Genomic DNA, 56132 nt, shown 5'->3' with positions numbered 1-56132 from the left:
GCGGGTGCGTATTTGGAACTGACCGCGAGAGTGCAACTGGCAACGCATTTCTCGAGTACAGCCGTCGCCAGTTGCACTTTCGCGGGCAGAGGTCAGATCTGCCAGTCGTTGGAGCCGTCGTTCTTGCTGTAGCTGCCGGTGGAGTTCTTCACCACGACGGCATCGCCAGTGCCGAAATTGTCGAAAAACCACTTGGCGTTCGAGGGGCTGATGTTGATGCAGCCATGGCTGACATCACGCTTGCCCTGGTCGGACACCGACCACGGCGCGCTGTGCACGAAGTCGCCGCTGTTGTCGAACATAACGGCGTCCTCCACGTTCACCTTGTAGCCGTACGCCGAGTTGACCGGCACCCCGTAGGTGGACGAATCCATCACCACTTTGGCCTTCTTGTCCAACACGTAGTACGTGCCGTTGGGCGTCTGGTGACCGCCCGCCGACATGCCCATGGAGATGGGGATCGTTTTTTCCACCGTCCCGTTGCGGGTCACGGTCATCATGTGGGTGGCGTCGTCGGCTGTTGCCACCAGAGCATCACCGGTGTGGAAGTTCGACGTGGTGCCCGCCGCGTCGATATCGACGATGGTGTGGGCGGGCCAGAAGCTGAACGGGCGCCACCGCACCTGGCTCGGGGTCATCCAGTAGAACTTGCCCGGGACCGGCGGAGTCGACGAGATGTGGATCGCCTGTTCGGCCATCGGCTGGTCGGCGATCGGCCGCGCGAAGTTGATGATGATCGGCTGGGCGACGCCGACCATCGAGCCGGTGACCGGAACGAAGGTGGGCGGCACGAACGGCGGCTGGCCGGTGAACGGCGCCGGGTTCTGCCCGGCCACCGGACCCGCGGCAACTGCCGGCTGGGCCGGCGGCGCCAACGGGTCGCCCGGTGGCGGTGCGGCCAGCGGTTCCGCCGGCGGGGGGAACTCCCCGGGCGGCGGCGGGGGGGCGTCCTCCAGCGGCGGGGCAGGGTCGGCCGGCGGCGGCGGACCCGGCAGGTCCGCGGGTGCGGCGCCCGGCACATTCGGGTCGCCGGGCGGCGGCTCATCGGGGTCGGCCAGCGCCACGCCGCTGCCGAACGTCAGCAGCGCCGTCAACCCGGCGACGCTGAGAGCGCCGGCGCGCTTGCCCCTCCGCCATCGCGACATGTGTGTACCTCCCAGTCCACAATCTCGATCCAGTGTGGCACAGCACGCCGACCCGCAGCTGCACCAACAGCTGCCGGCTGCCTCGCGGCAGCGCCCTGAGCTGCAGAGTTTATCGCCGCGGAGCGCGGAACGTTACCGAAGATCGGGGGCGTCGAACAGCGCACGCCGCGCCGTCATCCCCACCGCGGCGACGCCGATCAGCACGGCCGACGCCGCCAGCATCGCCAGCACACTGCGCTCGTAGAGCAGGCCGCCGGCTAGCGAGCCGGCCATGATCCCGATCTGGAAGGCCGCCATGTACAGGCCCGACGCGCCGTCGGGGTCGTCGGCGCCGGCGCGCATCGCCGCAGCCTGCAGCATCGGCGAGACCGCGTTGGCGGCGGCCCCCCAGACGGCGATCGCGGCGGCGCCGATCAGGGCCGTCGTCGTGGTGGGCGGCCCGGCGAACGCGAGCGCGGTCAGCACGGCGAACGCCGCCCACAACGCGCCCATGCCGCTGATCACCGCCGCTCTGGGCCGGTGGTCCAGCGGCCGCGCCACCAGCGGCGTCGCCACCAGCCCGGCGATCCCGTAGGTGGCCAACAGCCAGGCCAGATTCGGCCCGCGCAGCCCCACGACGTCGCGGATGATCACCACGATGAAGGTGTAGGAGATGTAGTGGCCGATCACCGCGACCAGGGTGAGCACGCTCACGGTGACCAGCCGGCCGTTGCGGTGATGCCGGGCCCCCGACCCGGCGCCGGCCAGCTGTTCGTCGGTCAGCTGCAAACGCGGCAGCACGGTGGCGGCAGCCACCGTGACCGCGGCGGCCGCCACGGTGATGCACGCGACAGCCGTTCGCCAGCCCCACACCAGGCTCACCGCCGCCGTGAGTGGGCTGCCGACCACCACCGCCAGGCTGATGCCGACGTAGATCACCGTGGTCGCCCGGCCGGAATGGCTGGCCGGCACCAGCCGGGTGGCGATCGGCGCCAGCACCGACAGGATCAGCCCGTGGGTGATCGCCGACAGTGCCCGCCCCCCGGCCAGCACCGCGAAGTCGGGCGCCGCCGCGGAGACGAGTTGCGAGGCGGTCAGGCAGACCAGGGACAGCAACAGCGCGCGGCGGCGCGGCCAGCGCGCCGTCCACCGCACCAGCGGAATCGTCGTCAGCGCCGCCACCAGCGCGTACCACGCCAGCAGGGTGCCCACCACCGGGACGCTGACGTGCAGGCTGTGGGCGATCGCGGGCAGCGCTCCCACCGGGAAGATCTCCGCGGTGACGTAGATGAACGCCGCGGCCGCCAGCACCGCCAACTGCATCGCGATCCGCGGCGTCCAGGTTCGGACGCCGGAGTCGGTCTCGCGGCGCGACCGCGCTGCTCCATCGGTGCGGGCTGCCCCCACCGGCACTACTCAACCATGCGCGCGAGCCGGGCGGAGATGATCAGGACCGCACGAGTCGCGCGATGGCCGCCGAGGCTTCGGCGAGCTTGTCGTCGGCCTCGTGCCCGCCGGCGACCACCGCGTGGCTGACGCAGTGGCCGAGGTGCTCGTCGAGCAGGTTCAGCGCCACCGAGCGCAGGGCGCTGTTGGCGGCGCTGATCTGGGTGAGGACGTCGATGCAGTATTTGTCCTCGTCGATCATCTTGGCGATGCCGCGCACCTGGCCTTCGATGCGGCGCAGCCGCTTGGCGTAGTTGTCCTTCTGCGGCGAATATCCGCGCGCCGACCTCGGAGTCGTCATGCGGCAACCATACCCCAATGGGGTATACACCGGGATTTTGGCGGACCTGGCCCAGCGCGCATACTCAGACGATGGCCGACAGCAACCCGATCGACATCAAACCGCGCAGCCGTGACGTCACCGACGGCCTGGAGAAGGCCGCCGCCCGCGGCATGCTGCGCGCGGTAGGGATGGACGACGACGACTTCGCCAAGCCGCAGATCGGGGTGGCGTCGTCGTGGAACGAGATCACGCCGTGCAACCTGTCGCTGGACCGGCTGGCCAAGGCGGTCAAGGAAGGGGTGTTCGCCGCGGGCGGCTATCCCCTCGAGTTCGGCACGATCTCGGTGTCGGACGGCATCTCGATGGGCCACGAGGGCATGCACTTCTCGCTGCCCTCGCGCGAGATCATCGCCGACAGCGTGGAAACCGTGATGCAGGCCGAACGGCTTGACGGCTCAGTGCTTTTGGCCGGCTGCGACAAGTCGCTGCCGGGCATGCTGATGGCTGCCGCGCGGCTGGATCTGGCGGCGGTGTTCCTCTACGCCGGCTCGATCCTGCCGGGCCGGGCCAAGCTGTCCGACGGCAGCGAGCGCGACGTCACCATCATCGACGCCTTCGAGGCCGTCGGCGCCTGCGCGCGCGGGCTGCTGCCCCGCGAGGACATCGACGCCATCGAGCGCGCCATCTGCCCCGGCGAGGGCGCGTGCGGCGGCATGTACACCGCCAACACCATGGCCAGCGCCGCCGAGGCGCTGGGCATGTCGCTGCCCGGCAGCGCGGCGCCGCCGGCCACCGACCGCCGCCGCGACGTGTTCGCCCGCCGCAGCGGCGAGGCCGTCGTCGACCTGCTGCGCCGCGGGATCACCGCCCGCGACATCCTCACCGCCGAGGCGTTCGAGAACGCCATCGCGGTGGTGATGGCGTTCGGCGGTTCCACCAACGCGGTGCTGCACCTGCTGGCCATCGCCCACGAGGCCGGCGTCGCGCTGTCGCTGGCGGACTTCAACCGCATCGGCGCCAAGGTGCCGCACCTTGCGGACGTCAAACCCTTCGGCCGCCATGTGATGTTCGACGTCGACCGGATCGGAGGGGTTCCGGTTGTCATGAAAGCGCTGCTGGATGCCGGTCTGCTGCATGGCGACTGCCTGACGGTGACCGGCGCGACCATGGCCGAGAACCTCGCGCACATCGCCCCGCCCGATCCCGACGGCAAGGTGCTGCGTGCGATGGACAACCCGATCCACCCGACCGGGGGCATCACGATCCTACACGGCTCGCTGGCTCCCGAAGGTGCGGTGGTCAAGACGGCCGGTTTCGACTCCGACGTATTCGAAGGCGCAGCAAGGGTTTTCGACCGGGAGCGGGCCGCGCTCGACGCGCTGGAGGACGGGACTATCACCGCCGGTGACGCGGTGGTGATCCGCTACGAGGGCCCCAAGGGCGGCCCCGGGATGCGCGAGATGCTGGCCATCACCGGCGCCATCAAGGGCGCCGGTTTGGGTAAAGACGTCCTGCTGCTCACCGACGGCCGCTTCTCCGGCGGGACGACCGGCCTGTGCGTGGGCCACGTCGCGCCGGAGGCGGCCGACGGCGGGCCGATCGCCCTGCTGCGAGACGGCGACCGGATCCGCCTCGACGTCGCCAATCAGACTTTGGACGTCGTGGTTGACGACGGCGAGTTCGCCTCCCGCCGTGCGGGTTTCACGCCGATTCCGCCGCGCTACAGCACAGGTGTGCTGGCGAAGTACGCCAAGCTGGTGGGGTCGGCTGCCTACGGAGCGGTTTGCGGCTGAGGTATTCGCCGCGAGAGTGCCTGTTTGCACGCCGCCTACGGCGGCATTCCGCGCACGTTCGGGCCGCGAAGGCCCACACCCCGAAGATCGCCGTCGGCGGCGCCTCGGCCGCGCGGTTATCGCACCACCGCGATGGCGAAGCCGTCCCAGCCCTTCACCCCCACCGTCTGTAGCGCCGCCGCATCCAGCCGGGGGTGCTCGCCCATGACCTCCAGCGTCCGGCGCGTCGCGCGTGCTTGCTCGTCGGCTTCCCCCGCCAGGATCTGCCCGTCACGAATGACGTTGTCCACCAGGATGACTGAGCCCGGCCGCGACAAGCGGACAGCCCATTCCAGGTAGCCGGCGTTGTTCTGCTTGTCGGCGTCGATGAACACCAGGTCGAACGGCGCGCCGGTGACGGTCGGCAGCGTCTGCAACGCGGCGCCCACCACCACCTGCACGCGGTCGCTCACGCCGGCGGCCTGGAAGTTGGCCCGCGCGACGGCGGCGTGCCGGGGCTCGTACTCCAGCGTCACCACCTGCCCGTCAGCGCCGGCGCCGCGCGCCAGCCAGATGGTGCTGAACCCGCCCAGGGTGCCGATTTCCAGGATGCGGCGCGCCCGGATCGCCGCGGCCAGCACACACAAGAACTTGCCCTGCTGGGCGGACACCGCGATCTGCGGCAAACCGGCTGCGTCGCTGGCCGCCAGCGCGGCCGACAGCACCGGGTCGTCGCCGACCAGGGTGGTGTCCAGAAAGGCGTCGACGTCGGCAGGATTCGGGTGCTCGCCCATGACGGAAACCCTAGTCCGGCCGACCTTGTCGCCGACAGGTACTTACCTAATACCCGTATGGGGTATATAGTCAGCTCCGATCCCCGCACGGGGGTCGCCACAGAGAAATGTGACGCACATGGCTGACGACGCGACGGGCACTGTACTGACCTGCGCCCACGGCGACTGCGGATGTCGGGTTCGCATCGAGGTCCCCTGCCACTGCACCGGCGCCGGCGCTCCGTACCGGTGCACGTGCGGCGACGAGATGGTCACCGCCGGGTAGGCCCGCCCGACAGGCCGGACGCTGGCCGGTCAGCGTCCGAAGACGCGGCCGGCCAGCGCCACGGTCGCGCTCAGCGCGAGATCGACCGACGACGCCCCCACCGCCACCGCGTACCCGCCCGCCGCGATCCGCCAGCTGCCGGCGGCGCCGTCGTAGCGGGCCAGCAGCCGCGGATCCGCCTCGAACCTCACCCGGCGGGACTGCCCCGCCTCGAGCTCGACCCGTTCGAAGCCGAGCAACCGCATCCGGCGCTCGCCGGGCGCCGCGGCCAGATACAGCTGCGGCACGTCCGCCCCGGCCCGGCCGCCGGTGTTGACCACGGTGACGTCGGCGGTGACGGTTTCGCCGCCCGTCACGGCGAGGTCGCGGTACTCGAAATCGGTGTAGGACAGGCCATGCCCGAACGCGAACAGCGGGCTGTGTCCCTGCCTGGCGAACCAGCGGTAGCCGACGTCGGCGCCCTCGGTGTAGTGGATGGTCGTCGTCGCGCCCCACGGCGCATCCGGCTCCGGCAGGTCGGAGCGCGGCGTCTGGCCCAGGTCGACGGGGAAGGTGACGGGCAGCCGTCCCGACGGATTGACCTGCCCGGCAAGCACTTCGGCGATCGCCCTGCCGCCGGCCTGGCCCGGATACCAGGCCTGCACGATGGCGGCCGCCGAGTCGCGCCAGGGCATCGCGACCGGGTTGCCGGTCTCGAGCACGACGACCGTGTTCGGGTTGGCGCCGGCGACCGCGGCGATCACCGCGTCCTGCCCCCACGGCAGCGACAGGTCGGCGGTGTCGAAGCCCTCGCCTTCTACGCGGACGGCGAAGACGATCGCGACGTCGGCATGTCGAGCCGCCCGCGCCGCTTCCGCGGGACTGACGCCGGGGTCGAACGCGATGCGCGCCTCCGGCAGCAGCCGCTGCAGTTCGGCGACCGGCGACGAGGGCAGCAGCTGCAGGTTGCGCATGCCCCCGGGCAGACCGAGCGGCAGCACCGCCGCGTATCCGCCGGGCGGTACCACCGCGCTCGACCCGCAGCCGGACGGCACACCGAGCTGCGCGCAACCGCCGATCACGGCGATCTGCGCGGTTGGTGAAAGCGGCAGCACACCATGGTTTTCCAGCAACACGATGCCCTGGCGCGCAACCTCGCACGCAATCTCGTTGTGGGCGGCCATATCCGGCGCGGGCCCGGCGTCCCGGGTCTCGACACCGACCGCCAGGATGGAACGAAGGATGCGACACACCATGTCCGACAATCGATCTACGGACAGGCGTCCGTCGGCGTAGGCGGCTTTCAGCGCGTCGGTGAAGGGCTCGCCCTGCCACAGCAAAGCGTCGACCTGGGCGCCGGATTCCTGGTCGAGACCCGCCAGCGCGTACTCCCAGCTGCGGGTGGCGCCCCAGTCCGACATCACCCAACCGCGGAATCCCCACGCACCCTTGAGCACGTCGGTGAGCAGAACGCTGTTGGCGCCGGCGTATTCGCCGTTGACCTTGTTGTAGGCCGTCATCACCGCGCCCGGCTGCGACCGCTCGACGGCGATCTCGAAAGCCAGCAGATCGGACTCACGGTGTGCGGCGGGATCGATGACGGCGTCCAGCCAGTGCCGATTGCTCTCCTGACAATTCAGCGAGTAGTGCTTCACCGTGGAGATCACCCCGTGCTGCTGGATGCCGTTGATGGACTCCGCGGCGATGGCGCCGCTCACCAGCGGATCTTCGGACAGATATTCGAAGTTGCGGCCGCAGCGTGGGTCTCGGGCCAGGTTGATGCCCCCGGCCAGCAGCACGTTGAACCCGCGGCTGCGTGCCTCGCGCGCGATAGCCGCGCCCGCGATACGCGCCAGGGCGGGGTTGAAGCTGGCGGCCAGTGCCAGACCCGCGGGCAGCGCGGTCGCGGTATCGCCGGGCCGATAGCCGGGGTTGGTGACGCCGAGGCTGGCGTCGGTCATCAGCAGCGCGGGCACACCCAGGCGGGGAACGCCGGGAACATAGCCGGCGCTCATCGGAACGTCGGGCGATATCCGCGTGTCGCGGAACGGGAGCAGCTCGCTGGCGCCCATCACGCTGACCAGCAACGAGAACCGCTCCTGGTCGCTCATCTGCGCCTCGATGTCGCGGGCGCGGGCGTCGGCGTCGGTCACCCCGCCAACGGTAGCCCGACGGCGGTTACCGCACGGCCGCTGCAACCCCCTGTTTGCTATACACCACCCGCAGCACGTGGCCCAGCTCCGGCCCCATCACCAGCTCGGCCAGCGTGCACAGCGTCGCGACGAACGCCGGCCCGTGCGGCGGGGACACGTCACACAGGTGGTGCGCAATCTCGTGCAACACCACCAATTCGCGTAGCGCCCAGCCGGCATAGCCACGATCGGGCACCGCGATAATGCCTGTGCCGGAATGGTTTTCGTAGTGTGCCGCGGTGACACCGCGCCGGGCCCGCACCGTCAGCGGCGTCACCGCCGGCCACTGCCGCCGAACCGCGGGTAACGACAGCACGCCGTCGACGTAGCGCTGCACGGTGTCCACCGAGGCGAACCGTGCCTCCGGCGGCAGGGTGATCTGCTCACCGAAAAACTGCACGCTGGGTGACCCGTGCTGGGCTGCCCGGTCGAACAACGTGCGTACGAAGTCCTCGGCCGCGTAGACCCTGGCGCGCTGGGCGTCCCGGGCGGCGGCCGGGTCGGAACCGTTCACCGCTTCAGGGCGGTCCGCGCCGCTGACAACTCCGCGCTGCTTCCCAGCCGCGCCCGCTGCCCGGCCCGGTCACCCGCGCGGCGCGCGGCCGAGGAATACCCGGCCGTGGCGCTGGTGGCCCGCCAGGTGCCGCGCGCCCTGGAGGCGCCGCGGTAGTAGTCGTGCAGCTCGATCTCTTTGTTCCGCAACGCAATAGCCGTTCCCGGCGGACGACGCCGATCCTGCTCTGCCTCCGCCCGGGCCTGCTGGCGCGCCTCGGCCAGCCGGGTGCCCACCCGGGCCCCGAAGGCGAGCTGGAAATTCAGCCGGGCGGTGATCGTCGGGGTGGGCCGGTGCGCACCGGAGACGATGTAGGAGTCCGACGCGCGCACCATCTGGACCACCAGGCCGGCATACAGTGCGTGGCTGGCGTCGATGTCCTCGCCGAACCCGTAGGCGTAGACGAACGTCGAGTTGGACGCCACGTCGCAGCGCACGTCGTTGGCGGCGGCGATCACCACGAACAGCTGCACATAGGTGCGCAGGCCCCGGGTGCCGGCCTCGCCGATGGTGATGGTGCGCTGGATGGGGCTCTGCGCGGGTGAGCGAGCGGCCGCGTGCGACCGGGCCACGGCCAGGTCGATGGACGTCGCCGTCGCCAGCCGTTGCGCCGCGGCCATGAACGCCTCCGCCTCGTGGATGTTGTCGGTGCCTTCGGCCTGCCGCAGCAGGGCGGCGATGCGCGCCAGCATCTTGTCGTCGGTCATGGCACCAAATTAGGCGAACGGTCCGACATTCGGCTGCCGCGATTCACAGCCTGGTGTCGATCCACGCCACCACGTCGTCGAGCACCTGTTCGCGCTCCGGCTCGTTGAACACCTCGTGGTAGAGCCCCGGATACACCCTGAGCTCGACGTCGTCGGACCCGACGCACTCGACCAGCCGGCGGCTGCCGTCGACGGAGATCAGCCGGTCGTCGCCGCCGTGCACGACGAGCAGCGGCGCGGTCAGCGCAGCGGCGCGTTGCGGCATCGTCTCGCCGACCAGCACCAGCGCCCGGGCGATTCCGGCGGGCACCTTGCCGTGGTGCACCAGCGGGTCGGTGTTGTAGGCGTCGACCACCGCCGGATCCCGCGAGATAGCGCCGGCGTCGAGGTCCTGCACCGGAAGGCCCGGCGCGATCGCGCCCAGCAGCCTGGCCGCCAGCGCCAGCGGCGGCGACACCGCGTCCTGCGCGGCCACCGCCGGCCCGGAGAGCACCATCAGGTCGTAGTCGTCCGGGCGTTCGACACCGTAGGCGAAGACGATGCCGCCGCCCATGCTGTGCCCGAGGACGACGCGCCGGCATCCCGGGTGTTCCCGGGTGGCGACGGCGACCAGCGTCGCGAAGTCACCGGTGTACTCGGAGATGTCGCGGCACCGCACCCGCTTGCCGCCCGAGCGGCCGTGGCCGCGGTGGTCGAGCGCGTAGGTCACCAGACCCGCCTCGCCGAAACGCCGGGCGACGTGGTCGTAGCGGCGGGCGTGCTCGCCCAGACCGTGCGAGAGGACCACGACACCGCGCGGCGCCGGGTCGGGTGTCCAGACGTCGTAGACGATGCGCACACCGCCGACACCGTCGAAGGACCGTTCGTCGCGGGTGGTGACCATCATCGGCAGCGTAGCGGTCTTCTTTTCGCCCGGGCGGCTAACCTGACGCTATGCCCGCCAGCGCGGAGCTCCGCCGCGCCGCCGGCCGCGCCGTCACCACGACGTCGTGGCTGACGTCCCGGCACTCGTTCTCGTTCGGCGACCACTACGACCCGGCCAACACCCACCACGGGGTGCTGCTGGTCAACAACGACGACGTCGTCGCGCCGGGCGCCGGCTTCGGCGATCATCCGCACCGCGACATGGAGATCGTGACCTGGGTGTGCGCCGGCGCGCTGGCGCACCACGATTCCGCCGGCCATCGCGGGGTGATCTATCCCGAGCTCGCCCAGCGGATGTCCGCCGGCTCCGGCATCGTGCATTCCGAGCGTAACGAATCTGCAACGGAGCCAGTGCATTTCATCCAGATGTGGGTGCTGCCCGACGTCACCGGCATCACCCCCGGCTACCAGCAGCAGCACCTCGGTGACAGCCTGCTCGCCGGCGGCCTGATCCCCATCGCCACCGGCATCCCGGGGCGCGACGCCGCGCTGGTCATCCACAACCGGTCGGCGGCTCTGCACGGCGCGCGGCTGCGCGCCGGCGATCGCATCGACCTGCCGGCGGCGCCCTACCTGCACCTGTTCGTCGTGCGCGGGCGTCTGGACTTCGAAGGGGTCGGCGCGCTGTCCGACGGCGACGCCGTCCGGCTGACCGGCTCGGACGGCCGGCGCGTCACTGCCGAGGAGCCGTCGGAGCTGCTGGTCTGGGAGATGCATGCCCGGTTGGGCAGCGCAGACCCGGGCGCCTGACGCGGCACCGCGCGGGTCGCTGAGTCGGCACTCCCGACGTCGGGCAATGCGCACGATCGCGCAAACGCGGACATAAGGTAGGCCAGACGACAAGGAGCCGCCATGTCAGACCCGACCCCGCGACACGCCGCGCCCGACGACGCGACCCCCGATGACGCGGTCCCCGCCGCGCCCGACCCGATCTTCGACGCCGTGGTCCCCGACGACCCGATCCCCGACGCGCCCGACGACCCGACTCCCGACGACGCGATCCCCGACGCGCCCGACGACCCGACCCCTCGCACCGTGAGCCCGGCTGCATCCGGGCCGTTCGGCCTCGGCAGCGTGCGCGCGACACGGACCATTCGGTTCTGGCTGGTGCCGATCGTCGTCAGCGTGGCGGTGTTGTCGGCGCTGGCCGCCCTGTATCTGGGCGGAATCCTCAAACCCTCAAGCAACCTGCGCCACTTCCCCGTCGCGGTGGTCAACGAGGACACCGGGCCGACGGGTGGTCAGGTCGTCACCAACCTGGTGTCGCGGCTGGACCAGAACAAATACGACGTTCGTCTGCTGACCCAGGCGCAGGCCCGGCGCCAACTCGACAACGCGCAGATCTACGGCGTCGCGGTGATTCCGCCCGATTTCTCGGCGAAGCTGCAGACGTTCGCCAAGAGCACGGTGACGCCCGGCGACGTCGAGCGGCCGGTGATCGCCGTCTCCACCAATCCGCGAGCCGGCACGCTGGGCGCCAGCATCGCCGGGCAGGCCCTCACCCGAGGGATATCGCTGATCGACCAGGCTGTCGGACAACGTATTTTGGGACAAGTCCAGGAGCAGACCGGTGGGGCGCCGATGGCCGCGGCGGTGACGACGATGCTGGCCGCTCCGATCGAGATCAAGACCGGCACACACAAGTCGCTGCCCGACGGCACCGGCAACGGGCTGTCGGCGTTCTACTACGCGCTGTTGCTGTTGCTGGCCGGTTTCACCGGCAGCATGGTGATCAGCACGCTGGTGGATTCGATGCTCGGTTACGCGCCGGCCGAATTCGGTCCGGTATACCGCTTCGCCGAGCAGGTGCGGATCTCGCGGCTGCGTACCCTGCTGATTAAGTGGTCGCTGGTCGTGGTGCTGGGGCTGCTGACGTCGGCGATCTACCTGGCGATAGCCAAGGCGCTCGGCATGCCCGTTGACCAGGGCTGGCAACTGTGGCTCTACGGGGTGTTCGCGATCGTCGCGGTCGGCGTGACGTCGACCTCGTTGATCGCGGTGTTCGGTTCGCTGGGCCTGCTGGTCAGCATGTTCGTGTTCGTCATCCTCGGGCTGCCGTCAGCGGGAGCGACGGTTCCGGTGGAGGCCCTTCCAGTGTTCCTCAGCTGGCTGGCCAAATTCGAGCCGATGCACCAGGTCTTCCTGGGCACGCGGGCGCTGCTCTATCTCGACGGGCGCGCCGATGCCGGCCTTGCCCAGGCGCTGGCGCTGACCTCGCTCGGTCTGGTCGTCGGACTGCTGCTGGGCGGCATCGTCACCGGCATCTACGACCGCCGCGGGTATCACCGGATTCCCGGCCGCACCAGCACGGGCGCGGGCGAGACCCCCGCCGTGGCAACTGCCGCTGCACAGTAGACGTCCGCGTCTCAAAATCTCAGCGGGCAAACGCACTTGAGCCGTCGCTGAATAGTCACTCCGTTGTTACTAAAGTTGGCTGTGTTATTAAAGAGCACAATGTTGTTTGAGTGACAGTATTACCAGAGTGACAGCATTACCAGAGTGACAGTGTTGGGTTCCGAATCGTGTGCCGAAGGGGTGACCGTGCCGACTCTCACCGCCGCGCTCCGGCGGGTGGCCGCCATCAGCGCCGGGGTACTCCTGTGTGCGACGCTGGCCACCGCGACCGGCCGGCCCGTCGCACGCGCCGAAGCGCGCGACCTGCTCGCCACTGCCATTGCCAACACCCGCGGCTCGTACCTGGTCTACAACTTCGGCGCCGGGCATCCCGCCCCCATGCTCGACGCCGACGGCAGCTGGTACGACGGCACCAACGGCGGCCACCTGATGATCATCAAGGCCGCGTCACAACGACTGTCACCGCATCTGCTGGTCGACACCCACCGCGGGTACCAGGCGCGCTGCGAACTCACCCCGGCCGCGCGCACCGGCGACGGGCTGATGCAGGCGTCGGAAACCTACCCCCCGCTGCAAGCCTGGCAGATGTTGGGCCAGCCGACGATCGCCGTCAACGCGAACTTCTTCGACGTTCGCGGCCAAAAGGGCGGCTCGTGGAAGTCGACGGGCTGCAGCTCGCCGCTGGGCGCGTTCGTCGACAACACCCGCGGCCAGGGCCGCGCCAACCTGCCGATCACCGGGACCATTCCGTATGCCGGCAAGCAAGGGCTCTCCGGCGGCAACGAGAACTGGAGCGCCCTGGCGACCATGATCATCCCGACCCACGCCGCGCCGTCGGTGGTCTGGCCCCTGGGCGGCAGGGACGGCCACGACTACGGCGCCGCCACCCCGGTCGTCACCGGACTGGTGGACAGCGGCGAGCAGTTCGTCGCGGTGAGCGGCCTCGGTCTGCTCGCCCCCGGCAACACCGGCCAGCTCCACGACGGCGGGCCCAGTGCCGCGCGCACGGCCATCGCCTACTCCAAGGCCAAAGACGAGGTGTACGTGTTCCAGGGCGGCAGCTACACGCCGGACAACATCCAGGACCTGTTCCGCGCAATGGGCAGTGACTCGGCGATCCTGCTCGACGGCGGCGGGTCGTCGGCGATCGTGCTGCGCCGCGACACCGGCGGCATGTGGGCGGGCGCCGGCGTGCCCAAGGGCTCCTGCGACACCCGTCAGGTGCTCTGCGACTCCCATGAGCGGGCGCTGCCCAGTTGGCTCGCGTTCAACTAGGTGGTCTCGCTCGTAAGCTCGTCGGGGTGCCGTCCACCGCGGGCAGGTCACCGAACGTGAAGCCCTTGCGAAAAATCCGGCCGATTCTCGCAACGGCTTCACGTTCGGTGCGGCCGGGCTGAGCAGGGTCGACCCACACGCCTCGTTAGTCCCATCTACCTGCCTGTGCTGCAGACCTGGTGACAAACACATAATCCCGACGAACGTATGAGCGCGACCACTAGGCACGTCCGAACTGGAAGATCAGCAGGCTCGCCGCAACGACCACGGCGGCAAGCCCGATCACCGGGGCCACCGCGACCCGCGACAGCGTCGCGCCGACGACGGCACCGCCGGTCATCGCGGCGAGCACACCGTAGCGCAGCTTCTCCTGCTCAGCGGCACCCCCGGCCAAGCGGCTGTTGACTCCAATCGCGACGATCGTCGACGTCAGCACGGTCGTCGTGAGCTCCTGGATGCCGAACTGCCGGGCGGTGGCGTTCTGCAGCCCGAACGACGTCGCCAATGCGGCGATCAGGACGAGCCTGTCCGCGCCCTGAAAGCCGAGCACTCCGGCGCCCACCAGGATCGACAGCACCGCCAGGACGGCGACCTCCGTGCCCAGGGCAGTGGTCAGCCACCGCCGGGCCTGCTCGACGAGCTGGTGAATTAGGCGGCCGCCGAGCACCGAGCCGACGAGAAACCCGCCGACCCCGACGACGGCGGCGGTCAGGTCGACACCGGAGTGCGGTACGAACCAAAACCCCAGGAAGATAGCGTTTCCTGTCATGTTCGCGACGAACACGTGCCCCAGCACCAGCACGCTGATCGCGTCGACCAGACCGGTCGCGACGGTCAGCAGCAGCAGGGCCGTGACTGTGAGCCGCTCGGAGACCGGCGAGATGGCGGCCATGGCCACTTAGCTTAGGAGCACAATCGCGGCACCGGCCCGCGCCGTGATCAGGCCTCACGACCATTCGCGAAACGGCCGCATGGCGTCCACCACACTCGTTATGCTTCGGTGCAGCGCGCCGGCCCGCACGGCGTGGCGCGCTGCCATCGAGGCGAAGGGTGGAGCATGATTCGCGAACTGGTCATCGCCGCTGCGATCACGTGTGCCGGTATCGGCACGGCGCCGGCCGGTGGCGCCGACCCCAACCACTACGACGGCGACGTGCCGGGCATCCACTACGGCGCCGCGCTCAGCGCACCGTGTGACAACTACGAGCGGTACGTGTTCGGGCGAGGCCCAGGCGGTGAGGCGTTGGCATGTCATGAGATCCCGAACCAGTTCTTTGTTCCGTCCGTGCCGAACGCCTACTGGGTCATTTCCTACCCGTTGTACGGAGTCCAGCAGGCCGGCGCACCCTGCCCGGGTCCGCAAGCGGCGGCACAGTCTGCCGACGGACTGGAAATGCTGTGCTTCGGCCAGCAAGGGTGGCAGACCGGGCGGCTTGTCAGTGGTGGGGCGCCACTTCCCGGGCCCCCGGCAGAAGTCATCCCTGTCGGGTGAGTGGCGGAGGCACAGCCGGGTTGGCCTAGCGCTTGGGCGTCACTTCGAACGAGGTCATGGCCGATATCCTGGTCAGCACCCCGCGCGCGTGGTCACGCCGCGCCAATATCTTTCCCCGCGGAGTCGTCGTCGCGGCTACACCGTGAAATTGACGTCTGGGTTGGTGGACGCAGCCTTCGTCGTCCACAGCGACCGGGTCTGCGGGTCGGCCATCAAAGTTGTTGCGCTGTAGAGGATTACACCACCGGTTCACCGCGCCGGCCTCCGAACCAGCAAGGACACTCCGGGCGCTTCGTTCCGGCACGCCCGCGCCCACCACCGGCGTCAGCCCGAAGCAACCTCGGCTGGTTCGGGTTGAGGCAAGTCTGGTTCATCGGGTTGCCTTCGCCCACCGACGACGTTGAACACCAAACCGTAAACGATCACAATAAGTCCGACGGCCGTGAGCAACGGAGCGAACACCGTCAGCGGCGGCCACGTCGTGTCGACACGCATGAAGTTCGCGCGCTCCCGCACCAGCACCGGGATGACATCGTCGCGGAAGTAATCCCTGATCTGGGGCACACTACGCACCGGTGCGCCGTCGAACCGGGTGAGGTTCTCCGTACCCGGGACCGCGGCTGAGCCGTTGGTGAGTCCAGCCAAGTTAGTCAACAGCTGGCTGAGTTTCGGGAAATTCTCCTTGAGCATCTGCTGCCCCTGACCGGGAGGCAGCTTGAGGCTGGTAGCCAGGAAATCGTAGAACTCGGAGTTCTCCGCAGTGACCCCCGAGAACGGCTCCGCAGCAAGCAGATTCGTCGAGTGCGGAAACTTCTCTAGAAGCAGCGCCTTCACGTCGAGCGGGGGCAGACCGGTGTGCTCGGTAAGCAGCACGAGCAGCTTGACCACCTCGCCTCTTCCGCCACCTTCCAGCAGAACCCCCGGACCCAGGGCGTTGACGGTGGTCGAGATGAAATCGACCCCGGCCCGGGCACCGTCCACCCGATCCACCGTGAAGGCCGCGCGAGTATCGTTGAGCAATCGCTGCCCTCCGATAAGCCGCGGGTACAGGTTCAGGGCGAATACCAAGGCCAGCACGAGGGCACCGATCACCGATACCACCGTCCACGCGAGCCGCTGCGGGGGTCCCGAGAGCCCGCGCGAGGTCGCCACCGCCATCAGCGTCCCGAACACCATCACCACGATCCCCAGTATCAGCAGCAGCGGGGCGAGAAAACCGACACCACCGCGCGAGTCCAACCCGCGAAAGTTGGCCTGCTGGCGATCGAACGCGGGGATGAGGTCCTGCTGAAAGTAGTCCCGCACCTGCGGCGCGGTGCGCACCGGGGCGCCGTCGAACCGAGTCATTTTCTGCGTCCCCGGCACCGAGTCCCAGCCAGCGGTCATCTTCGGCAGGCTGTCGATCTGCTGCTTGAGCATCGGGAAGTCTTTCGCAAGCATCTGGTACCACTGCTCCAGCGTCAGACCCAAGGTGCTGGCGAGGAAATCCATCTCCCCGGGCAGCTCGGCGGAGACCTCCGACAACGGCGCCGAATTGAGCAACTGGGTTGTGGACGGGAAAGACGTCAGCAGCCGTTGTCGCATATCGGCATCGGAACGGCCTGTCCGCTCGGCGAGCAGAGCGATCAGTTTCGGCCATTCGACGTCGGTACCGCCCGGGTACATGGCCGGGTCCAGCGTATTGATCGCGATGGAGACCATCGCGACCGCTGCCTCGTCCCCCGCCACCCGGTCGGCGGTGAGCGCCGGGCGAACGCCGTCGATCAACTCCTGTCCGGCATTCAGGCGGGGAAACAACTGCAGCCCGAATACGACGATAACAACGATCAAGCCGATTCCGGCCACACCTGCCCATCCGAACATCACCGTTCTGCGGGCCATCAGTGCCTCCACATCGAGTTGCATCTCACCAGGCCGCTTTGCGGCAAAGCTTGCAAAAGCCTATCGAGCCCATGCGCCATAAAGCAACGGGCCGCCGGCTATTCATCGCGAAACTCGTCGAGATCGCCCAGCCGCAATTCAATATCGTTGCGCAGTAGACGATTTCACCGACCTCACCGACTCCGACGTCGTTCGTCTGTTCGTCGGCCATGAGGGCGGGCGACGGTCGGGACCACCTTGCCCACCGGTCCGCGCTCAGGGACGGTGCCGCGCGGACTGGCTTGGCACGTGGCGCACACTGCCTGCGGCTGTGACGGCACGAGGAAGATACCGGTGACCTTTTCGGCCGCCGGCACGTCGAGCGGCCGCCTGGGTTCGAAGGCGCCCGGCGATAGCCGATGTCGGTGGCGCGAGAGCTTATCTCACGTCCCGTGGATCACGACACCGCGAATGTTCTTGCCGTCGCGCAGATCCTGATATCCCTGGTTGATGTCCTCCAACCGGTAGCGGGCGGTCACCAACTCGTCGAGCTTGAGCTGTCCGGCGTCGTAGAGCCGCAGCAGCTTGACGATGTCGTGCTGCGGGTTCGCCGAACCGAACAGGGTGCCCTTGATCGTTTTTTCGAACAGCACGAGCATGCCGCCGGAGACCTGCACCGTCGGCTTCTCAAGATCGGCCAATCCGACGATGACCACTGTTCCGCCCTTGCCGATCGCGTCGAACGCCGCAGTAACCACGTCCTCGTCGACGACACCGACGGTGACCAGCGCCTGGTCGGCCATCTGGCCCCAGGTTAGTTCCGAGATCTTCGCGGCGGCCTCTTCGGCGGTCGCGAAAGCGTGAGTGGCACCGAATTTCATGGCGGTGTCCCGCTTGAACGCCACCGGATCCACCACGATGACATACTTCGCCCCGGCGTGCGCGGCGCCCTGCACCGCGTTGATGCCGACGCCGCCGACACCGTAGATGACCGTCGTGTCGCCGGCACGCACGCCGCCCGCGTAGTTAGCGCTTGCCCACCCGGTCGGAACGCCGCAGCCGACCAGCACCGCCGTCTCCAGCGGCAGCCAGTCGTCCACTTTGACCACCGAGTGCTGCGAGACCGTGGCGCGCTCGGAGAACGTGCCGAGCAAGCAGATCGCACCGTAGTCGGTGCCGCCGGAGTGGAACCGGAAGCTCCCGTCGGGCATGTTGCCGTCCAGGATGGTGGCCCCCATGTCGCACAAGCTCTGCCGCCCGGTCGAGCAATACCGGCAGGTGCCGCAGTTCGGGATGAAGCTGCACACCACGTGATCGCCGGGCTTGACCTTGGTGACGCCCGGACCGACGTCCTCGATGATCCCGGACCCCTCGTGACCCCCGACGATCGGGTACCGCACCGGCAGTTCGCCGTCGATGAGGTGCAGATCCGTGTGACACAACCCGGCCGCGGTGTATTTGACCAGCACCTCGCCGTCGCGGGGACCGTCCAGGTCCAGCTCCATGATTTCAAATGGATTGTGCGCAGCGTGCAGAACCGCCGCCTTGGTTTTCATCGCTGCTCTCCGTCGCGTCCGCGTAGCTGGGGCGAGACGATGGTGTCGCGGGTGGTGTCCGTCGCGCTTGAACGCCCACGCTGCATTCGTTGGACGAACGTGCGGTCTTCGCGACCCGCCCCGAAGGGACGCGGCACCTATGCGCCGGCTCGCCAGCGCCCGGGGGTGACACCCACGTGTTGCTTGAAGACGCGGGTCATGTGGCTTTGGTCGGCGAAGCCACAGTTGACCGCGATGTCTGCCAACGCGATGCTGGTCCGGGTGAGCATCGTCTTGGCGCGGTCGATCCGCTGTCGCAGGACGAATTCGTGCGGGCTGGTGCCGGTGGACCGGCGAAAGCAGCGGGCAAAGTGGAAGCGGCTGAGCGCAACCGACGCGGCGAGGTCGTCGATGCTGATTGCTTCGTCGAGGTGGGCTTGTATGTAGTCGCGTACGGTGCGCTGGTCGGCGAACGTGAGTCCGGACTCGCCGGTGGGCTCGCGGAACAACACTTCGGCGTGCCGGCGCAGGATGTAGACGCAGAGCTGACAGGACAGCGACTCGACCAGCAGCCTGCTGCCCGCCTCGCCCTGGACGGCCTCGTTGGCGATCGCCATTGCGGTGCGGTAGATAGCGGGATCATCGGCCTTGACCTCGTCGGCCAGTTCGATGTCGGTGACATCGCGTTCGTACATTTCCCGGCACGTGGTGGCCAGTTCGTCGCGGGTCAGATAGACGTGCACGACGTCGATGTCGCTGGGCCAGACCCAATGCGACGCGGCTGCCCGGGTGAGCAGCGAGACATCACCGGGGTGCACCGTTTCGTTGATCCATCCGCCGTCCACGCAGCGGCGCACCGCGGTCGCGCCCCGACGGTAGGCGACGACGACGAAGTCCCGTAGCGGGGGCACTTCTACGTCCGAGGCGCGGTACCGGTAGCCGCGTACCGCCAGGCCCTGCCAGGTGTCCGGACTGCGGACGGTGAGCCGTCCGGGCACCCAGGTGGGGAGCTGGTCCGGCACCAGCAGATCGGTAGTCATCGCGATCCTCCTCGTCTTTGTCGACGGGCCGCGACCGATCACACCGAAATGTCGACGTGACGCAACTCACACAGTTCGCCATGATTGTAGCCCGATGTTACGGGTGACGTGGGCTTCTTCGAACCGCAGCGACGTCGGCGGCGGCGGCTCAGTGATGGGGTCTCCTCGACGAGCCCTCACTCGCGCGCCCTGCCGGACGCAACAGGTTTCAGCGCGCATTCAGTTTTCTTTTCACTGGGGACGAGACGACAGGCCGGGCCGTGATTTCGGTTGTTCACAGCCAGAGCCGTGGCTGCCAGCCACCGCGAAAGACGGTCCTGAGCTGCACACCCGCTTCCTCCAGGGCAGCACGTCCCTGGTCCATCACGCCAGCGAGATTGCTGGCGAAGGCGTGGATCTGCCCGTCGTAGCGGCGGACGGCGGCGCCGACCCCCGCCTCACGCAGGCGGTCGGCATACGCCTCGCCCTCGTCGCGCAACGGGTCGAATTCGGCGGTGACGACCCACGCCGGGGGCAGGCCGGACAGATCCGTCGCCCGCAGCGGTGACGCGCGCCAGTCCGCGGGATCTCCGTCTACACCCAGATAGTGCTCGTGGAACCACTTCAGCAGGTCGGTGGTGAGGAAGAATCCCACGCCGTTGTCGCGGGACGAGGCGGTGTCGCGCAGAAAATCGGTCGCCGGATACAGCAGCAGCTGGTGCATCAGAGCCGGGCCGCCCTCGTCGCGCGCCAGCAGTGCAACCACCGCGGCGAGGTTGCCGCCGGAACTGTCGCCCGCCACCGCCAGCCGCTCGACATCACCGTTGAGCAGCGCGGCGTTGGCTGCGGCCCACTTCAGTGCGGCGTGGGCATCCTCGACGGCCGCAGGGAACGGATGCTCGGGAGCGAGCCGGTAGTCCACTGAAACCACCACGGCGTGCGCGCGGTTCGCGAGCACAGTGCAGGTGGAGTGGACGACGTCGAGACCGCCGATCACCCACCCACCGCCGTGGTAGTAAACCAGGATAGGAAACGCCCCACTACCCTTCGGTGTGTAGATGCGAATCGGGATCGGCCCCGCCGGCCCGGTAATCGTGCGGTCGGTGGCGTCGGCGACCGGTTCGGGCGTGAGCCCGCAATCGGTCACCACCGCGCTGTAGGCGGCGCGGGCGTCGCCGACAGGCATCTCGTTCAGCGGCGGCAGTCCGGAATCAGCGAGCCCGTCGAGCCAGGCTTTCACTTGCGCGTCCAACGGCATGGTTCCGCCTCCAGGTAACTCGTTGCTGATGCCCGGCAGGTGCTCATCGGCCCGCCGCAGGCGTCAATTCGAAGCCTGCGTAGTCCTGCGCCGCCTCGGTGCAGATGCGGCGGTACTCCGGGAATCCACCGCACCAGGACAGCACGACGTGGGGCTTGCCCTCGATGTTGGTGCCCGTCCACCACGATGCCGTTCCGGGGATGAACGTGGCGTTGGCCGTGTCGGTGTGCAGTTGCACAAACCCGGCCTCGGCCTCCTTGCGCGGCTCGATAGATTCGAACCCGTTGTCGCGCAGGTGCGCCAGACAGTCGATGATCCATTCGCCCTGCTGTTCGATCAACGTCGGACCGTTGGTGAGGATCGCCGGGTTGTAGGGACCGCAGTAGATCATGAACATGTTGGGGAATCCCTCGACGGTCAGGCCGAGGTAGTTCGTCGGCCCGTCGACCCACTTGTCGGCAAGTCGGCGACCCCCCTTGCCGCGGATGTCCATATCGAGCATGGCGCCGGTGTAGGCGTCGAAGCCGGTCGCGAACAGGATGATGTCGACCTCGTACTCCATGCCGTCCGACGTGCGCACACCGGTGGCAGTGATCTCTTCAATCGGGGTCCGCTTCATGTTGACCAGGCTGACGTTGTCCCGGTTGAACGACAGGTAGTAGCCGTGCTCGATCGGTGGCCGCTTGCTCCCGATCGGCGAGGTCGGCGTCAATTCCTCGGCCAGCCCCGGGTCACGAACCAGGGAACTGATCTTTCCGCGCAGGAAATCCATGTACAGGTCATTGGCGGACTTGCTGGAGATCACGTCGGCGAACGTCGCAAACGCCCACGGAAAACCGCCCTTGCGCCACATCTCCTCAAAGATCTGCCGCCGCTCGCTGTCGGAGAAGTCCTCGGACATCCCCATGAAGTCGGCGTACGGGAACCCAGTGAAGTTGTTCCGGGCCCGATCCCAGATCTCCTTGTGGTGCGTGCGAATCTCCTCCCAGTCGTCCGGGTCGAACTCGGTGTTGCGCCCCGGCAAGCAGTGATAGGGGTTCCGCGTGAACGCGTAGACGTGCGCCCCCCGGCGGGCAAGCTCTGGAACGACCTGCACCCCCGTCGCCCCGTTTCCGATCACCGCAACGCGCTTGCCGGCGTAGTCGAGGTCCTTCTGCGGCATACGCGCGGTGTGGAACCACTGCCCACGGAAGTTCTCGAGGCCCTTGATGTCCGGGATGTTCGGCTTGCTCAACGGTCCGACCGCTGGAACGAAGTAGCGCGCCGACACCGTCTCGCCGGTGTCGGTGGTCACCGACCACCGACTAATCGTCTCGTCGAAATGCGCTGCGCTCACGCGTGTCGAGAACGTGATGTGGCGGCGCAAGTCCAGCCGGTCGGCCGTCCACTGCAGGTAACGCAGGATTTCCGGCTGCGTCGGGTAGCGCTCGCTCCACGTCCACTCGTCCAGCATCTGTTCGTCGAACCGATCCGAGAAGCAGTACACCGTGCTGTCCGAGTCGCATCGCGCTCCGGGATACCGGTTCCAGTACCACGTCCCGCCCACGTCGGTCGCGGCCTCGAACGCCCGGGCCGACAGTCCGAGGTCTCGGAGCCGCCGCAGCATGTAGAGCCCGGAGAACCCCGTTCCCACGACAACCGCGTCGACGTCGGTCTGTCCGGGTGCCGTCGACACCTGATCTCCGGTTGCCATGTGCGTCACTCCTGCTTATCGGTGAACTTTGGCCCGGCCAGCTCGGGACTCCGGAGACGGGGCGCTCCCGGAGACGCCGGCGCAGCTAAGGTGCCACGATCGTGGCCCAGGTGGTACGAGTCGCTCTTGAACGCCCCGGCCGAATGCGTTGGATGATCGTGCGGTCCGCGCAAACCGGGCGCCGCGCCGTCATGCGCCGGCCCGGTGATGACCGGGTGTGGTGCTGACACACTGGCTGATGGTGATCCCATGTGCGCGTTGGCTGCGCACATCCATTCCAGCGTTCCGCCCAAATTTTCAAGCGCCGCCAGCCGGTGACCTGCCATGGTCTTGTCATGGGCTGGCCGCTGGTGTGCGGCCTCGGGATCGCCGCAATCGAGGATCACGCTGACCACTGCCGCGCACGTCATGGGCGCGACATGCGCGACGCGGCAGCGTTGCGGGCGCCGTGAGATCGCCGACGACGAGGACGAAGGCTTCACCTTCGACACCACCCTGGAGGAGGCAGACGCATGATCGAGAATCAGTACTACAGCCATGCGTTTCACGGCGACTACGACCTGATCAGCGTGGGCCGGCTCGACCTGGAGGAAGGCGGAACGATCCCGGAGTGCGAGCTCGCGGTGGCCACCTTCGGCGAGCTGAACGCCGCGAAGGACAACGCCGTCCTGATCCCCACGTGGTACTCCGGTACGCACCAGATCTGGCGTGACGTCTACATCGGCCCCGATCATGCGCTCAACCCGCAGCGGTACTTCATCGTCTGCGTCAACCAGATCGGCTCGGGCCTGTCCACCTCGCCGCACAACGCCGACGGGGCCAACGCTGATATCGCCATGTCGAAGTTCCCGCATGTGCGAATCGGCGACAACGTGGTCGCCCAGGAGCGATTGCTGCGCGAGCACTTCGGCATCGACCAGCTCGCCCTAGTCGTCGGCGGATCGATGGGCGCCCAGCAGACCTACGAGTGGGCGGTGCGCTTCGGCGACAAGGTGCTGCGCGCCGCACCCATCGCCGGCACCGCGCAGAACACCCCGGGTGACTTCCTGCTCGCCGAGACCCTACGCGAGGCGATTCAGTCCGACCCGGGCTGGGCCGCGGGCGAGTACACCTCCAATAACGACGTCGCCGACGGCCTCATCCGGCAATCCCACATCTGGGCCGTGGTCGGCTTCTCGACCGAGTTTTGGAAGCAAGAGTTGTGGCGGGCGCTGGAATTCGACAGCAAAGAGGCGTTCCTGACCGGGTTCTTGGAACCGTACTTCACGGCGATGGACCCCAACGCCCTGCTCTCCCAGTCATGGGCCTGGCAGCGCGGCGACGTGGCCCGCCACACCGGCGGTGACCTGGCCGCCGCGCTCGGTCGGATCACCGCAAAGACCTTCGTCATGCCCATCGACGAGGACCAGCTCTTCCCGGTCCGCGACTGCCGACCCGAACAGGAAATCATCAAGGACAGTGAACTGCGCGTCGTCAACGAAGTCATGGGCCACCTTGGCTTGTTCGGCGTCTCGCCCACCTTCCTGCCCCAGATCGACCAGCACCTCGGCGAGTTGCTCGCCACCCCGGTCTGACTGATCCATGAGCAGGAGCCCACCATGTCCCGGAGGTTTCGATGACGACGGTGTCTGATTTTCCGGTCCACGCCGAGGTCCGGTCTTTCCTGGATCGCCGCAAGCAACTCCTCATCGGTGGACAGTGGGTGGATGCGGTGTCGGGGCGCACATTCGACACCGTGGATCCGGCCACCGGCACCACCCTGGCCGAGGTCGCCAAAGGGGAGGCCGCCGACATCGACCGCGCCGTCGCCGCGGCCCGCGACGCCTTCGACAACGGCCCGTGGCAACCGATGAAACCCAATGAGCGGGAGCGGTTGTTGTGGCGGGTCGGCGACATCATCTCCGAGCGAGCGACGGAATTCGGCGAGCTGGAGGCGCTGGACAACGGCAAGCCGGTGGGCATTGCGACCGCGGTGGACGCGGGCTGGTCGGCGGATCTGTTCCGCTATTACGCGGGCTGGGCCACCAAGATCGCAGGCGCAACCCTCAACGTGTCCATGCCGTTCGCACCGGGCGCCCAGTTCCACGCCTACACGCTGCGGGAGCCGGTCGGGGTGTGCGGGTTGATCGTGCCGTGGAACTTCCCGCTGCTGTTGGCGGCCTTCAAGCTTGCGCCCGCACTGGCCGCCGGCAACACCGTGATCCTCAAGCCGGCCGAACAGACGCCGCTGTCTGCGCTGCTGCTGGGTGAGATCTTCGATGAGGCCGGTTTCCCGCCGGGCGTGGTGAACATCGTCACCGGATTCGGTGACGCGGGCGCCGCGCTGGCAGCCCACGACGGCGTCGACAAGATCGCGTTCACCGGGTCCACCGAGGTCGGCAAACTGGTCGTCGACGCCGCGCGCGGCAACCTCAAGCGGGTGTCGCTCGAGCTCGGCGGCAAGAGCCCCAACATAGTCTTCGCCGAAGCCGAGTTCGACTCCGCCGTCGCCGGCTCACTCAACGCCTGGCTGTTCAACTACGGTCAGTGCTGTGTCGCGGGCACACGCCTGTTCGTCGAGGATCAAATCTTCGCCGACTTCACCGACGCTGTGGCGGAAGCCGCGTCAAAGGTGAAGATAGGCCCCGGGCTTGATCCCAGCACCGAACTGGGCCCGCTGGTGTCGCAAGAGCAGTTCGACCGGGTCACCGGGTACCTTCGGCACGGGCTGGCCGACGGTGCTCGCGCCCTGACCGGGGGAAAGCGTCACGGCGACACCGGATTCTTCGTCGAGCCAACCGTATTCGTCGACGCGCGACCGGAGTTCAGCATCGTTCGCGAAGAGATCTTCGGCCCGGTCGTGGTCGCGCTGCCATTCAACGCCGACGACGGCATCGCTGCGGCCGTCCGGGCCGCCAATGATTCCACCTACGGTCTGGCTGCCGGCATCTGGACCCGTGACATCTCCAAGGCACACCGTGTCGCACGGCAGTTGAAGGCCGGGTCGGTGTGGGTCAATCAATACAACGGCTTCGACACGGCGATGCCGTTCGGTGGCTACAAGCAGTCCGGCTGGGGCCGGGAACTCGGGGTGGATGCCCTCGATCTGTACCTGGAGACCAAGTCGGTCAACGTCGCCCTGTAACCGCCGCCTGACCGCCAGGAGATTCCCCTGCAAACCACCGGCGGGGCGAGACGAGTGTGACGGTGGCGGGATCCGAGGACCGGGAGGCGTACACCCGCGAACAGACCCAACCGGCTCTGCTCGAGGTCACCATGGTGGGGCGCCACTGCCCAGGCCCCGGCGGAAGTCATCCCCGGCAGAAGTCATCCCCGGCTGAAGTCATTCCCGTCGGGTACGTAGCGGGGCACAGCCGGGTTGGCCTACAGCTTGGGCGTCAAATCGAACGAGGTGATGGTCGACATCCTGGTCAGCAGCCAGCGCGCGTGGTCACGCCTCATGAACAATCGGTAGGACAGGTACTTCAGCGACGGAATCGACTTCGCCGCAGCACTGGTGGCCGTGGTGTTGGTGTACACGATGACGGTGGCCTCTGAACCATTCAGTGATTCCACCGCCGCGCCGGTGATCTCGGTGCTGTCGGTCACCTTCGCCTGCTTGTTGGCCGCCGCGATCGCGTCGACGAACTTGCGGTAGTCGGCTTCCAGGTCACCACTGAGATAGACGGATGCACGATCAGCCAGCGTGTCCATACTTTCCGGGGTGTAGTTCCACAGCGTGGTGATCGCGTTGACCGCGGTCCGCACGACCGCCAGCTTGGTCGCCACCAGTGCGCGATCAGCCAGATACGGCTGCGCGGCGGCACCCGCGAACGCCGCCGAGCCGACAAGCAGCGCAGCCGACACGCCGGCCGATACGGCAAGCCACCGGCCGGTCCGTCGTTTGCCCGGGGCGACGGTGTCATCATCTGCAGCTGAGTCCTGCGCGGCCGCCTGGTCGGCTGTGCCGGCGTCGTCGTCCTCAGCGGAGGCGTCCCCAGGGCGGTCGGCCTCCGCGTCATCGACGGTGGCATCGGCGGATTCGGTTGCCGCATCGTCGCGTTCGCGGGGAAGTGTCCCCACCTCGTCGGAAGCCTCGTCGGAAGCCTCGTCGGTCAGATCACCTGGACAAGGCTGCTGATCTTCCACTGGTTTCCTTCCTTTTGGGCCGTTACCAGCCAGCGGGATGCGACATCGACGGTCTTCTTGCCGTCCGGCGACTTGCCATTGACCTCGGCGGCCACCAGCACGTTGGCGCTGCCGTCGTCGTTCCATCGCTCGACTCCGGCGTCGAGAACCGTGCCGGTTGTCGGCTCCCCCTTCGCCACCGCAAGCGCAGCCAGGTTCGCCTTCTGTTGGTACTGCTTGGCGAACTCACCGGTGGCATGCGCCAACACCCGGTCCACGTAGTCGTTGGCGTGGAAGGGATCCAGCGACGTGAACTGTGTCATGAAGGAACGGACGTCGGCGAGCACCGCAACGTCCCTCACCGCTGCCCGTCGCTGCGACTCGTGCGAAACCAGCACCAGGGCGCACACCGTGATCGCCTCGGCGATGACCAGCCCGGCGACGCCGAACATCAGCGGCAGCCGCGCCAGTCGTCGCAGTCGCGACGGCGCAACCGCCCGCGCCACGAACGGCGGTGCTTCGCCCGGTTGAATCTTGCGGCGCGGGCTCATTTTCCGTCCTCGACGGGCACCGGCTTGGTCACCACTGTGAGATCGTCGACGCGCCATTGGGCGGCCGACTTCGCGAACGTCACCCGCACCGTCGCGCTGATCGGCCGTTCCTTACCCGGATCGCCGCGTTGGCCCTGCAGGAAAAGCAGCATCGTGGCGCGATGCGGCGCCGCCGACAGCACCGCGCTGTTGGCCACCCAGTATTCGTTGGGGACCGGTTTCGCCTTCTGCACCGCCTGCTGTTGGGGGACCAGCTGTTCGCGGTAGTTGTCGGTCGTCAGCGATTGGGCGTGCGCGAAATCGTCCCGCAAGGACTTCGGGTTGTAGCTCAGCATCTGTGTGACGATCTTGGGTCCCTGCACCGCGATCTGCGCGCGGGCCTGGTCGGTCGCCCTGTCATGTTGGTAGACCACCTGATAGCTCACCGCGGCGCCCATGATGCACAGCAGCGCCGAGGTCAGGAAAATTACCGCAGCCAGCGCCGCTATGTTTCGCGGCACGCGCTGCAGCTTCGCCCGCCGAACCTCCGTGCGCGCCAGCATGTCGGCAAAAGTACGCCGACGTTGATCCCACAGCGGCCACAGCCAACCTACGAACAACGACACCGTATCGACGAAGTGCGCCAGGTCGCGCACCAGCAGCCGCCACGGGCCGACGGACCTCGTTGGGGTGTCCCCGCGCGGCACCACCGCGATGCCCACGGCGGCGCGGCCGAAGCTCCACCCGGTGACGGCCGGCAACAGCGAGCGGCTGGCGGCGGTCAGCATGAACGCCACTGCGCCGACCACTACACACGGCCACCACCACGCACCCCCCAGCGGCACCGCCAAGGCGGCCAACGCCATCGTCGCCAGCACTGCGGACCCGGGCAACACGTCAACGATCAACGCCACCGCACGAGCCCACCACGGTGCCAGCGTGTTCGCCGCCATCTCGTCGGCTTCCCGAGAAGCTTCCGGGCCCGACGAGATCTCCGGGTCGGCGACCACCGCCGTCACTTGCCCACCTGGTCCAGTTTGGCGATCTTGTACTGGCCGTCCTCGCGAGCCATCTTCACCCGCAACCGGTATCCGTACTCCTGGCCTTGCGCCTCGACGTTGTCGACCTTGACGCGGAGCGCCACCAGCAGGTCGACGGAACCGTCTTTGTTGTTGCGTTCCACCGCCGCGCGCATGTCGGACACCTGAACGTGGACATTGGCAACCTGGTAAGCCTGCGCCAGCATGCCGCTGTACAAGGCGGCTTGCGCACCGAAATCACCGGTCGAGCATTCGATGATCTTCCGCTGAGCTTCGGCCACGGCGGTGGCGTCGGGCGCCTGTGTTGCCGCGACGCACTCCTTGGCGGCTGCGATGGCCGCGGCGTCGTCACGGGCGATGGCCTGGCTTTCGTGGTGCGAACGCAGCGCGAAATAGCCGCTCGCCGCCACGCCGGCGGCCAGCAGCACAAGCACCGCGCAGACGCCCATCACCCCGAGACGGCCAAGCCGGGACGGTCCTCGTTTCGCTACTTGCTCCCCAGCCACCGGCACCGGCTCGCCGTCTGGGGAATCCGCCCCGAGGTCCGCTGGCTCATCGACTGCCGCCGAGCCTGCGCCGTCGGCATCCGGCTGCGCGTGTGGGTCGACTGCTGCCTCGGCCACATCCTCGGCACTCGTTTTCGCAAGAGCCTCAGCGGTTGTCGTGGTGCCGGCCTGGCCGGGTGGGTTCAGCTGGCTGGCGCCAGCATCTCCTTCCATCCGTCGTCTCCTACGTTGCTCGAGTTCTCGACGGAGAACCTGGCCCCGTCCGGGCCCACCACCTCGGCGCTTTGCGGACTGTAGGTCCCGATGGCAGGCGGGCCATTCGGAGTGTAGATACACGGGTTAGGCTGCTGCCCGTTGCACTCGACGGTACCCGATCCCGGCCGCTGCAGCGGGTCGCTGACCGGAGGTGGCGTTCCAGGCAACTTGTCGGCCTGCAGCGGGACCATGCCGGTGTCGACCGACGGCGCCTGAATGACCTGTCCAGGGTTCACCGGCTGATCGCAGCGAGCACCCGGCGCCGGGCAGTTGCGGATCTGGTTGGGGTCGCCGTACCAAGGGTTGGTGCCGAGCGGCACATAGGGCTTGTCGCTGCGGCAGTCTCGTGGCGTGGGCGCACGTTTGCCCGGGACATCCACGCAGGGGATGTTGCGTACTCCGCGCACGTCATTTTGCGCCTCCTGCGGGATCTTGCAGTAGACGTCCGGCAACTCGGCCGGACTGGTGTCAGCGGGCGCGCGCCACTGCGATGCCGGGAGGAAGCCCGTCAGGCAGGGCGGCGGCGGGTTGACAAACCCCCCCGGGATGTCCAGCGCGGCCCTGTCGGGCCACTCCGAGGTTACCGTCTGCAGGATCGTCCCAAGCTGCGGCAGCAGCACCAGCACTTGCTCGACGTTCTTGTTGTAGCGCTTGAGCATGTCGGTCACGATCGCGGTGTTGGCCAGCGTCTGCGGCAGCGTCTCGCGCACATCCCCGAACACCGCGGTGATCTGGTCGGCCGTCGGCGCCGCCTGGCGCAGCACGCTCTTGACGTCCTGATCTTTTTCGGCAGTCTGCGCGGCCAGGGTGTTCAGGTTGCGGGCCCACCGCTCGATCGCGCCACCCGAGTTGGCCTGGCTGTCCAGGACCGGTCCCGAGTTGACGATGATGTCTTTGAAATCCTGGGCGTAGGTGATGGCGTCCCCGGCGATCGCCTGGGTCGCATCGACCAGCCGCTGCAGTGCAGGACCCAGCCCGCCGACCGCTTCGGCTGTTTCGTCCAGCAGCTGGCTGATCTTCTCCTTGGGCAGCACGGCCAACCCTCGGTTGACGGCGTCCAGCGCCGGCCCGATCTCGGCGGGCACCGTGCCCTTGGTGATGGTCTGCCCGGGCGAGAGGAACTTGCCAGGGTTTCCGGGGGACACCAGGTCGAGGTATTGCTCACCCACCGCGGAAACCGAATGCACATTCGCGGTGGTGTCGACCGGGATTTTGTAGCGGCTATCAATGCTCATCGTGGCCTGGGCGCCGTGTTCGGTCGGTTCGACGGCGGTGACCCTCCCGATGGTTCTGCCGCGGTAGGTGACGTTGGCGGTGGCATACAGCCCGCCCGACGCCGGCAAGTCGGCCCTGAGCTCGTACTGACCGATGCCCACCAGACTAGGAATCCGCAGGTAGTACCCGCCCAGCATGACCAGGGCGACCACCGTGATGATGCCGAATATGACCAGCTGGCGTTTGACGAAATTGGTCAGCAATTTCGGTCCGCCCTTTCGACCAGCGGCCCGCCGGGCGCGTCGTTGGGGTTCGGCGTGTACCGGACGTCCGGAATCATCTGCTCAGGATCACGGCCGAACGCCTGCTCTTGCGCGCGCAGCACCCCCGACAACCCGGTCCCGCTGAGTAACGCGTTGTCGATGGCGGAGTAGGTGATGTCGCCCGTAAGCGAGACGTTGATGTAGTCGCCGCGAAGCGCCTTGTCGATGACATCGGTTGGGACGAGGGTGAAGATGAACTTCAGCACGGTGGGCACATAGGGCGCAGCCCGGCCAAGTTCCCTCAGCGGGCACTGCAGCGACTGCAGGTCCTGGTGAAAACTGCTTCGCGCAGGACCCAGGTATTGGTCGGTGACCGCGCTGAGCCGGCCCACCGCGTCGGTCGCATCGATCAGCAATTGCTGCTTGTCCGCGAAATGCTGAATCACCGGCGGAACATCGGTGAGCAACCGATCCAGGACATCCGCCCGCCTGCCCGCGTAGCTCAACAGGCGGTTGCTGGCATCGATCGCGCGGTTGATGTCGTGGCGCTGCTGGTTGAGCTGGTCGGTGAAGATGTCCAGCTTGCCGAGCAGGGCGCGGATCTGCGGGGCCCGCCCGTTCACGACGTTGTAGACCTCGTTCGTCAGCGCTTCCAGGTTCGGGACGCCGCCGCCGCGCAGAATCAGCGACAGGCTGGCCAGCGTCTGCTCGATACTGGGATACGTCGAGGAGTTCTTCAGCGGGATGGTGTCGCCGTCCTTCAACGGCTGCACCGACGGATCCTGCGGCGCCGCCAGTTCCACATGCCGAGAGCCCAACAAGCTGGTCTGCCCGATCTTGGCGGTGGCGTTTTTCGGCAGCTTGACGCTCTTGTCCAGGCCCAGTGTCAGCGTCGCGACCCAGTTCTTCAGGGTGATCGCGCGCACCGAGCCGACCCAGACGTCGGCTACCAGCACCCTGCTGTTGTTGTTGAGCGCGAGCGTGTTCGGCATCTGCACGTAGACGGTGTAGGAGTTGGCACCGGTGCCCGGAGCGAACGGAACCTGCACATTGGCGATACCTCGCCACCCACAGGAGCTCAGCACCAGTGCGGCCACCAGCAGGGCCAACCCCTGCCACGTGCGGCGGCGGAGCCCGGCGATCACCCGTGCGGCGCTCTTGGTCCGTCGGTTCGGCTTGCTCGTCGCGCGTACCGCGCTCATCGGGCGCCTCACTGGCCCGGACCTGTCGAAGCGGCCGCCTCAGCGGGCAGCGGCGGCCCGGGCGGCGGCGGCCCGGCGACCGGAGCCGGCGTCGGCGGCACCGGACCCGGGATCACGTCTGGCCCGGGCGGCGGCGGCGGTATCGGCGCCTGACCTGGCCGCTGGCCGACATACGGCAACGGGCCCGGCTCCTCGTTGTAATCGTTCGGGGACCCCGGCGGGGTTTGGTACTGCGATTGGACGGGCTCGATATCGGGGCCGCCCATGAGTTCGGCCAGCGATTCCGGCGTCAGCAGACCCTCCGTGATGGGGTCCACCTGGACCCCTTGCATCCCCGGTGCGGTGATCCAGCCGTGCTGGGTGTTGCGGTGCGAGGTCGGCGTGTCCGGCACCCAGATCCCCGGGACGGTGCTGTCCTTGTACCCGTCCGGCGGCTGCAGCCGCGGCTCGGAGTAGCCGACCTCCTTGGGCAGCACCTGGGCCGTGCTGAACAGGTTCAAGGTGAACGGCGGGTAGTTGAACTTGATCGCATCGAGGATCGGCGTCAAATATTGCGCACACAGTTCGGCGGAATCTTGATAGCCAAGCCGGCTGCCGGCCTGAATGGGCCCGCAAACCCAGAGCAGCGGGTTGGCGAACAGGGCCCCTTCAAAGGTGATGGTGTCGCTCACGATGGCGCCATTCACCGGGTGATAAAAATTATTTGCGTTCCCCAACGCCGTCGGAAAGACGTGCAGATAGGTCTCCAACCCGTTCAAGGGCTCGGGCTGGACCAGTGCCGTGGTCACGTCGGCAAGGTTGTCGAAGTCATGTGCGAGCACGTCGCGGTTCTTGGCCAAAAACGTGCGCAGGGTGGGCAGCAGACTGTCGAGCTGCTGGATCGCATGAGCGACGTCGCGGTCGGAGTGGGTCAACCTACCGGTAACCTGCGCCAGGTTCTGGTTCAACGCGACGAACTGCTGGCCGTCGGCATGCAGCGCATCGACGAAAAGCGCCAGGCTGCGCGCCACCGCGAAGAGGTCGCCGCGGCCCTCGTTCAGGGTGGTCAGCGCCTGTGACAGGTTGTTGAAGGTGGTGTTGATCTGTTTGCCCTTGCCGGCCAACCCGTCGGCGAAGGTTTCGATGGCATCCCCGAACGGCCCCTTGGGATGCTGGGGGGTTGGGCCGAGTTTGTCGATGACGTTGCTTAAACTGTCGCGCAGTGCGTCCCACTCCGTCGGCACCTGGGTACGGTCGATCGGGATCACCGCGTTGTCGAGCAGCACCGGACCGCCCCTGTACGGCGGCTCCAACTGGATGCTGCGTGACGCCACCAGGTTGGGATTGACGATCACCGCCGAGGCGTCGGCCGGCACCTTGTATCTGTTGGCGTAGTGGAAGGTCACCTTCATCTTGTCGCCGGACGGCTCGACCTTGTCGACCGCCCCCACGTTGACGCCCATGATCTGGACCTCGTCACCGGTATAGAGGGCGTTCGCCTCTGGGAAATACGCAACCACGGTGTTGTTGACCAACTTTTGGTAGAGCTCACGGCCGACGAAGGCCGCGGCGAGTGCCAGCACCACCACGAGTGATCCGATGATCACCGCGGGACGCGACCTTCCCGGCAGCCGCAGGTTGCGGATATCGAAGATCGTGCTCACATCCGGCTACCTTCCAATGCTTCCGCCCCCTCCACCTGGCTGACTATTTCCGCCTTCACCGGGCGGGATGAACGGCACCGGCAACTGGGCCCCCGGTCCCGGTGGTGCCGGTGGCCCCGGGGGCAGGCCCGGCGCGAACGTCGACGGCGGCGGCGTCGGGCCGGCCGGTGCCAGGCCCTCGGTACGCGCGCCCGGAGGCGCGGGCGGCAGCGGCACCGGGGTACCGGGCAGATCCGGCGCCGGCTCACCTGGCCGCCCGGCGATCGGGATGCCCGGGGTCGGCGGAAGGCCGTTCGGGTTCGGCGGCGACGTCAACACGTCCGGCAACTCCGACTGACCCCCCGGGAGGCCGAACGGACCCAGATCGAGGCCCGCGCACGGCAATGGGTTGATGGGGCTCGGGAACGCGCCGGGCGCCGGCGCATACGAGCACGGCGAACCCGGCAGCACCGCCGGCCCGGGGTGCTCCGGGGTGCCCTCCAGCAGTGCCGGCGCCGGCGGCGGCGCACCGTTGGGGAACCGGGTCCCGTTGGGGTCGGGGTACCGGAACGCCGGCAACCCGGCATTGCGCCAGAACTCCTCGGGCGAGACCCCGCGTTTCTTGAGCGCAGCGTCGATCCACGGTTGGGTGAATTGATACGTCTGGGTATTCAAAAAATTGTTCACCGCCGACACCTTGAAGTACGGTCCCGACGCGATGGTCTCGTTCAAGATCGTGACGAGTTTGGCTTCCTGAACAAGCGAATCCGCCAAGTCCCCTTTGCGGTCCCTCAGCACGTCGGTGACCGAGCGCAGCTGTTCTAGCACGTGATTGAGGTTCGGGTTGTCGTTGATCAGCCCTTGCAGCTGGGCCGAGACCGCCGCGACGTTCCCCAGCAGCGCGTCGATGGCCTGGCCGCGCTGGTTGACCGCGGCCACCAGCGTCTTGGCGTTGACCAAAAGCCGGTCGACCTGGTCGCTTCGGTCACCCAGGACGCTGGCCACCTGGTTGGCTTGCGCGAGTAGATGCTTGATCTCCTCGTCACGTTTACCGATGGTGGCGGAGAACTTGGCCACCCCGTCGAGGGCGGCGCTCAAGTGCGGGTACGTCTGCTCGACGGTCTGCGACAACACCGTCAGCGACTGCTTGACGGTATTGATGTTCCAGCCTGTCGCGGCCTTGGTGGCGTCGAAGGCGGCGTCGTAGATCTGATACGGGGTGGTGCTTTGGCCCACTGGCAAAACACCCCCCGGCCGCAGCCGCCGGGTGCCCCTCGGTTCGACCTCGAGTACCTTTCGCCCCAGGATTGTGTCGGTCTTGACGGCCACCCGACTTGCGGTGCCGAAAGTGTTGGTGCCGGTCGTGAACTTGATCAACACGCGGTCGCCGTCGATTTGAAGCGCCTGCACGTCGCCAACAGTCATGCCGGCGATGCGCACCTTGTCGCCCTTGCTCAGTTGACCGCTGTCGGTGAACTGCGCGTAGTAGGCCGGCTTGGCTAACAACATCGGGATGCTGGTCATACTTTGGCCGAACGCTATGACGAGGATCAGCACAGCCAGGCCCATGAGGCCGATCCGAAGCCGGTTAGGGGGTTCCAGCGCTCTCACTTCGGCGAGCACCTCCCCGTGGGCTGCTCGAACAGCCTGGCTTTGCGGACCGGACCACCGGGTTGCAGCCCGTTGATCAGGAAGGTGATGTCGCATATGTAGAAGTTGAAGAAGTCGCCGTAGACACCGGTGCGTCCGAACGCTTTTATCCCCGCCGGTATCTTCTGAAGAGTTTCGTTCACCTCATCGCGCCGATCGATCAGCGGTTGAGCAATCCCCTGTGTGTAATTGACGGCGTTATGCAGCAGGGGGCGGTTCTCGGCGAGCAGGTCGGCCAGCGTTCCGGCGGCGTTGCTGATGTGCGCGAGGTCGCCGGCCAGCGGGTCGGCGTGGTTCTTCAGTCCGGTGATCAGCTTCTCGAAGTTGTCGACGGTCCCGTCGAACTCCGCGCGATGGCGCACCGTGGTGTCCAGCACGATGTTCAAGTTCTTGACGACCTCGCCGATCGCCTGGTCACGCTCGGCGATCGTCGAGGTTAGTTGCGCGGTTTGGTCGAGGATGTCGTTGATGGTGCCGCCTTCACCCTGGAACACGGTGACGATGGCAGACGCGATGGTGTTGACCTTCTGCGGGTCCAGCGCCCGAAGAAGCGGCTTGAAACCACCGATCAGCGCATCGAGGTCCAGCGCCGGCTGGGTGCGCGACAGCGGAATGAACCCGCCCGGCGGCAGAACCCGGTCAGCGCCCTCGCCCTGACCGCGAGCGAGCTCCAGGTAGCGGTCACCGACCAGGTTCAGATAACGGACCTGGGCGGTCGTGGACTGATACAGCGGCAGTGACCGGTCGACGGCAAAGTCGACATGGACCCGACGACCTCCGTCGACGAGCCGGATCTTTTTGACCTTTCCGACCTCGACGCCGGAAGCCCGGACGAACTGGCCGGCCCGCATGCCGCTGACGCTGCTGAACTCCGCGGAGTAGGTGCTGGTCCGGTCGAAGCGCATCTGACCGAACACCACCGCGATCATGAAGGTAAAGGCCAGCAGCAGCGACCCCACAGTGCTGAGTTTGACAACGGTACCGGTGATTTTCATGGGTTGATCGTGTACTCCCCCCACTGACGGCCCCACACGTACTCGACGCCGATGGGCGAGGCGGTGTCCAGGTGGTTATACGGCACGACGCTGGCGCCGTCGTCCACCACGAGGTAGGGCCCCGGCCAGAGATCACGGGTGATCGACTGCCAGCAACCCGGCGCACCCCCCGGCCCACCGCGGGCGTTCACCCGCGGCAGGTTGTCCGGATAGACGTACGGATTCTGAATTCCGCCGATCAGGCTCGCCAGGGATGAGAGCCCGCCGGTGAGTGGTGCGAGCCCCGCGGCGGTCGCGAACGCCAGGGGATTCAGCAGAAATCCGGTCCCGCCGAGGGCCTCGGCGTCGACGTCCAGCGCATACCCGTCACCCCCACCGAAGATGTGGGCGAACTTCTTCGACCCCTCGGCGGCGTTCCGGAGAGAGCAGAACACCTCGGGGCTGTAGGTGTCGAACAGCCCGGTGGTGGGCACCAGATCGTTGATCTCACGCTGCAGGTACGGGCCGCCCCGACCAAAGATGTCGGCGCCGGTGTTACCGAACCCGACCGCCGCCAACAACGCCGCATCTAGATCGTCCTGCTGGCGGTGCAGCGTGCGCGCCGTCGTCGCCGCGTTGTTGAAGAAATCGAACAAATCCGGCGCCGCGTTGGCGTAGGTGTCGGCGAGCGCCGCCAACTGCTGGAAGTCATGGCGTGCTTGCGGCTGCAGGGGATTCACCTCATCGAGGATGGCGTTGGCGTTGACGATCGACTGCCCGAATTTGTCGCCCAACCCGTTCAACGCCTCCGCCGCGGCGCTCAGGGTGAGATTCAGCTTGACCGGATCCACCTTCGCGGTGATCGAGGCGATTGTCGACAGCAAGGTATTGATCTCCGTCGTCACATGCCTCGCGTCGATCACGTCTTTTGGCGAGATCCGTTGTGGCGTAGGGTCTTTCGGTGAGGTCAACGACACATACTTACCGCCGAAAAGCGTGGTCGCCACGATTTTGGCGTCCACGTTAGCCGGGATCAGCTTCAGGTAGCGCGGAAACACGTCCAAGGCGAACTTGGCCGCCGGCTTGCCGTCCTGCGTGATCTCCGAGATGCTGGCCACCCGGCCGATCTCCACCCCGTTATAGGTGACCTTCGCACCGGGATCCATCACCAAACCCGCCCGCGCAGACAGCATCTGCAGCTGCGTCTTGGGTGTGAAGTCCCCCCGATACTGCAGGTACACCAGCCCCACGACCAGTGCAACAACCGACAGAGTCACCACACCGGCCAACCGGTACGGCGCCAGCGGCGCTTTGTTTATCTTTCCCTGCGGAGTCGTCATCGCGGCTACACCGTGAAGTTGAAGTTTGGGTTGGTGCCGTATAGTGCCATTTCAAACAAGACGAGTACGACGTTGATCGCAACCAGCGAGAAACGCATTGAGCGGCCGACAGCTTCACCGACGCCGACCGGACCGCCGCTGGCGTTGAACCCGTAGTAGCAGTGGACCAGCATCACCATCCCCGCGACGACGATCATCTCCGCGAAGGACCAGAACACGTCATTGGGCCGCAGGAACGTCCGGAAGTAGTGCTCGTAAGTGCCGGATGCTTGTCCGTACAGCACTGTCGTGACAAGCTGCGGAGCCACGAACGACGCGATCAGTCCCAGCGCGTAAAGAGGGATGATCACCACCTGCACGGCTATCGCCCGGGTGGACACCAGATACGCGGTCGAGTTGATGCCCATCACCTCGAGCGCGTCGATCTCCTCGCTGATCCGCATGGCGCCCAGTTCGGCGGTGGCGCCGGCGCCGACCGTAGCCGCCAGCACGACGCCGGTGACGACAGGGGCGACGAGGCGCACGTTGATCAGTGCGGCGGCGAACCCGAGGAGCGTCTCGATACCGACGTGCGACAGTGCCGAGAAGCCCTGCAGGGCGACCAACGATCCCGAGGACGCCGCCACCAGGCCGACGATCACGGCGGTGCCGCCGACGACAGCCAGCGCGCCCGCGCCCATCCCTATCGCGGCGATCTGTCGCAGGATTTCTGCGCGGTAGCGGGTCAGCGCCAACGCTATGTTGCGACTGCCGATCAGGGTGAACCAGCCCAGCTTGCCGGCCTCCTCCAGGCCCTGGCTCGCGGCGACGCCATAGCGACGAAGGTTGGCAGTTGCCCGCGGGTAGCGGGATCGCAGTACTTGCGCCGTCGTCATCTCAGAGCGCCCCCGTTCCGAACCGCACGCCGATGGCGGTCAGCACCACGTTGACCGCGTACAAGAAGACCACGCACATCACGACGGTCTCGTTGACGGCGACACCCAGACCCTTGGAACCGCCACGCACGGTCAGCCCCCGGTAGCAGGCCACCAGGCCCGCGATCAGGCCGAAGATGAAGGCTTTGATCGTTGCGACAATCACTTCGGGCAAGCCCACCAGAAGAGTCAGCGAGGTCAGGTAGGCGCCCCCCGAGATGTTCTGCAGGTAGACCCCGAAGATGTAGCCGCCGACCAGTCCGATCATGCTCACCATGCCGTTGAGCAGCATGGCGACAGTGCACATGGCCGCGACCCGGGGCAACACCAGGCGGTGGATGGGGTCGATGCCGAGCACCTCCAGCGCGTCGATTTCCTCCCGGATGGTGCGAGCGCCCAGGTCGGCGCAGATCGCCGTGGCCGCCGCGCCGGCTACCACCAGCACGGTCACGATCGGGCCGATCTGGGTGATCACCGCGACCGCCGTGCCCGCCCCCGAGATGTCGGCGGCGCCGACCTGGATCAGCAGGATGTTGAACGTGAAGATGAAAAGCACCGTCAGCGGCGCCGAGACCGCCATGGTCGGAACAAGCGAGACCCTGACGATGAACCAGCACTGCAGAATGAACTCGCGCCACTCAAACGGCGGCCGGAACAACGCTTTACCGGTCAGCACACACATCCGGACGAACCCGCCAATTATCCGCAGCGGGGGAGCCGCCCGGTCGCGGGCGTAATCGGTGAGCCGCGGCTGTGTCGCCGTCACCGCTGCCCCCTCACGACGGGACTGCGCGCCTCGCGGCGTCGCGTCGGATCGTGTCGCACGCGTCCTCCTCGCCCCGTCGTCACGTCTGTGGCCGCCGACTCCCAACGTGCAGGTTGTAAGGCCGACCACAGGACTTTAACCGATGGTCTGCCCGGCGTGTGACGAATCCGCACTATTGACCTTCCGACACATGTGGCCTGGTACTCGTCGTCATGTCAGCCCCTCGCGCCCGCCGCAGAATCTGTTGACATAGAAGCGGTTTCAGGAGCTTTCGCCGCGCCGAAGCGTCTGCGCAACTCGGTCTTGAGCACCTTGCCGGCCGGGTTGCGGGGCAGCGCGTCGACGATCTCCAAGCCCTTGGGGTGCTTGTAGCGCGCCAACCGTTCGGCGAGGAACTCGTCGAGATCCTCCAGGCACAACGTGTTGTGCGGGCCGCCCTCAGTGACGGCCGCGACCGCGATCGGCACCTCGCCCCACTTATCGTGCGGACGGCCGATCACCGCGACCTCGACGATGGCCGGATGACCGGCCAGGACGTTCTCCACCTCCGCACAGTAGATGTTCTCGCCGCCGGAGATGATCATGTCCTTCTTGCGGTCGACCACCCAGACGTAGCCCTCGGAGTCCATCCGTACCAGGTCACCGGAGTGGAACCAGCCGCCGACGAACGCCTCGGCGGTGGCCTGCGGGTTGTTCCAGTAGCCGCTCATCAATGTCGGTGCGCGGTACACGATTTCGCCGACTTCGCCAACAGGCACGTCGTTCATGTCGTCGTCAACGACGCGGGCCCCCACAGTCGGCACCACCTTGCCGACCGACCCGCGCTTGCGCACGGCGTCCTCGCCGAGCAGCATGCAGGTGACCGGCGACATCTCGGTCTGGCCGAAGGCGGCCAGTATCTGGGTGCCGGGAAACGTCTCCGACATCTCCCTCAGCAGCGTGTCCGACGCCGGTGCGGCGCCCCACGACATCACCCGCAACCGGACGTCGCGCGGGCGGACGCGCTGCTCGGCGCAGACCGCCTGCCACTGCGCGGGCACCAGGAAGATTCCGGTGACCTTCTCCGCGGCCAGCACGTCGAGCAGGTGCCCAGGGTCGAACCCGCCGAGCGGGTGGATGACGGTCGGTGTGCCGACCAGTATCGGCGTCAGCATGTTGCCGATCCCAGCGATATGGAACAGCGGGACGCCGACGAAGCTGACGTCGCGGGAATCGACGCCGTTGGTGTACAGGGCGATCAACGTCTCCGCGGCCAGGTTGGCGTGGGTGAGCACCGCACCCTTGGGCCGGCCGGTGGTGCCCGAGGTGTACATGATCAGCGCGGGCGACTCCTCGGAGACGTCGACGGGCTGGTGCGGGTCGCCGGGCTCGCCGATCAGGTCCTCGTAGCCCAGCAGGCCGTCCTCGGTGGCGCCGCCGGCGACGACGATCGTGCTCAGCGCCGGCGCGGTGTCGCGCACACCGGCGGCCACCGCGGCCAGCACCGATTCGGTGACCATCACTCGTGCCTGGCAGTCGTTGACCAGGAACGCAAGCTCGGCCGGGGTGAGGCGGAAGTTCACCGGGACCGCGATGGCGCCGAGCATGGTGGCGGCCAGCGCCGACTCGACGAACTCCGGCCGGTTCAGCATCAAGATCATCACCCGGTCGCCGACCCCGACGCCGCGCCGGCTCAGTGCGTCGGCCAGCGCGGCGACACGGCGGCGAAGCTCCGCCCAGGTGATGGTGCGGCCCGCAAACCGCACCGCGGGCGCGTCCGGCTGCATCAGCGCGTGCCGCTCGATCTGGTTGACCCAGTTCTGCCGTCGGGCGAGATAGGGCTGCTCGGTGGTGGTGGCGTCGTGGCCGGTCACCTGCGCGGTCACCGTGGGCTTCCCCTTCGTCGCGGGCGGATGCTCGATGTTGACATGTGATGCTTGGCGTTGATACGTGATGCTCGACGTTGATATTTGATCAAAGCTGGTGTTGTGTAGGTCACATTATGGTCTCGACGGCGCGAAGACAAGGAGTGCGGAAACCCACGTGAGCGCACCTGGCGCCGCGCCCCGGCGCGGCCGGCTGCCGCTGCGCCGGGCGCAGTTGTCCGACGAGGTGGCCGGCCATCTGCGGGCCGCGATCATGTCCGGCGCGCTGCGTCCGGGGACGTTCATCCGGCTCGACGAGACGGCGGCCAGTCTCGGGGTCAGTGCCACGCCCGTGCGGGAGGCGCTGCTGACGCTGCGCGGTGAGGGGATGGTCGTGCTGGAGCCGCATCGCGGCCACGTGGTGTCACCGCTGACCCGCCAGGATGTCGACGACATCTCCTGGTTGCAGGTCACCATCGCCAGGGAGCTCGCCGCCACGGCCGCCGAACACATCGCCGACGACGAGATCGACGACCTCGAACACACCGCCGACGCGCTGGAGGCGGCCGTCGCCGCCGCCGACACCGAGACGATCGCGGCGATCGAGTTCGCGTTCCACCGGGCGTTGCACCGCTGCACCGGCCGGACCAAGTTGGCCTGGTTCCTGCTGCAGGCCACCCGGTACCTGCCGGTGCCGGTCTACGCCGCCGATCCGCAATGGCGCCGGGCCGCCGTCGACAACCACCGCCGGTTGGTCGACGCGCTGCGCCGCCGCGACCCCGCGGCCGTCGCCGAACACTTCACCTGGCAGTTCACCGACGGGGCCCGCCGACTGACCGACGGGCTGGACCGGGCCGGCATCTGGGCCTGATCCGGGCACACGGCTCGGCTACGAACCGGCAGCCAGCTGCTCGGCGCGCCGCTTGAGGTTGTCGGCAAGGTAGTCCAGGGCGTTGTTGACGAACGTTTTGACCATCGTGTCCGGCACCGGCATCTCGGTCTCGACGTCCATGTCGACCGTCAGCAGCGCCGCCGGGCCCATGTCCACGACGCTGAACAGCTGCTCCTGCTTGGTGAACAGCGGGCCCTGCTGCATGACCGTCTGGATCTGGTTGGGTCCGGGGTAGTAGACCGCCTGGATGAAGGTGCCCTCGCTGCCGGCATAGACGGTGTCCAGGCGCAGCTGGCTGGGCCGCCCGTCGTCGTAGCGGGCCAGCACCCACAGTCCGTCGATCTCGGTGTTCCACTGCGGGTAGGACTCGAAGTCCGTCACGATGGACAAGATCGCGGACGCCGGGGCGGCGACCTCGACGGTCTTGCTCACGAACGCCATCGGCCGAGCCTATCCGAGGCCCTCGACCGACAGCGTGGCCGTCGACAGCAGCGAGCGGATGGCGTCGGGAATCGGCACCGGCCGACGGGTGGCGCGGTCGACGTAGACCTGCACCCAGTGCCCGACGGCGGCGGCCTGATCGGCGCCGGGTTCGTTGCCGGGGTCTTCGCCGGCCGGGAAAAGCCCCAGCCGGTAGACGACGCTGGTGCGGCCGAGCCGGGCCACCGCCACGCCGACGACCAGCCGCTGCGGGAAATGCAGCTCGGCCAGGTAGCGGCAGCCGGACTCGGCGACGATGCCCTGCGCCGCCATGGCGACCGGGTCGATGTCGAGGTTCGTGTTGATCCAGCCGTTGATCGCGGTGTCGAACAGCTGGTAGTACACGGCGTTGTTGAGGTGGCCGAACATGTCGTTGTCGGCCCACCGGGTTGGAACGGGCCAGAGCACCGGGAAGTCGCGGCTGGTGAGCCCGTCCGGCGGGGGGGGGGGGAACCGACGTCATGGTTGTATTCCAACATGATTCGGATCCGGGGCGCCGTGCTGGACCGCGTCGGCGCGCCCCGGCCCTACCGCGACTCCCGGCCGATCAGCGTCACCGACGTCGACCTGTCGCCGCCCGGCGCCGGTGAGGTGCAGGTCCGCATCGAGGCCGCGGGCGTGTGCCACTCCGACTTGTCGGTGGTCGACGGCAGCCGGGTGCGCCCGGTGCCGATGCTGCTGGGCCACGAGGCCGCGGGGATCGTCGAGCGGGTCGGCCCTCCCACCGATTCCGGTGCCGCCGATCTGCGGCTCGGCCAGCGGGTGGTGACGACGTTCCTGCCGCGGTGCGGCCGGTGCGCGGCGTGCGCCACCGACGGGCTGACGCCATGCGAACCGGGCAGCGCCGCCAACGCCGCCGGCACGCTGCTCGGCGGGGGGATGCGGTTGAGCCGGGGCGGGCAGCCGGTGTACCACCACCTCGGGGTGTCCGGTTTTGCCACGCACGCCGTCGTGCACCGGGCCAGCGTCGTCGGGGTGCCCGACGACGTGCCGCCCGCCGTCGCGGCGCTGCTGGGGTGTGCCGTGCTCACCGGCGGCGGGGCCGTGCTCAACGTCGGCGCGCCGCGTCCCGGTCAGACGGTGGCCGTCGTCGGCCTCGGCGGGGTGGGCATGGCCGCGGTGCTGACCGCGCTGGCCCACGACGACGTCCGCGTCGTCGCGGTCGACCGGCTGCCCGAGAAGCTGGCGACCGCGCGGCGTCTCGGCGCGCACGAGACCTACACCCCGCAGCAAGCCGCCGGCGCCGGGGCCGCGGCGGTGGTCAAGGCCGCGGTCGTGATCGAGGCGGCCGGGCATCCGGCCGCGCTGCAGACCGCGATCGAGCTCACCGCGCCGGGCGGGCGGACCGTGACGGTCGGGCTGCCGCCACCGGACGCACGGATCACGGTGTCGCCGTTGGGTTTTGTCGCCGAGGGGCGATCGCTGATCGGCAGCTACCTGGGCTCGGCGGTGCCGGCCCGCGACATCCCCCGGTTCGTCGAGCTGTGGCGGGCGGGCCGGCTGCCGGTGGAGTCGCTGGTGTCCTCGACGATCCGGCTCGACGATGTCAACGCCGCCATGGACCGGCTCGCCGACGGCGCCGCCGTGCGCCAGCTGGTCACGTTCGACGGGTGACGCCGGCGCGCAGCTCGGCCAGGACCTCGCGGGTGTGCTGGCCGAGGGCGGGCGCGGTGGACCGCGGCGCCCACGGCGTGCCGTGGAAGTCCGCGGGTGTGGCCACCATCGGAACCGCCCCGTCGCCGTCGGGAACGTCGACGACACCGCCGGCGGCGTGGAACTGCTCGTCGGCCACCACGTCGTCGATGCTGTTGACGGGCGACCAGAAGAACTCCGGTTCGGCGGCGAAGATGCCGGCCCACTCGTCGAGCGTCTTGGTGGCGAAGATGTCGTCCAGCGCGGCGATCAGCTGCTCGGCGTTGGCCGCGCGTGACCGCGGGTCGGCGAACAGCGGGTCGGTGAGCCAGTCCGGGCGGTCGACGGCCCGGCACAGCGCCGGCCAGTGCCGGGCGGCCTGCAGGCCCACGATCCAGAACCGCCGCCCGTCGCCGGCGGTGTAGTTGTTCATGCAGGGGTTCGCCATCGATTCGCGCTGCCCGACCGCGATGGGTTGGCCGGTCATCAGGTAGGTGTTGATGTCGAAGCTCACCGTGTAGGCGCCCTGCCGGTACAGCGACGTCGTCACCAGCTGGCCGCTGCCGGTCCGGTTGCGCGCCAGCAGAGCCGCACAGATCGCGCCCGCCAGCGTCATGCCGGCCATGTGATCGCCCATCCCGCCGCGCTGGAACGGCGGGGTGTCCCCCGGCCGCGTCAGCAGATGCGCCACCCCGGCGCGCGCCCAGAACGCCGCGACGTCGTAGGCGGCGCGGTCGGCGTCGGGCCCGGTCTGGCCGTAGCCGGTGATCAGGCCGTAGACCAGCCGCGGATTGCCGGCGGCCACCGACTCGAAGTCCAGGCCGAGCCGCCGCAACGCAGGCAGTCGAAGATTGGTCACGAAAACATCTGCGGTGCTGAGTAATTCCAAGGCCACAGCGCGGTCGTCGGCGGTGGTCAGGTCCAGGACGACGCTGCGCTTGGACCGGTTGTCCAGCTCGAACGGCGGGTTCACGTCGAGGTCGAGTCCCAGCATCTTGCCGAACAGCCGTCCCGGGTCGCCGGACGGCGGCTCGATCTTGACGACGTCGGCACCCCAGTCGGCGAGGATCCCGGCGGCCGCGGGGCCGGCCACCCAGACCCCGAGCTCGACGACTGTGACACCGTCCAGCGGTCCCGCCATGACGGGCATTCTGCCGGGCGTCGCGGCTACAGCCGGGCCCGGGACTGGATTGCCAGGTCGCTGCCGCGCAGCGGCCGGATCAGGGACTCCTGGACGAACGACGCGATCAGCGCGCCCTCCTCGGTGTGCACGGCGCCGCGGACGTAGGACATCCCGGCGCCCACCTGGGTGCTTTCGTGGCTGTAGAGCAACCAGCCCGGCCAGGACACCGGCTCGTGGAAACCGACCGTCGCCGTCATCGGCGCCGTCGACACGGTGGAATGCGCCTGGCTGGTGCCGATGCCCGGGTGCGGACGCATCGTCGTCGAAATCCCCAAATGCCCTGTGAAATAGGCGATCAGCGCTTTGGCAAGCTCGTCGCGGGCCGGCACGGTATCGTACCGCAGCCATGCGTACAGCTGCGGCGGCCCGACCTCGTCGGGGCTGTTGACGTCGACGACGTCGACCAGGCGGACCTCCCGCCCGGCCATCGGCATCGGCGCGGGGTGCGCGTCGGCCGGCGCGGCGACGTCGGGCCGCGGCAGAGCGTGCCGGATGACGTCGGCCGTCGGGACGTCGGCGAGCAGGGTCGCGGTCACGCAGCGCCGGCCGTTCTGCCCGACGCCGACGACGGCGCTGGCGGTGGTGCGGCCTTCGTGGACGACGTCGATGTCGAAGTCGGCCGGCGGCCCGGCCGTGACGGCGCGGGCGAACACCGCGTGTGCGGAGCGCACCGATTTGTCCGGAAACCGTTTGGCCGCAGCGACAATCGCCTGTGCCAGCAGCTGGGTGCCCTCCACCACCTGCCGCTCGTCCGCGCCGGCGGCACCGGTCTGCCCGGTGTAGCGGTCGGCTCCGGCTGGCCGCACGTCGAACAACTCGAGCAGGCCGGTGACCGACCATGGCGTCTGCTCGGATGACACCCAGCGAGCCTGACATCGCCGCGTGCATTTGGAAAGACCGGCGCCGCGAAAGACCGGCGCCTCAGGACGCGTCGATCACCCGAGCCTGGAAACGCCCGATGGTGTCGAGCACGTGGGCCAGGCTGTCGTCCGGCAACCCGATCTGCACCCAGGTGACCCCCAGCGCGGTCAACTGTTCCAGGCCGGCGAGGTAGGCGTCCGCGTTGAACTCCTCGGATGCGGGGCTGCCACCCTCGACATTGGTGAAGACATTGGTGAAGACGACGTCGAGCTTCGACCAGTCCCGGTTCGCGTCGTCGAATCGGCGCCGCAGATCGGCGATGCCGGCGGCCAGGCGGGCCGGTGAGTCGATGGCCGCGGTGCCGGCGGTGCGGGCCAGCCCGGGCGACGCGGGAAAGGGGCACCAGCCGTCGCCGTGCTGCGCGACGCGACGGCGAGCCGCCCCGGTGTTGCCGCCGATCCAGATCGGTGGGGCGCTGACCGGTCGCGGCCGGGCGGTGATGCCACGGGCGTCGAAGTGCCGGCCGGTGAAGGAAACCTCGGCGGAGGTCCAGACGGCGCGGATCACCTCGAGCGCTTCGTCGCAGAGGTCGCTTCGCTCGTCGTAGTCGACGCCGAGCGCCGCGAACTCCGCTTCGAGGTAGCCGACGCCGACGGCGAGGGTGAACCGGCCGCCGGACAGCACGTCCAGCGTCGCCGCGGACTTGGCCACCAGGAAGGGATTCCGGTACGGCAGCACCACGACGTTGGGAACGAGTCGCAGCGTGGTGGTCGCGGCGGCGGCGAATCCCAGCGCAACGAACGGGTCGAGCGCGTCGTGCCCGCCGGCGTCCAGCCAGCGCTGCGTCGGCGCCGGGTGGTCGGTGAAGCCGACGCCGTCGAACCCCGCCGCCTCGGCGGCACGCGCGATCATCGCGACACCGCGTCCGCTGACCAGCTCAGGGTCGCAGGTGCGACGGCACATCGGGTAGGTGACGGCGAACCGCATCGGCGTAGACACTACGAGACGCCGCACGACCAGGCGCCGCACGACCAGGCGCCGCGAAAGTGCATCCGCCGACACATTTCTCGGGTCGGACCGTCGGTAACCGCACTCTCGCGGGACGTGGGTTGCAGCGTCACGTGCGCGCGGCGCTCACGCCCAGCGGAGACTCGGCTCGGATCGCCTCGTCGCGGATCAGGCCGCGCAGCAGCGCGGTGGAGAACTCGGCGGCGATCTCCGTGGCGGTGCGGCGCCCGCTGGGCCGCAGCCACCGGTAGGAGCCCATCGTCATCCCGATGTACCCCAGCGCCAGCACATGGGAGTCGCACTCGTAGAACTCGCCGCAGGCGATGCCCCGGTCGATGAGGCCGGTCACGTGCTCGTAGACCTGACTTTCCTTCTCCCGGATCGCGGCGACCTGCTCGTCGGTGAACCACTCGGTGATGTAGGGCTGCTCCTGGAAGTACACCGCCGCCCCTTCCGGGTTGGCCGCGATCTGGTCGAGCAGGCGCACCGTGTACTGGTAGAGCGCCTCGCGCGCCGACATCGACGGGTCGTCGTGCACCGCGGCCAGGGTGCGCTCGGCGGCCTGCTGGTAGATGTCGTAGAGGATCAGCGACTTGCTGGCGTAGTAGTGGTAGACGGTCGCCTTGTTCAGGCCGACGACGTCGGCGACGTCGTCCATCCGGGTGCCGTGGTAGCCGCGCGCGGCGAACAGTTTGGTGGCAACCCGCAGCAACTCCTCGCGGCGCGAGAGCCCGTTCTCCGATGGCATGTCAACTCACTGTCGGCGGTGTCAATCAACTGGTTGGCTAGTCTATTCACGGCGGCCGTTCCCTGTCGCACCGTTGCCCGATGGGACTAGACTGCTGCACGAAGCGAGTCGAGAGGTGGGCAGATGGATCCGAATCCGGACTACGATGCCAGCGACGAGATCGAATTCTTTTTCAACTACTTCACCTGGGGGCTGCGCGGCGTCGTCGACGGCAACGGCTACCCGCCGCAGGCATATCCGCCGGTTTAGGGACCTTTGACCTGACCACTTCGATCTGGAACGGTCGGGGCGTTGATGCCGGCGTGGTTGAACGCTGACCAGGCAGGACCGCCTCAAAGCCTTCGTCGCGGAAGGGCTACCGGCCGGGCTACGAGTCGCTGTGTCGGGAGGTGGCCGACTCGATCACCTGGCGCCGGTTCAGCCTCAGCCCGTCGGTGAATCGAGGCTGACTTCACGAACCTCAGGCGCCTCACCTGTCGCTTGCGCTGGGGATTGATACCTTCTCCAACTTGATGGCGTATGCGATATCACGTAGCAGCACCCCATCATGGTCAGTTCCTGGTGCTGATGTGACTGAATAGCTCGAGCGCTTTATAGCTCCAGCGCTTTATAGCTACAGCGCTTTCAGCTCTTCGGCGACCTCGGACACCGACTTCTTGGCGTCGCCGAACAGCATGGTGGTGCCCTCGGCGTAGAACAGCGGATTGTCGATGCCCGCGAACCCGGAGTTCATCGACCGCTTGAGCACGATCACCGACCTGGACTTGTCGACGTTGAGAATCGGCATCCCGTAGATGGGGCTGGACGCGTCGCTGCGCGCCGCCGGGTTGGTGACGTCGTTGGCGCCGATGACGACGGCGACGTCGGTGCGGGCGAACTCGTCGTTGACGTCGTCCATGTCCTTCATGGCGTCGTAGTCGACTTCGGCCTCGGCCAGCAGCACGTTCATGTGGCCGGGCATCCGCCCGGCGACCGGGTGGATCGCGTATTTGACCGGCACGCCGCGGCTTTCCAGCATCGTCGCCAGGTCCTTGACGGCGTGCTGGGCCTGCGCGACGGCCATGCCGTAACCCGGCACCACGATCACCTGGTTGGCGTAGGCCATCTGGATGGCGGCGTCGGCCGCCGAGGTGGCCTTGACCACCTTGTCGCCGCCGTCGCCGCCGCCCACCGCCACGCCGCCGCCGCCGAACCCGCCGGCGACGATCGCCGGGATGGAGCGGTTCATCGCCTTGGCCATCAGGCTGGTCAGGATCGAACCCGAGGCGCCGACGATCATGCCGGCGACGATCATCGCGGTGTTGTCCAATGCCAGGCCGGCCGCCGCGGCGGACAGCCCCGTCATCGCGTTCAGCAGCGAGATGACCACCGGCATGTCGGCGCCGCCGATGGGCAGCACCACCATCAGGCCCAGCACCCCGGCGGCGGCCAGCAGCCCGATCATCCACCACAGCGACACCCCGCCGCTGCCCGGATGCGCGTCCAGGCCGATGACCACCGCGGCGGTGACGGCCGCGGCCAGCAGCAGCAGGTTCAGCGGCTGCTGCACGCGGCCCGCCCCGATCGGCCGGCCGGGCAGGATCTCCTGCAGCTTGCCGAACGCGACGAGCGAACCCCAGAACGACACCGACCCGATGATCGCCGCGAACAGCGACGCCACCACAATGTGCACCGTCGGCGACTCGCCGTGCTGAAAAGCTGAAAAGCCTTCTGTCTCAATGAATTCCGATAACGCGATCAACGCGACCGTGCCGCCGCCGACGCCGTTGAAAAACGCCACCAGCTGCGGCATCGCGGTCATCTTGGTCAGCCGTGCCGGCGGCACGCCGAGCACCACGCCCACCACCAGGCCGGCCACGATCAGCGGCCACTGGTCGGAGTCGCGGATCAGCACCAGCGTCGCCGCCACCGCGATGCCCATCCCGACGGCGGCGATCAGGTTGCCCCGCACCGCGGTCTTGGGCCCGGTCAGGCCCATCAGACCGTAGATGAACAGCGCGAACGCGAAGATATAAAGGACGGTGACCAGGTAGCTCATCGCGCTGCCTCGTCAGCCTTGGCGGGCGCGGGCTTCTTGCCCTTGAACATGCCCAGCATCCGGTCGGTGACGATGAACCCGCCGACCACGTTCAGCGTCCCGAACACCACCGCGACGAACAGGATGACCTGCAGCGCCGGCGACGGGTGCTCGATGCGGCCGGACAGCAGCAGCGCGCCGAGCACGACGATGCCGTGGATGGCGTTGGTCCCCGACATCAGCGGGGTGTGCAAGGTGTTGGGCACCTTGGAGATCACGGCGAACCCGACGAACCCGGACAGCACCAGGATCCCCAGGTTGGCTAGCACGTCGTCGTACATCTAGCTATCCTTCCCGCGTGTCACGCACGCCGCGGCGACGATCTCGTCGTCGAAGTCCGGTGCCAGGGTGCCGTCTGTGATCAGCAGGTCCAGCAGTGCGGTGACGTTCTTGCTGTAGAGCTCGCTGGCGTGTTCGGGCATGGTCGCCGGCAGGTTCAGCGGCGCGGCGATGCCGACGTCGTGTCTGACGACGGTGCGGCCCGGCTCGGTGAGCTCGCAGTTACCGCCGGTCTCCCCGGCGAGGTCGACCACCACGCTGCCCGGTTTCATGCCCTGCACCGCGGCGGCGGTGACCAGTCGCGGCGCCGGGCGGCCCGGCACCAGCGCGGTGGTGATCACCACGTCGAAGCCGGTGATCGCCTGATCCAACGCCTGCTGTTGCTGCGCGCGTTCGGCCTCGGTCAGCTCGCGGGCATACCCGCCCTCGCCGGTCGCTTCGATCCCCAGATCGAGCCATTGCGCGCCGACCGACCGTACCTGGTCGGCCACTTCGGGACGCACGTCGTAGCCGGTGGTGCGCGCGCCCAGCCGTTTGGCCGTCGCCAGCGCCTGCAGCCCGGCCACGCCGACCCCGAGCACCAGCACCGTCGCCGGCTTGACTGTGCCGGCCGCCGTCGTCAGCATCGGGAAGAACCGGGTCGACTCCGAGGCCGCCATCAGCACCGCTTTGTAGCCGGAGACGTTGGCCTGCGACGACAACGCGTCCATCGCCTGCGCGCGGGAAATCCGCGGAATCGCCTCCAGGGCGAACGCCTGCACACCCGCCTCGGTGAGCGCCTGGATCTGGTTGTCGGCGTTGCGCGGCGCCAGGAAACCGATCAGCGTCTGCCCGCGGCGCAACCGGCGCACCTCCTCGGTGGTAGGCGGCGCGACCTTGACGACGACGTCGGCCGCCCAGGCGTCCCCGATGGTGGCGCCCGCCTCGGTGTAGAGCTCGTCGGGAAGCAGGGCCCGCCCGCCGGCGCCGGACTCGACGACGACGGTGACGCCGCTTTTCACCAGGGGCGCGACCGCCTTGGGTACCAGCGCCACGCGCCGCTCATCGGCCCCCGATTCGGCGACCACACCGACCGTCGGCTGCGAATCTGTCATAACGCGCACGTCTACTTTCTCGTCCAGTTCCTGCCCCGATGGATGCGCCGCCGACGCGGCCGCACGCCCCGTACCATAACGCGCGCCAGGGTCACTGATCGCCAGGGTCACTGCTGATGTGCGATCACCGGGCAGGCTACCGGCGGCAGTCGACCGGTGCTCTCAGTTATCGTTCGCCGGCAAAGGTCGGTGCGGTAGCCGCCGCGGTGTTGTGGGCCCACAAAGCGACCTTGTGCGGGGGGTTGCCCGCACGCGTCGAGGCGGACGGCGGGCTGCCCGTTATCCGATAAGACGGGCCCGATGCGTTGATGCGATAGCGTCAGCCAGTGCGCACGACCCTCGACATCGACGACGACGTGGTCGCCGCGGCGCGCGAACTCGCGGCAATCGAGCGGCGGTCGCTGGGCGCGGTGATCTCCGAGCTGGCGCGCCGCGGCCTGACGCCCGCGCTGGTCGAGGCGGACGGCGGGCTGCCGGTGATCCGGGTCCCGGCCGGCACACCGTCGATCACGCCGCACATGGTCCGCCGCGCGCTCGACGAGGATTGACCTGACGGTGGCACTGCTCGACGTCAACGCCCTGGTTGCGCTGGCATGGTATTCGCACGTCCACCACGCGCGCATCCGTGCATGGTTCGCCGAGAACGCGTCGCGGGGCTGGGCGACCTGCCCGGTCACCGAAAGCGGTTTCGTCCGCGTGTCGACCAACCCGAAAGTGCTGCCCAGCCCGATCGGGATCACCGACGCGCGACGTGTCCTGGTGGCCCTGCGGGCAGCCGAGGACCAACGCTTCCTGGTCGACGACGTGTCCATCGTCGATGACGAGCTGCTGACCGCGTGACCGCGAGCGCCGCCTGGGAGGCGGAGGGCAACGTGGTGCCGGTTCCGGGACTCACCACAGTGGGATCTCCTGGTGGCGCTGCGCGGTCGAGCGAGGCCCGAAGTAACGCCGCTGCGACACGTCGATCGCGACGTCGTTGATGCTGGCTTCCCGACGGGCCATCAGCCCGGTGTCGGTGAACTCCCACAGCTCGTTGCCGTAGCTGCGATACCACCGGCCGGCGTCGTCGTGCCATTCGTACTGAAACCGCACCGCGATCCGGTTTGCCCGAAAGTCCCACAGGCTCTTGCGCAGCACGTAGTCCTGCTCGATCTGCCATTTACGGGTCAAAAACGCGACGATCTCGTCACGCCCGACGATGTGCAGGTCGCGGTTGCGCCACTGCGAGTCGATGGTGTAGCCGCGGCTGACCAGATCGGGGTCACGGGTGTTCCAGGCGTCCTCGGCAGCCTGCACTTTCGCGATCGCGGTCTCGGGCGTGAAGGGCGGCAGCGGCGGACGCGTCTCGGTCATAACGCCATCGTGCGTCACCGGATGCCACCCGTGCCGGCGGGTCGTGCCTATCTGGGCGCGTGAATGCGGCTCGTGCGCTGATCGTGATGATGTTGCGGGTCAGGACGCCGGACCCGGTCCAGATTCGGGCGCCCGCGGTGCCCTATCGTGGCCGGCATGGACTTCGCGATGTCGGCCAGGGCCAGCGACTGTCACCGGCTGCTGTCCGATGTCATGAACGAGTGCGTCTTTTCCGCCGAGCCGGCGGTAGCTTTCAACGACGCCCGCAACAGCGAGACCGCGCACACCCACGGCAGCGCCGCCGGCACTGAAGCCGGCTGGGCGAAAAGCGCTTTCGCGACGGCGGTCGCCTAGATGGCCGCCGGCGTCACCGAACTGTCCGGGGCGTTGAACTTCCGTGACGTCGCGGAGTCGGCCGGGGTGCGGCCGGGCCGGCTGTTCCGCTCCGGTGAGCTGAGCCGGCTCGACGACGACGGCCGCGACGCGCTGCGCCGGCTCGGCGTCGCCGACGTCGCCGACTTGCGCTCGCGGCGCGAGGTGGAGCGCCGCGGCCCGGGCCGGGTGCCCGACGGGGTCGACATCCACCTGCTGCCCATCCCCGACCTCGCCGCCGACCACGACGGCGACTCGCCGCACGAGCACGCGTTCACCCGGCTGATGACCGACAAGCCCGGCGACGAGTCGATCAGCGACGCCGCGGCCCGCTACATGGTCGACGAGTACCGCAGGTTCCCCACCTATGCGGGCACGCAGCGCGCGCTACGCCGCGTCGTCTCGCTGCTGGCCGACGGCCGGCCGGTGCTGGCGCACTGCTTCGCCGGCAAGGACCGCACGGGTTTCATGATCGCGGTGCTGCTGGAGGCGGCCGGCGTCGAACGGGACGCCGTGCTGGCGGACTACCTGCGCAGCAACGACGCCGCCGCCGGGCTGCGGGACCGGATCCTGGAGATGATCCGGCAGCGCTCGGACACCGAGCTCACCGAGGAGGTCGTGACGTTCACCGAAGCGCGGCTCTCCGACGAGGTGCTGGGCGTGCGCGTGGAATACCTGGATGCGGCGCGGCAGACCATCGACGCGGCCTTCGGTTCACTGGACGGCTACCTGCGCGACGCCGGCATCACCGACGCCGACGTGGACCGTTTGCGCGACACGCTGCTGGGGTGACGCCGGCCGGCGCCGGGCCGGAGGGGGTGCAGGACTTTGCCCGAAATCGCACGCAAGAGATCACAGGAGGTTGGGATGGGCGAGCGCGGGGTTCGTTGGCCGGGTTGGGCAGTGGTGGCTGGTGCCGGTGCCGGTGCCGGAGTCTTGACACTGACGTCGATGCTGCATTCGGCCTTCGCCTACGGCGACACGGTGGGCTTGATCATCGGCGGCAGCGGCATAGCCACGCCCGGCCCGGACTACGTGGACGAGGCCAACACCCTGTTCATCCACCCTAATTTCACCGACACCGCCTACCCGCCCCCTGCCCCGTACACCGACGGCTTGACCACCCCCGAGGGGTTTTATCCAGAGACCGGTATCAAGACGCTGCCGTACAACTTCCCCAACGGCGCCTCCGTCTACCCGGACGGACAGCAGACCTCGGTGGGCCAGGGCGCCATCATCCTGGAGAACGCGATCAACAGCAATGCCATCGCCGGCAACGAGTCGACGGTGTTCGGCTACTCGCAGAGCACGACGATTTCCACCGCGGTCATGCAGCAGCTCGACCCGTCCGGCCAGCCGGACACCAGCCTGCATGCCCAGTTCGTGCTGATCGCCGACCTGAACGCGCCCGACGGCGGCCTGCTGTCGCGCTTCGACCTGCCGGGCGTCCCGCTGCAATTTCCGAGCCTCGGGCTGGCGTTCGACGGCGTAACTCCGGCGGACGACTTCACCACCGTCATCTACACGCGGGAATGGGACGGCTTCGCCGACTTCCCGAGGTATCCGATCAACCTGCTCGCCGACTTCAACGCCTTCGCCGGCATCGAGACGCTGCACGGCGCCTACCTGCAGCTGTCGCCCGAGCAGATCGCGCCCGAGTCGGCCACCGACCCGGGCGGGGCCATTGAGTTGCCGACGTCGGGAGCCACCGAGACCACCTACTACATGATCCCCACCGCGGACCTGCCGCTGCTGGACCCGATCCGTGCCATCGCCGTCATCGGCAACCCGGTCGCCGATCTGCTGCAGCCGGACCTGACCCTGCTCGTCAACCTGGGCTACGACAACCCCGACCCGCTGGAGGGCTGGGACGCCGGGCCGGCGAACGTGCACACCACGTTCGCGCTGTTCCCGCCCCTCGACCAGATTCTGGACGTGCTGAGACTGCTGCCGTCGCAGACCCTGCTGGGCATCCATGACTTCATCGACGATTTCACCGGCAGCGGACCGAACCCGGTGGCGGTCTCGCTCGCCTCGCTGCCGGCGATGCTGACCGACCGAATGTCGAGCGGGGTGACCGACCCGCTGACGCTGCTGCCGTCGCCGGCCGATATCCCCAACCTGATCGGCACGTCGATCTCCTCCGAGGCGGCGACACTGTATTCGGTGCTGCTGCCGACCGCCGACTTCGTCAACGCCGCCGTCACCGTCCTGCCCGGCTACGACGCCAGCTTGTTCCTGGACAACCTGGCCAACCCGGTGGACGCCGTCGGTTTGCCGCTCGCGGCGGACGCCGGACTGCTGACGTTGTTCGCGGGTTTCGAATTGGAAGTCGTCAACGCGACCCTGAACCTGGGGTTGTGAGGCCGCAGCGTTGCCGGCATGTCGGGCCCTGGCCATTGGAGCGCTGGCTTTGTTAACGTCACCTTGACGCCAACTAAGGAGACAGCTATGAAGCGCGCGCTGAGCCCCTACGTCGTCGCGAGTGTGGCCGTCGCCGGGCTGATCGCCGTCCCCACGGTGGTGGCGCCGAACGTCCAGACCCGCGCGGTCGCGCTGATGGACAACATCGCCTACGTCGTCGGCGGCAGCGGCGACCCGATCCCGTCCGCCGACGAAGTGACGACCAACTTCGACTTGTTCATCAAGCCGTTGTACCCGAGTTACATCGCCGAGGCCCTGTTCACGCCCGAGGGCAACTATGCGCTCTACACCGGCGTCAAAAGTTTGACGCTGGACGCGTCGGAGGCGCAGGGGGCCGAAATTCTTGACAAGACGATCACCCAGCAGGTCGCCGGCGGCAACGACATCGTCGTCAAGGGCGCATCGCAGAGCTCGACGATCTCCGGGCTGGTGATGAGCGAGCTCGCGGGCCACGTGTCGGACTCCAAGCTGTCCTTCGTGCTGACCGGTGATCCTAATCTGCCCAACGGCGGCCTCTTCGAGCGCTTGGACGGGCTGACGCTGCCCGCGCTCGGGATCACGTTCAACGGCGCCACGCCCAGCGATCTGTTCCCGACTACCATTTACACGCAGGAGTACGACGGGTTCGCCGACGTCCCGAAATACCCGATCAACCTGCTGTCGGACATCAACTCGGTGCTGGGCATCCAGTACGTCCACCCCACCTACACGACGCTGACGCCCGATCAGATCGCGCCCGAGTCTGAGTCGAACCCCGGCGGCGCCATCCTGCTGCCGGGGTCGGAGGACTACGGTTCGGGCACCGCGGACAGCATGACGAACTACTACATGATCCCGACCGCGGACCTGCCGCTGCTGGACCCGCTGCGGTCGATCCCGGTCGTGGGCGCCCCGCTGGCCGACCTGCTGCAGCCGGACCTGACCGTGCTCGTCAACCTGGGCTACGACAACCCCAACCCGCTGGAAGGCTGGGAT

55 protein-coding genes and 2 pseudogenes (1 of these 57 running past the window's edge) are annotated in these 56132 nt (G+C 68.0%); 19 read left to right on the top strand and 38 right to left on the bottom strand.

All coding sequences use genetic code 11. The annotated features are described in order from the left end of the window. Positions 1–22 carry the end of a M13 family metallopeptidase gene (locus tag ABDW21_RS01315; RefSeq protein WP_343600720.1) on the top strand. Its footprint begins 1955 nt before the window's first position, so only the last 22 of its 1977 coding nucleotides appear in the window; the start codon falls outside the window, past its left edge; its stop codon occupies positions 20–22. 70 nt (positions 23–92) lie between these two features. Here ABDW21_RS01315 and ABDW21_RS01310 read toward each other — a convergent pair whose 3' ends face one another. From ABDW21_RS01310 to ABDW21_RS01300, 3 genes are all read right to left on the bottom strand, one after another. Continuing rightward, positions 93–1145, bottom strand: coding sequence for a L,D-transpeptidase (locus ABDW21_RS01310; RefSeq protein ID WP_343600721.1), 1053 nt, complete (start codon positions 1143–1145; stop codon positions 93–95). Between the two features lie 132 nt (positions 1146–1277). Beyond that, positions 1278–2447, bottom strand: a complete 1170-nt coding sequence (locus ABDW21_RS01305) for an MFS transporter (protein WP_343600744.1) — start codon at positions 2445–2447, stop codon at positions 1278–1280. 124 nt (positions 2448–2571) lie between these two features. Continuing rightward, positions 2572–2871, bottom strand: a complete 300-nt coding sequence (locus tag ABDW21_RS01300) for a metal-sensitive transcriptional regulator (protein ID WP_343600722.1) — start codon at positions 2869–2871, stop codon at positions 2572–2574. Positions 2872–2942: 71 nt separating this feature from the next. Between ABDW21_RS01300 and ilvD the strand changes: the two genes are divergently transcribed. Next, positions 2943–4646: a dihydroxy-acid dehydratase gene (ilvD, locus tag ABDW21_RS01295; protein ID WP_343709969.1), complete on the top strand. Its 1704-nt coding sequence runs from the start codon at positions 2943–2945 to the stop codon at positions 4644–4646. Between the two features lie 116 nt (positions 4647–4762). On the opposite strand, the gene ABDW21_RS01290 is transcribed toward ilvD, so the two are convergent. Further along, positions 4763–5419, bottom strand: a complete 657-nt coding sequence (locus ABDW21_RS01290) for an O-methyltransferase (RefSeq protein WP_343600724.1) — start codon at positions 5417–5419, stop codon at positions 4763–4765. Positions 5420–5537: 118 nt separating this feature from the next. Here ABDW21_RS01290 and ABDW21_RS01285 point away from each other — a divergent pair, with 118 nt between their 5' ends. Next, positions 5538–5684 (top strand): metallothionein, encoded by a 147-nt coding sequence (locus ABDW21_RS01285; RefSeq protein WP_343600725.1) that lies wholly within the window; start codon positions 5538–5540, stop codon positions 5682–5684. 29 nt (positions 5685–5713) lie between these two features. Here ABDW21_RS01285 and ABDW21_RS01280 read toward each other — a convergent pair whose 3' ends face one another. Genes ABDW21_RS01280 through ABDW21_RS01265 form a run of 4 tightly spaced genes read right to left on the bottom strand, consistent with a single transcriptional unit; the run spans position 5714 to position 9998 of the window. After that, complete coding sequence (locus ABDW21_RS01280) at positions 5714–7816, bottom strand: glycoside hydrolase family 3 C-terminal domain-containing protein (protein ID WP_343709968.1); 2103 nt, start codon at positions 7814–7816, stop codon at positions 5714–5716. Positions 7817–7841: 25 nt separating this feature from the next. Continuing rightward, positions 7842–8369 (bottom strand): TIGR04338 family metallohydrolase, encoded by a 528-nt coding sequence (locus ABDW21_RS01275; protein ID WP_343600727.1) that lies wholly within the window; start codon positions 8367–8369, stop codon positions 7842–7844. Next, positions 8366–9115, bottom strand: a complete 750-nt coding sequence (locus ABDW21_RS01270) for a DUF2786 domain-containing protein (RefSeq protein WP_343600728.1) — start codon at positions 9113–9115, stop codon at positions 8366–8368. Before ABDW21_RS01270 ends, ABDW21_RS01275 begins: the two co-directional genes overlap by 4 nt. Before the next feature lie 43 nt (positions 9116–9158). Next, positions 9159–9998, bottom strand: a complete 840-nt coding sequence (locus ABDW21_RS01265; RefSeq protein ID WP_343600729.1) for a lysophospholipase — start codon at positions 9996–9998, stop codon at positions 9159–9161. 50 nt (positions 9999–10048) lie between these two features. Here ABDW21_RS01265 and ABDW21_RS01260 point away from each other — a divergent pair, with 50 nt between their 5' ends. The 3 genes from ABDW21_RS01260 to ABDW21_RS01250 all read left to right on the top strand — a co-directional run bounded on the left by ABDW21_RS01260 (position 10049) and on the right by ABDW21_RS01250 (position 13669). After that, positions 10049–10789: a pirin family protein gene (locus ABDW21_RS01260; RefSeq protein WP_343600730.1), complete on the top strand. Its 741-nt coding sequence runs from the start codon at positions 10049–10051 to the stop codon at positions 10787–10789. A 102-nt stretch (positions 10790–10891) separates the two neighbouring features. Then, positions 10892–12394, top strand: a complete 1503-nt coding sequence (locus ABDW21_RS01255; RefSeq protein ID WP_343709967.1) for a DUF3533 domain-containing protein — start codon at positions 10892–10894, stop codon at positions 12392–12394. A 186-nt stretch (positions 12395–12580) separates the two neighbouring features. Next, entirely contained in the window at positions 12581–13669 is a 1089-nt protein-coding gene (locus ABDW21_RS01250; RefSeq protein WP_343600745.1) for a phosphodiester glycosidase family protein, read from the top strand. A gap of 220 nt (positions 13670–13889) precedes the next feature. On the opposite strand, the gene ABDW21_RS01245 is transcribed toward ABDW21_RS01250, so the two are convergent. Next, a complete protein-coding gene (locus ABDW21_RS01245; protein WP_343600732.1) occupies positions 13890–14561 on the bottom strand; it encodes a YoaK family protein in 672 nt (223 codons plus the stop codon). Between the two features lie 165 nt (positions 14562–14726). Between ABDW21_RS01245 and ABDW21_RS01240 the strand changes: the two genes are divergently transcribed. After that, positions 14727–15161, top strand: coding sequence for a hypothetical protein (locus ABDW21_RS01240; RefSeq protein ID WP_343600733.1), 435 nt, complete (start codon positions 14727–14729; stop codon positions 15159–15161). 324 nt (positions 15162–15485) lie between these two features. Here ABDW21_RS01240 and ABDW21_RS01235 read toward each other — a convergent pair whose 3' ends face one another. The 6 genes and pseudogenes from ABDW21_RS01235 to ABDW21_RS01210 all read right to left on the bottom strand — a co-directional run bounded on the left by ABDW21_RS01235 (position 15486) and on the right by ABDW21_RS01210 (position 22526). Next, entirely contained in the window at positions 15486–17066 is a 1581-nt protein-coding gene (locus ABDW21_RS01235; RefSeq protein ID WP_343600734.1) for a hypothetical protein, read from the bottom strand. Between the two features lie 124 nt (positions 17067–17190). After that, positions 17191–17428, bottom strand: a pseudogene (locus ABDW21_RS01230) (long-chain fatty acid--CoA ligase); the annotation flags it as partial. Positions 17429–17464: 36 nt separating this feature from the next. Further along, on the bottom strand, positions 17465–18577 hold the full coding sequence (locus ABDW21_RS01225) for an NDMA-dependent alcohol dehydrogenase (RefSeq protein WP_343600735.1): 1113 nt from the start codon (positions 18575–18577) through the stop codon (positions 17465–17467). Between the two features lie 137 nt (positions 18578–18714). Continuing rightward, positions 18715–19596 carry an AraC family transcriptional regulator gene (locus ABDW21_RS01220; protein WP_343600736.1) on the bottom strand — a complete coding sequence of 294 codons (882 nt, stop codon included), beginning with the start codon at positions 19594–19596 and terminating at the stop codon, positions 18715–18717. Positions 19597–19870: 274 nt separating this feature from the next. Continuing rightward, the gene (locus ABDW21_RS01215) at positions 19871–20833 is read right to left on the bottom strand and encodes an alpha/beta hydrolase (protein WP_343600737.1); all 963 of its coding nucleotides are present in this window, start codon (positions 20831–20833) and stop codon (positions 19871–19873) included. A 43-nt stretch (positions 20834–20876) separates the two neighbouring features. Then, positions 20877–22526 carry an NAD(P)/FAD-dependent oxidoreductase gene (locus ABDW21_RS01210; RefSeq protein ID WP_343600738.1) on the bottom strand — a complete coding sequence of 550 codons (1650 nt, stop codon included), beginning with the start codon at positions 22524–22526 and terminating at the stop codon, positions 20877–20879. A 324-nt stretch (positions 22527–22850) separates the two neighbouring features. Between ABDW21_RS01210 and ABDW21_RS01205 the strand changes: the two genes are divergently transcribed. From ABDW21_RS01205 to ABDW21_RS01195, 3 genes are read left to right on the top strand one after another with little or no spacing between them, the layout of a single operon-like run. Beyond that, on the top strand, positions 22851–23042 hold the full coding sequence (locus tag ABDW21_RS01205) for a hypothetical protein (RefSeq protein ID WP_343600739.1): 192 nt from the start codon (positions 22851–22853) through the stop codon (positions 23040–23042). Continuing rightward, positions 23039–24100, top strand: coding sequence for an alpha/beta fold hydrolase (locus ABDW21_RS01200; protein WP_343600740.1), 1062 nt, complete (start codon positions 23039–23041; stop codon positions 24098–24100). Before ABDW21_RS01205 ends, ABDW21_RS01200 begins: the two co-directional genes overlap by 4 nt. 41 nt (positions 24101–24141) lie before the next feature. Continuing rightward, positions 24142–25650, top strand: coding sequence for an aldehyde dehydrogenase family protein (locus tag ABDW21_RS01195; protein WP_343709966.1), 1509 nt, complete (start codon positions 24142–24144; stop codon positions 25648–25650). Positions 25651–25889: 239 nt separating this feature from the next. Here the strand turns inward: ABDW21_RS01195 and ABDW21_RS01190 are convergent, their stop codons facing one another. From ABDW21_RS01190 to fadD5, 13 genes are all read right to left on the bottom strand, one after another. Beyond that, a complete protein-coding gene (locus tag ABDW21_RS01190; RefSeq protein ID WP_343709965.1) occupies positions 25890–26654 on the bottom strand; it encodes a mammalian cell entry protein in 765 nt (254 codons plus the stop codon). Next, positions 26621–27184, bottom strand: a complete 564-nt coding sequence (locus ABDW21_RS01185; protein WP_343600743.1) for a mammalian cell entry protein — start codon at positions 27182–27184, stop codon at positions 26621–26623. The genes ABDW21_RS01190 and ABDW21_RS01185 overlap by 34 nt, the downstream gene beginning before the upstream one ends. Then, on the bottom strand, positions 27181–28116 hold the full coding sequence (locus tag ABDW21_RS01180) for an RDD family protein (RefSeq protein WP_343709970.1): 936 nt from the start codon (positions 28114–28116) through the stop codon (positions 27181–27183). Before ABDW21_RS01180 ends, ABDW21_RS01185 begins: the two co-directional genes overlap by 4 nt. A gap of 62 nt (positions 28117–28178) precedes the next feature. Continuing rightward, on the bottom strand, positions 28179–28922 hold the full coding sequence (locus tag ABDW21_RS01175; protein WP_343709964.1) for a hypothetical protein: 744 nt from the start codon (positions 28920–28922) through the stop codon (positions 28179–28181). Next, the gene (locus tag ABDW21_RS01170) at positions 28892–30442 is read right to left on the bottom strand and encodes an MCE family protein (protein WP_343709963.1); all 1551 of its coding nucleotides are present in this window, start codon (positions 30440–30442) and stop codon (positions 28892–28894) included. The genes ABDW21_RS01175 and ABDW21_RS01170 overlap by 31 nt, the downstream gene beginning before the upstream one ends. Further along, positions 30436–31644, bottom strand: a complete 1209-nt coding sequence (locus ABDW21_RS01165) for a virulence factor Mce family protein (RefSeq protein WP_343709962.1) — start codon at positions 31642–31644, stop codon at positions 30436–30438. Before ABDW21_RS01165 ends, ABDW21_RS01170 begins: the two co-directional genes overlap by 7 nt. 8 nt (positions 31645–31652) lie before the next feature. Next, the gene (locus tag ABDW21_RS01160; protein ID WP_343709961.1) at positions 31653–33287 is read right to left on the bottom strand and encodes a virulence factor Mce family protein; all 1635 of its coding nucleotides are present in this window, start codon (positions 33285–33287) and stop codon (positions 31653–31655) included. Between the two features lie 6 nt (positions 33288–33293). Further along, the gene (locus tag ABDW21_RS01155; RefSeq protein ID WP_343709960.1) at positions 33294–34877 is read right to left on the bottom strand and encodes an MCE family protein; all 1584 of its coding nucleotides are present in this window, start codon (positions 34875–34877) and stop codon (positions 33294–33296) included. Next, positions 34874–35911, bottom strand: coding sequence for a virulence factor Mce family protein (locus tag ABDW21_RS01150; protein ID WP_343709959.1), 1038 nt, complete (start codon positions 35909–35911; stop codon positions 34874–34876). Before ABDW21_RS01150 ends, ABDW21_RS01155 begins: the two co-directional genes overlap by 4 nt. Next, positions 35908–37230 (bottom strand): MCE family protein, encoded by a 1323-nt coding sequence (locus ABDW21_RS01145; RefSeq protein WP_343709958.1) that lies wholly within the window; start codon positions 37228–37230, stop codon positions 35908–35910. The genes ABDW21_RS01150 and ABDW21_RS01145 overlap by 4 nt, the downstream gene beginning before the upstream one ends. Before the next feature lie 5 nt (positions 37231–37235). Continuing rightward, positions 37236–38105 carry an ABC transporter permease gene (locus ABDW21_RS01140; RefSeq protein ID WP_343709957.1) on the bottom strand — a complete coding sequence of 290 codons (870 nt, stop codon included), beginning with the start codon at positions 38103–38105 and terminating at the stop codon, positions 37236–37238. A gap of 1 nt (position 38106) precedes the next feature. Beyond that, the gene (locus tag ABDW21_RS01135) at positions 38107–38910 is read right to left on the bottom strand and encodes an ABC transporter permease (protein ID WP_343709956.1); all 804 of its coding nucleotides are present in this window, start codon (positions 38908–38910) and stop codon (positions 38107–38109) included. 215 nt (positions 38911–39125) lie between these two features. After that, positions 39126–40775 (bottom strand): fatty-acid--CoA ligase FadD5, encoded by a 1650-nt coding sequence (gene fadD5 / locus ABDW21_RS01130; RefSeq protein ID WP_343709955.1) that lies wholly within the window; start codon positions 40773–40775, stop codon positions 39126–39128. A gap of 157 nt (positions 40776–40932) precedes the next feature. Here fadD5 and ABDW21_RS01125 point away from each other — a divergent pair, with 157 nt between their 5' ends. Further along, positions 40933–41625 (top strand): GntR family transcriptional regulator, encoded by a 693-nt coding sequence (locus ABDW21_RS01125; RefSeq protein ID WP_343601056.1) that lies wholly within the window; start codon positions 40933–40935, stop codon positions 41623–41625. An 18-nt stretch (positions 41626–41643) separates the two neighbouring features. Here the strand turns inward: ABDW21_RS01125 and ABDW21_RS01120 are convergent, their stop codons facing one another. Together ABDW21_RS01120 and ABDW21_RS01115 are read right to left on the bottom strand one after the other, a co-directional pair. After that, the gene (locus ABDW21_RS01120) at positions 41644–42087 is read right to left on the bottom strand and encodes an SRPBCC family protein (protein WP_343601055.1); all 444 of its coding nucleotides are present in this window, start codon (positions 42085–42087) and stop codon (positions 41644–41646) included. Positions 42088–42096: 9 nt separating this feature from the next. Next, entirely contained in the window at positions 42097–42534 is a 438-nt protein-coding gene (locus ABDW21_RS01115) for a thioesterase family protein (RefSeq protein WP_343709954.1), read from the bottom strand. A gap of 69 nt (positions 42535–42603) precedes the next feature. Between ABDW21_RS01115 and ABDW21_RS01110 the strand changes: the two genes are divergently transcribed. Further along, positions 42604–43740, top strand: coding sequence for a zinc-binding dehydrogenase (locus tag ABDW21_RS01110; protein ID WP_343709953.1), 1137 nt, complete (start codon positions 42604–42606; stop codon positions 43738–43740). On the opposite strand, the gene ABDW21_RS01105 is transcribed toward ABDW21_RS01110, so the two are convergent. The 4 genes from ABDW21_RS01105 to ABDW21_RS01090 all read right to left on the bottom strand — a co-directional run bounded on the left by ABDW21_RS01105 (position 43724) and on the right by ABDW21_RS01090 (position 47558). After that, a complete protein-coding gene (locus ABDW21_RS01105; RefSeq protein ID WP_343709952.1) occupies positions 43724–44899 on the bottom strand; it encodes a CoA transferase in 1176 nt (391 codons plus the stop codon). The two genes, ABDW21_RS01110 and ABDW21_RS01105, sit on opposite strands and share 17 nt — an antisense overlap. Before the next feature lie 26 nt (positions 44900–44925). Further along, a complete protein-coding gene (locus ABDW21_RS01100; protein WP_343601051.1) occupies positions 44926–45801 on the bottom strand; it encodes an acyl-CoA thioesterase domain-containing protein in 876 nt (291 codons plus the stop codon). Positions 45802–45862: 61 nt separating this feature from the next. Next, a complete protein-coding gene (locus ABDW21_RS01095) occupies positions 45863–46789 on the bottom strand; it encodes an LLM class F420-dependent oxidoreductase (protein WP_343601050.1) in 927 nt (308 codons plus the stop codon). A 130-nt stretch (positions 46790–46919) separates the two neighbouring features. Then, positions 46920–47558: a TetR/AcrR family transcriptional regulator gene (locus tag ABDW21_RS01090; RefSeq protein ID WP_343601049.1), complete on the bottom strand. Its 639-nt coding sequence runs from the start codon at positions 47556–47558 to the stop codon at positions 46920–46922. Between the two features lie 123 nt (positions 47559–47681). On the opposite strand from ABDW21_RS01090, the gene ABDW21_RS01085 reads away from it, so the two are divergent. Next, positions 47682–47807 carry a hypothetical protein gene (locus ABDW21_RS01085; protein WP_343601048.1) on the top strand — a complete coding sequence of 42 codons (126 nt, stop codon included), beginning with the start codon at positions 47682–47684 and terminating at the stop codon, positions 47805–47807. Positions 47808–48171: 364 nt separating this feature from the next. Here the strand turns inward: ABDW21_RS01085 and ABDW21_RS01080 are convergent, their stop codons facing one another. Genes ABDW21_RS01080 through ABDW21_RS01070 form a run of 3 tightly spaced genes read right to left on the bottom strand, consistent with a single transcriptional unit; the run spans position 48172 to position 51008 of the window. Then, on the bottom strand, positions 48172–49596 hold the full coding sequence (locus tag ABDW21_RS01080) for an NAD(P)(+) transhydrogenase (Re/Si-specific) subunit beta (protein WP_343601047.1): 1425 nt from the start codon (positions 49594–49596) through the stop codon (positions 48172–48174). Continuing rightward, on the bottom strand, positions 49593–49916 hold the full coding sequence (locus ABDW21_RS01075; protein ID WP_343601046.1) for an NAD(P) transhydrogenase subunit alpha: 324 nt from the start codon (positions 49914–49916) through the stop codon (positions 49593–49595). The genes ABDW21_RS01080 and ABDW21_RS01075 overlap by 4 nt, the downstream gene beginning before the upstream one ends. Beyond that, a complete protein-coding gene (locus ABDW21_RS01070) occupies positions 49917–51008 on the bottom strand; it encodes a Re/Si-specific NAD(P)(+) transhydrogenase subunit alpha (RefSeq protein ID WP_343601045.1) in 1092 nt (363 codons plus the stop codon). A gap of 326 nt (positions 51009–51334) precedes the next feature. On the opposite strand from ABDW21_RS01070, the gene ABDW21_RS01065 reads away from it, so the two are divergent. Next, positions 51335–51556: an antitoxin gene (locus ABDW21_RS01065; protein ID WP_343601044.1), complete on the top strand. Its 222-nt coding sequence runs from the start codon at positions 51335–51337 to the stop codon at positions 51554–51556. A gap of 7 nt (positions 51557–51563) precedes the next feature. Then, positions 51564–51836, top strand: a pseudogene (locus tag ABDW21_RS01060) (TA system VapC family ribonuclease toxin); the annotation flags it as partial. A 63-nt stretch (positions 51837–51899) separates the two neighbouring features. Here ABDW21_RS01060 and ABDW21_RS01055 read toward each other — a convergent pair. Next, a complete protein-coding gene (locus tag ABDW21_RS01055; RefSeq protein ID WP_343601043.1) occupies positions 51900–52361 on the bottom strand; it encodes a nuclear transport factor 2 family protein in 462 nt (153 codons plus the stop codon). A gap of 156 nt (positions 52362–52517) precedes the next feature. Between ABDW21_RS01055 and ABDW21_RS01050 the strand changes: the two genes are divergently transcribed. The 4 genes from ABDW21_RS01050 to ABDW21_RS01035 all read left to right on the top strand — a co-directional run. Continuing rightward, positions 52518–52715: a hypothetical protein gene (locus ABDW21_RS01050; RefSeq protein ID WP_343601042.1), complete on the top strand. Its 198-nt coding sequence runs from the start codon at positions 52518–52520 to the stop codon at positions 52713–52715. Continuing rightward, positions 52716–53525, top strand: a complete 810-nt coding sequence (locus tag ABDW21_RS01045) for a tyrosine-protein phosphatase (protein ID WP_343601041.1) — start codon at positions 52716–52718, stop codon at positions 53523–53525. It begins immediately after the preceding gene. A 159-nt stretch (positions 53526–53684) separates the two neighbouring features. Then, entirely contained in the window at positions 53685–55097 is a 1413-nt protein-coding gene (locus tag ABDW21_RS01040) for a PE-PPE domain-containing protein (RefSeq protein WP_343601040.1), read from the top strand. 87 nt (positions 55098–55184) lie between these two features. Then, positions 55185–56132 (top strand): PE-PPE domain-containing protein (locus tag ABDW21_RS01035; protein WP_343709951.1); only part of this gene is annotated, 948 nt, incomplete at its 3' end.

Source organism: Mycobacterium sp. (assembly GCF_039583805.1).
Taxonomy (GTDB): Bacteria; Actinomycetota; Actinomycetes; order Mycobacteriales; family Mycobacteriaceae; genus Mycobacterium.
The sequence above is the reverse complement of the archived record's forward strand: the minus strand, read 5'-3'. Positions and strand labels throughout refer to the sequence as shown.

Bases quoted from the DNA above. Each gene is read 5' to 3' on its own strand.
- ABDW21_RS01055 (WP_343601043.1), bottom strand. From the start codon at position 52,361: ATGACCGAGACGCGTCCGCCGCTGCCGCCCTTCACGCCCGAGACCGCG.
- ABDW21_RS01080 (WP_343601047.1), bottom strand. From the start codon at position 49,596: ATGAGCTACCTGGTCACCGTCCTTTATATCTTCGCGTTCGCGCTGTTC.
- ABDW21_RS01075 (WP_343601046.1), bottom strand. From the start codon at position 49,916: ATGTACGACGACGTGCTAGCCAACCTGGGGATCCTGGTGCTGTCCGGG.
- ABDW21_RS01220 (WP_343600736.1), bottom strand. From the start codon at position 19,596: ATGACTACCGATCTGCTGGTGCCGGACCAGCTCCCCACCTGGGTGCCC.
- ABDW21_RS01205 (WP_343600739.1), top strand. From the start codon at position 22,851: ATGGTCTTGTCATGGGCTGGCCGCTGGTGTGCGGCCTCGGGATCGCCG.
- ABDW21_RS01200 (WP_343600740.1), top strand. From the start codon at position 23,039: ATGATCGAGAATCAGTACTACAGCCATGCGTTTCACGGCGACTACGAC.
- ABDW21_RS01120 (WP_343601055.1), bottom strand. From the start codon at position 42,087: ATGGCGTTCGTGAGCAAGACCGTCGAGGTCGCCGCCCCGGCGTCCGCG.
- ABDW21_RS01210 (WP_343600738.1), bottom strand. From the start codon at position 22,526: ATGGCAACCGGAGATCAGGTGTCGACGGCACCCGGACAGACCGACGTC.
- ABDW21_RS01185 (WP_343600743.1), bottom strand. From the start codon at position 27,184: ATGAGCCCGCGCCGCAAGATTCAACCGGGCGAAGCACCGCCGTTCGTG.
- ABDW21_RS01300 (WP_343600722.1), bottom strand. From the start codon at position 2,871: ATGACGACTCCGAGGTCGGCGCGCGGATATTCGCCGCAGAAGGACAAC.
- ABDW21_RS01235 (WP_343600734.1), bottom strand. From the start codon at position 17,066: ATGCAACTCGATGTGGAGGCACTGATGGCCCGCAGAACGGTGATGTTC.
- ilvD (WP_343709969.1), top strand. From the start codon at position 2,943: ATGGCCGACAGCAACCCGATCGACATCAAACCGCGCAGCCGTGACGTC.
- ABDW21_RS01270 (WP_343600728.1), bottom strand. From the start codon at position 9,115: ATGACCGACGACAAGATGCTGGCGCGCATCGCCGCCCTGCTGCGGCAG.
- ABDW21_RS01255 (WP_343709967.1), top strand. From the start codon at position 10,892: ATGTCAGACCCGACCCCGCGACACGCCGCGCCCGACGACGCGACCCCC.
- ABDW21_RS01225 (WP_343600735.1), bottom strand. From the start codon at position 18,577: ATGAAAACCAAGGCGGCGGTTCTGCACGCTGCGCACAATCCATTTGAA.
- ABDW21_RS01145 (WP_343709958.1), bottom strand. From the start codon at position 37,230: ATGACGACTCCGCAGGGAAAGATAAACAAAGCGCCGCTGGCGCCGTAC.
- ABDW21_RS01040 (WP_343601040.1), top strand. From the start codon at position 53,685: ATGCTGCATTCGGCCTTCGCCTACGGCGACACGGTGGGCTTGATCATC.
- ABDW21_RS01305 (WP_343600744.1), bottom strand. From the start codon at position 2,447: ATGCAGTTGGCGGTGCTGGCGGCCGCGGCGTTCATCTACGTCACCGCG.
- ABDW21_RS01290 (WP_343600724.1), bottom strand. From the start codon at position 5,419: ATGGGCGAGCACCCGAATCCTGCCGACGTCGACGCCTTTCTGGACACC.
- ABDW21_RS01140 (WP_343709957.1), bottom strand. From the start codon at position 38,105: ATGACGACGGCGCAAGTACTGCGATCCCGCTACCCGCGGGCAACTGCC.
- ABDW21_RS01110 (WP_343709953.1), top strand. From the start codon at position 42,604: ATGATTCGGATCCGGGGCGCCGTGCTGGACCGCGTCGGCGCGCCCCGG.
- ABDW21_RS01260 (WP_343600730.1), top strand. From the start codon at position 10,049: ATGCCCGCCAGCGCGGAGCTCCGCCGCGCCGCCGGCCGCGCCGTCACC.
- ABDW21_RS01265 (WP_343600729.1), bottom strand. From the start codon at position 9,998: ATGGTCACCACCCGCGACGAACGGTCCTTCGACGGTGTCGGCGGTGTG.
- ABDW21_RS01070 (WP_343601045.1), bottom strand. From the start codon at position 51,008: ATGACAGATTCGCAGCCGACGGTCGGTGTGGTCGCCGAATCGGGGGCC.
- ABDW21_RS01180 (WP_343709970.1), bottom strand. From the start codon at position 28,116: ATGGCGGCGAACACGCTGGCACCGTGGTGGGCTCGTGCGGTGGCGTTG.
- ABDW21_RS01175 (WP_343709964.1), bottom strand. From the start codon at position 28,922: ATGGAAGGAGATGCTGGCGCCAGCCAGCTGAACCCACCCGGCCAGGCC.
- ABDW21_RS01215 (WP_343600737.1), bottom strand. From the start codon at position 20,833: ATGCCGTTGGACGCGCAAGTGAAAGCCTGGCTCGACGGGCTCGCTGAT.
- ABDW21_RS01090 (WP_343601049.1), bottom strand. From the start codon at position 47,558: ATGCCATCGGAGAACGGGCTCTCGCGCCGCGAGGAGTTGCTGCGGGTT.
- ABDW21_RS01150 (WP_343709959.1), bottom strand. From the start codon at position 35,911: ATGAAAATCACCGGTACCGTTGTCAAACTCAGCACTGTGGGGTCGCTG.
- ABDW21_RS01195 (WP_343709966.1), top strand. From the start codon at position 24,142: ATGACGACGGTGTCTGATTTTCCGGTCCACGCCGAGGTCCGGTCTTTC.
- ABDW21_RS01240 (WP_343600733.1), top strand. From the start codon at position 14,727: ATGATTCGCGAACTGGTCATCGCCGCTGCGATCACGTGTGCCGGTATC.
- ABDW21_RS01085 (WP_343601048.1), top strand. From the start codon at position 47,682: ATGGATCCGAATCCGGACTACGATGCCAGCGACGAGATCGAATTCTTT.
- ABDW21_RS01050 (WP_343601042.1), top strand. From the start codon at position 52,518: ATGGACTTCGCGATGTCGGCCAGGGCCAGCGACTGTCACCGGCTGCTG.
- ABDW21_RS01245 (WP_343600732.1), bottom strand. From the start codon at position 14,561: ATGGCCGCCATCTCGCCGGTCTCCGAGCGGCTCACAGTCACGGCCCTG.
- ABDW21_RS01105 (WP_343709952.1), bottom strand. From the start codon at position 44,899: ATGGCGGGACCGCTGGACGGTGTCACAGTCGTCGAGCTCGGGGTCTGG.
- ABDW21_RS01045 (WP_343601041.1), top strand. From the start codon at position 52,716: ATGGCCGCCGGCGTCACCGAACTGTCCGGGGCGTTGAACTTCCGTGAC.
- ABDW21_RS01165 (WP_343709962.1), bottom strand. From the start codon at position 31,644: ATGAGCGCGGTACGCGCGACGAGCAAGCCGAACCGACGGACCAAGAGC.
- ABDW21_RS01310 (WP_343600721.1), bottom strand. From the start codon at position 1,145: ATGTCGCGATGGCGGAGGGGCAAGCGCGCCGGCGCTCTCAGCGTCGCC.
- ABDW21_RS01285 (WP_343600725.1), top strand. From the start codon at position 5,538: ATGGCTGACGACGCGACGGGCACTGTACTGACCTGCGCCCACGGCGAC.
- ABDW21_RS01095 (WP_343601050.1), bottom strand. From the start codon at position 46,789: ATGCGGTTCGCCGTCACCTACCCGATGTGCCGTCGCACCTGCGACCCT.